We start from the raw sequence: 55,976 nt of genomic DNA, 5'->3' as shown, positions 1-55,976 counted from the left end.
GTACGATCTTCGTCGCGTGGACCTTCGCCTTGTCGTCCACCGTATAGACGAACGGCCCATCGGCACCCTGCCGCACAGCCACCGTCGGCACGATCAGGCTCTTGGTGTCGGTCACGAAGTGCACTGTCACGTTCAGGCTTTCGCCGGGCCACAGAAGCGCGCTGTCGTTCTTGAATTCTGCCTTGGCGAGAACGGTTCCGGAGGCCTGATCGACATTGTTGTCGAAGAAGGAAAGCACCCCCTGATCGGCAACGCCGCCGGTTGCTGACTGGTCTGCATCCACCTTCACACCTGATTTCAATCCGGCATGAAGCTGCGGCAGATAGCGCTGGGCCATGCGGAAATTCACATAGATCGGATCATAACGGGTGATGGTCACGACGCTTGCACCCGCGCTGAGATAGGCGCCGGGGCTGATGGCGATATTGCCCAGACGTCCGTCGTAAGGCGCCTTCAGTTCGAGATTGCCCAGCGCGATCTGATCCGAAGAGAGGGTCGCCTTGTCGGCTTCCACTTTGGCAGCGGCGGAATCACGCGTCGCCTTGGCCTGCTCGTAACTCTGTTCTGATTGCACATTCTGCTTCAGCAGGTTCTGCGTTCTGGCAAATGCGGCATCGGCCTGCGCCAGGGCCGCCTGATCGCTGGCAAGGTTTGCCTGATCCTTTGCGACCAGCGCCCGTGCCGTGCGATCGTCCTGTCTGGCAATGACGTCGCCTTTTTTGACCTCCTGCCCATCCTTCGCCAAAATCTCGACCACGGGACCGGACTGGAGTGCTGCAATCGTGGTGGTATCGGCCGCTTCCGCAAAGCCCGTCGCCACCACATCCATGGGTAGGGTGCCGGAAGTCACGGCAATCGTCTTGACGGCGGAGGGGCCGCCGCCTCTTCGGTTCTGACCCTGACCCTGACCCTGACCCTGACCTTGGCCCTGGCCACGACCTTCGCCATTTGCCTGGGCAGTCTCGCCAGAACCCGGCTTCTGGCCACCTTGCTTGCGGCTGGCATCGGCCGTTGCCGGTTCAGGCGTATCCGATTTCAGCCCGGCTGCCAGCGCCAGTTGATGCCAGGTCGGTGGCCTGATCTGCTCGGGGAGTTGATCCCTGTAATAGACTGCACCCGCAGCCAGGATCGCAAGGATTGCAACGCTCGAGAGAATTTTTTTCATGGGTTTGTCCGCGCAGGGATAATGACGGGCGTGCTCAGCCATAAGTCGACAAAGCTTTGATCGTCAGGAAACGCCACAACTTACGCAAAAGCACCTTAAACTTCTGTAATGTAGGCGTTTCTATTCTGCGCTGCGCGAGGGTTGCACTTTCCCGTCAGGCTGGCGGGAAAGTGCGCGTCTATCAGATTGACTTTGCAGCGCCGCCATCAACGCGAATGGTGCTGCCTGTCACATAGGCGGCTGGGCCTGAGCACAGGAAGGCGCCAACCGCGCCGAATTCCTCGACGGTTCCGAGACGCTTTGCCGGGATCGAGGCGATCGAGGCAGTACGAACCTCTTCCAGCGACTTGCCCTGGCGCTTGGCGTTGGCACCATCCAATTCGTCGATACGGTCCGTATGAATACGACCCGGCAGGATCATGTTCGCCGTAATTCCGTGCGCCGCCACTTCCGTTGCCAGCGTCTTGTTCCAGCCGACGAGCGCCCCGCGCAGCGTGTTCGATAGCGCAAGATTTGGAATGGGCTCGATGACGCCGGATGAGGCAACGGTCAGGATGCGACCCCAGCCTTGCGCCTTCATGTTGGGCAACACAGCATTCGTCAGCGTAATGACGCGCAGGACCATGGTCTGGAAAAAGCTGTCCAGCTTTTCCGGTGTCATGTCTTCGGTCGTTCCAGGTGTCGGGCCGCCAGTATTGTTGACCAGGATATCGACGCCGCCGAACTTCTCCTCAACAGCCTTGACCAGTGCCGTGACCGCATCGTCTTCGGCAAGATCGGACCAGACCCAATCGGCCTTGCCTTTGCCCAGAGCGTTGATTCGTGCGCAGTTCTCCGCCAGCTTTTCTCCACTGCGACCACACAGGAGAACATTTGCACCCTCCTGAGCCAGCGCCGTGGCGATGCCAAGTCCAAGGCCTCGTGATGAGGCCAACACCAGTGCGCGTTTGCCGGTAATGCCGAAATCCATGATCAGTTTCCTTGCTGCATGCTTAGTCTGGCGCGGACGTTATCGCCGGACGGTCCGATGGTGAAGGGTTGTGAATGATCTTTTCATCGAATGTTGATGATAAAGTTGCCCCCTGAACCAGAGCACCTATAATTCAATTTATGTCATCCCCGCTGAAATTCGAAACACAGGAAGAAGCCCTGGTCTTCTTCGATTCCCTGGACCCGATCACGCCGTCCGAACTCATCGGTCTGTGGAAGGGGTCTAGCCTGCCGACCGGTCATCCGCTGGACGGGGCGCTGGAAAGCCTTGGCTGGTATGGAAAGCGCTTCCATGCCGACCGCAGGGCAGATGCGCTTCTGTTCAGTGTCGGTAGCCGAAGGCTTGTGCCGCTGGACCCGAAGCATCTTCCGCTGCGTCTGGTGCTCCGGTTTAGCGGTTTGGTGCGTCGGCAGTGGTTCCGAAACCTGTTTGCCTATGCCATGAAGGGAATGTGGGCGCGCGGGCCGGTTGCTGCCGTCAAATCCGCCGAATTCCGTGCCGCATCAAGTGCAGCCATGATCTATGACGATCAGCCGATCATTGATCATTTCCGCCGGATTGATGCGGATCGCGTCATGGGTCTGATGGTGGTTGAAGGGCAGAGCGACCACTACATCTTTCTGCTCGAAAGGGCGGAAGAGATCGCAGTGCCGCAAATCCGGCCGCGCATTTCGTAGGTCTTCGTCAAATATTGACGTGAACGTAAACGTTATTTATCTTCGCTCCCAGATCTAGGAGGGGCCGGACGATCATACCCCCATGTCATATGTTCGCTCGACAAGGCGCGCAGGTTTTGACAAGGAAGTGGAAAGATGGGAACGGCCGAGCGGAGTGAGAGAATGAGCGATATGGAGCTTCCTGAGCGCGAAAGCATGGAATTCGACGTGGTCATCGTCGGGGCAGGGCCCGCAGGCCTGTCGGCGGCAATCCGGTTGAAGCAGCTGAACCCGGAACTTTCGGTCGTCGTGCTGGAAAAGGGCGCGGAAGTCGGCGCACATATTCTCTCCGGCGCTGTCGTCGATCCAATCGGCATTGATCGACTTCTGCCGGACTGGCGCGACGATGCCAGCCATCCGTTCAAGACCCCGGTGACCGACGACCAGTTCCTTTTCCTCGGTCCGGCAGGCTCCGTCCGGCTACCGAACGCCTTCATGCCGCCGCTGATGAACAATCACGGCAATTACATCGTATCCCTTGGTCTCGTCTGTCGCTGGCTCGCCGAGAAGGCGGAGGCGCTTGGCATCGATATCTATCCGGGTTTTGCCGCCACTGAAGTGCTCTACAATGAGCAGGGCGCGGTGATCGGCGTCGCAACCGGTGACATGGGCATCGAGAAGAATGGCGAACCCGGCCCGAACTTCACCCGCGGCATGGCGCTTCTTGGCAAATATGTGCTGATCGGCGAAGGCGTGCGGGGCTCGCTCGCCAAGCAACTGATTTCGAAGTTCAAGCTCGATGAAGGTCGTGAGCCGCAGAAATACGGCATCGGCTTCAAGGAGCTGTGGGAGGTCAAGCCGGAACACCACAAGGCCGGTCTGGTTCAGCACTCCTTTGGCTGGCCGCTCGACATGAAGACCGGTGGCGGCTCCTTCCTCTATCACCTGCATGACAATCTCGTGGCTGTCGGCTTCGTCGTGCACCTCAACTACAAGAACCCCTACCTTTTCCCGTTCGAGGAGTTTCAGCGGTTCAAGACGCATCCGGCCATTCGCGACACCTTCGAAGGTGCCAAGCGCATTTCCTATGGTGCCCGCGCGATCACAGAAGGCGGTTACCAGTCGGTGCCGAAGCTTTCCTTCCCCGGCGGTGCGCTGATCGGCTGCTCGGCCGGTTTCGTCAACGTTCCGCGCATCAAGGGCAGCCACAACGCCGTTCTTTCCGGCATGCTGGCGGCGGAAAAGATTGCGGAAGCCATTGCTGCAGGCCGCGCCAACGACGAGCCTGTCGAGATCGAGAACGAATGGCGTTCGACCGCCATCGGCAAGGATCTGAAGCGGGTGCGCAACGTGAAGCCGCTTTGGTCGAAGTTCGGCACAGCACTTGGCGTCGCGCTCGGCGGCATCGACATGTGGATTAACCAGATCTTCGGCACGTCACCCTTCACCATGAAACATGGCAAGACCGACGCCGCATCGCTGGAGCCCGCAGCCCAGCACAAGAAGATTGAATACCCGCGGCCAGATGGCGTTTTGACGTTCGATCGCCTGTCATCGGTCTTCCTGTCCAACACCAACCATGAAGAGGACCAGCCGGTTCATCTGAAGGTGAAGGACATGGACCTGCAGAAGCGTTCCGAGCTAGGCGTGTATGGCGGACCGTCCGCACGCTACTGTCCTGCAGGCGTCTATGAATGGGTGGAGAAGGATGGTGAACAGGTCTACGTGATCAACGCGCAGAACTGCGTTCACTGCAAGACCTGCGATATCAAGGACCCGAACCAGAACATCAACTGGGTGCCGCCGCAGGGCGGCGAGGGGCCAGTCTATCCCAGCATGTAGCGACTGCGGAACCGCACGTCAGCGATTTCGTTGAGCGAACAGCCATGAGCAGGGAAAGCGGTCAAGAGGCATCGCTTTCCTCTTTCGGCTAAGGGGTAACCACGCTAAGACTGACGCAATTGTGTTGGAAAGTGCACTGGCAAGACCATGAACGCACCCGTCAAGCGGAAACCGAAGTCCTTCTGGTCTAGAGCCTGGAGCCGTATCCGCCAAAGCAAGATGAAGATCTTCATCCCGATCATCGTGATTGCGGGTGGCTTGGTATTGCTGTTCCCCAACAAGCATAACGGATTTGGCGGCGGCCGCTGCCGCGCGGATGCAGGCCCGGAAGTCAACTGGGCTGACTGCAAGAAGCGAATGCTGATGCTGAAGGACAGCAATTTTGAAAAGGCGAAGATGGCGGAGGCGGATCTCAGCAATTCCGATTTCAGCCGCAGCAAGCTGGTTGGTGCCGATCTCACCAAGGCAGCCATCATTCGCACATCCTTCGTCAAGGCAGATCTCAGCAGTGCCTCGCTTCTGAAGGTGGAAGGCTATCGCAGCGACTTCGGAAGCGTCGTGGCGACGCAGACCAAATTCACGATGGCTGAAATGCAGCGCGCCAATTTCACGGATGCAACGCTTGTGGGAGCGGATTTCACCAAGGCAGAACTTGGACGGGCAGTGTTCAAGGGTGCGGAATTGGGAGACACGCATTTTGCCATGGCTAACCTTGCGAGAGCGTCGTTCAAGAGCGCCTCCATGAAGGGGCCGGTCGATTTCGCTAATGCCTTCCTGTTTCTCACGCGTTTCGAGGGCGTAGACCTCAGTCAGGCGACGGGTCTCAAGCAGGATCAGATTGCCTTGTCTTGCGGAAACAGCAAGACCAAGCTTCCTCAAGGGTTGACCGTTCCTGTCGAATGGCCCTGCGAAGAAGACTGATTTCCGACCTGTTCAGGCTGCGTTCTTCTGGTCATAGCGACAATTATCAATCGGCATTGATGATCGTTATTGTGGGCAAGCGTTCGCTTGATTGACTCCATTACACTTTACCAGTGAAACAGCGACAGTCTCCGCCGGTCAAAGCTTGGGTTCATGTCGCTCGATCGTTTTCTCGCCTTCGTATCTGCTCTCTGTGTCGGTCTTGTGCTGCTTCTTGGCGGTTGGTTGATGATTGCCGACCAGCAGGCACTGCTCACCGATGCCCGCCAACGTGAAATCGATCAGACCTCGGTGGTTTTTTCGACCACGATGGATCAGGCCGCCATTCTTTCCGCAACACATTCCGAGCTTCTGGCCGCTGATCCTTCCATTCGTACCCATCTGGCGGCAGGTTCTCGCAACGAGCTTCAGGCCTATGCCAAGCCGATGTTCGAGCGGCTGGCACGCCTGGCGGGCGTTAGCGTGGTGCATTTCCATGATGCAGCCATGAAGTCCTTTCTGCGCGTCTGGGAACCGCAGAATTTCGGGCAGGATCTTTCCACCTTCCGTCCGATGGTGGTGGCTGCCAATCACGACCGGCAGACGCAGAAGGGGCTGGAGCTTGGCGTGCGGGGCTTGAGCCTTCGCGCGGTATCCCCGGTTTTCGACACGAGCGGAAGCAACTTCATCGGAACCGTTGAGGTCGGCGTCGATCTGCAGGCGCTTGCCGATCTTGCCAAGGCTGCCAGCGGCAGTGATTTTGCTCTCGTGCTTGATCGTCGCTACCTGAAAGACGTGGGCAATGCCGTCGTGTCCGCCAATGGTCTTGTTCTTGATGCCGCCACCGACAAGGGTCTGTTCGAAAGCATTCTCGGCGCTGGCAAGGTCCAGCTCTCCCGTAGCGAGCTTCTTTTCTTCCATCGACTGGGGGACCGGGATCTGACCATTCAGGGTCGCCCGCTGATCGACTATAGCGGTAACATGATCGGAACGATCCTGACTGTCAGTGATTTTGGATCGCTGGAAAGCTATTACAACCGTTCACTGGTCACGATCGGGTCAGTATTTCTGGCCGGCCTCCTGATCGTGACCGCGATCTTCATGAGCACGGTGCGCGCAGCCGTGATCAGACCCCTGAAGGATCTGGCGGTCCGGGTGAAGGCGTCGCCTGAAGAAGCCGCCAAATCGCAGGCGACCAGTGGACTGAAGGAGTTCCGCGATCTGCAAAAAGCCGTCTCCGATGCTGTGTCCACGAGGCAGGATCGGGCCGGGGAGCCTTGAACCATGCACAATATGTTTCTTCGGCTTTTCGTTGCGTGTCTCGTCATCCTGCTCGGATCGTTCGCTGTCTCTGCGCAGGAGGGGGCTGAACGTCAGCCGCTTCCGCAAGGCGTGCAGCGTCCCCTGCAGATCCATCTGGTTGTCCGTGTGCTCGATATTCTCAAGATCGATGAGACCACGGGCGATGCGCAACTGGTCGTCGAAGTGCAGCAGCGCTGGAAAGATCCCGCGCTTCAGTTCAATGCCATCCAGTTCGGTCGTGATCGGCAGGATTTCACCGGCGCGGAAGCCGCAGCGAAGCTCGCCACGATCTGGAACCCCGCTGTCGAGATCGAGAACCGCAGCGGAGATGAAACGCTCCAGCTTGAAGCCCTGTCGATCCGCAGCAACGGGGAAGTGACGTCGATGCGCAGGCTTGAGGGGAGCTTCCGTTTTGCCCGTGACCTGTCGGCCTTTCCCTTCGATCAGCAGCATGTGAGGCTGGCCTTCGTATCCCAGTACTATCCGGCTGATGATGTGGTCTTCGTGCAGGACTTTCAGGATCGGCAGCTCTCCGGATTGCCGCCCCAGCTTTCTGCCTCGGACTGGAGCGCCAAGAACCTCTCCTTCACGACGGCCCAGTTTTATGGTTGGAGTGCAAGGCCCTTTGCGAAGCTGACGGCAGAGGTTGCCATCGATCGCAAATGGCCGCGCTATTTCCTGCGCATTTTCATTCCGTTCATCGCCGTCCTGTCCGTATCGCTGTTCATCCTGTGGCAGCCGAAGGGTTTGATCGGCGACAAAACGGGTGTCACCTATTCAGCACTTCTGGCGCTGGCGGCTTTGAGCTTCACCTTCGAGGCAAGTTTCCCCGGCAGCATGTCGGTGACATCGCCAATCGCCTTCATGATCTCGATCGGATATTTCTATCTGATCCTGGCGCTTCTGATCGATCTCTTCATGGAAAGTGAGCGCTTTCCGGGACGCACGGCCTATCCCTTCCTGTCCAGCGAAGTTCGCCGGGTGGTCCGGTACGTCATGCCGCTGATGTTCACCATCATCTGCATCTGCGTTACGCTGCGGTCGCTTGCCTGAGCCTGAATTAGTGCTTCATTAACTATAATGTCCTTAACGTGCGATTCATCTCAAGATGACCGCAATAAGGACACATTCATGTCGATCTCGCGCCGCGGACTGCTGATCGGGCTTCCGCTTCTCCTTGCCGGATGCGCTTCTACCTCCGGAACCCAGCAGGCAGATTACTCGGCCCGGCCGAACGAATTGCATCCCCTGAAGGAAGTGCCGCTCGACAAGATCAGGCCGGAACTGCGTCGAACCGAAGTGGCCTATGCGACGGAACACAAGCCGGGCACGATCGTGGTGGATACGCCTGCGCGTCGTCTTTACTATGTGCTGGATAACGGACGCGCCATGCGCTACGGCGTCGGTGTGGGCCGTGCCGGTCTTGCACTGGCCGGAAATGCCTATGTCGGTCGCAAGGCCGAATGGCCGACCTGGACGCCGACCGCCAACATGCAGCGCAGAGAAGCCCGCTACAAGAAGCTTGCCGGTGGAATGCCGGGTGGCCCCAATAATCCACTCGGAGCACGCGCAATGTATCTCTACCGGGGCGGTGCCGATACCCATTTCCGCATCCACGGCACCAACCAGCCAGAGTCGATCGGTCATGCCATGTCGAGTGGCTGCATTCGCATGATGAACCACGATGTCGTGGATCTCTATTCCCGCGTGAAGGTGGGCGACAAGGTTGTCGTCATTCAGGAAGCCCGCGCCTGATTTCAAAAGGTTGAAACAACAAGGCGGCGGAGGGAAACCAGTCGCCGCCTTTGCTTCCGATCAGTCCTTCTTCCGCTCCAGTGCGACAGACACGGCAAAGACCGCAAGGCCCACCAGCGAGAGTGCCGCGCCAACATAGCCGGTGGAGCCGTAGCCATAGCCCCAGGCGATCGTCAGGCCGCCGAGCCACGCCCCAAGCGCATTGGCAATGTTGAAAGCCGAATGACTGGACGCAGCAGCAAGCGTTTGCGCGTCGGCGGCAACATCCATCAGGCGCGTCTGAACCGCGGGGCAGGCGGCAAATCCGCAGCCGATGAGAAACACGCAAAGGCACAGCATGAACGGCACATCCGCCGTCAGGCTGAACACCGTCATAACCACGACGTTGAACAGCATCACGCCGCCGATCGTCCCCTTGAGCGATATGTCAGCCAGACGGGAACCGATGACATTGCCGACATTCATACCGATGCCGAAGAGCGCAAGCACGAACGACACCATGGCGACGGGCATCATGGCGGTCTCGGTCGTCGTTGAGGCGATGTAGCTGAAGATGGAGAACATGCCGCCAAAGCCGGTTGCGGCCACGCCGAGCGTCAGCCAGACCTGCGGTCGCTGAAGCGCTCCCAACTCCCGGCGAATGCTCGCGCCCGGCTGAACCTGATCCTGCGGCTGGAACAGCCAGACGAGTGCGACCGTCAGCAGGCCAACGCCGCCGACCAGCAGAAATGCGGCGCGCCAACTCATCATCTGACCGAGGAAGGTAGCGATGGGCGTGCCGATCAGCGTTGCGATGGTCAGGCCTAGCATCACGCGTCCGACAGCGCGGGCACGCCTGTGTGGGGCTGCCATGGAGGCGGCCACAAGAGCCGCGACACCAAAATAGGCACCGTGGGGCAGGCCTGTGACGAAGCGGAGAGCGGTAAAGGTGGTGAAATCCGGCGCAACGGCGCTCAGAATATTGCCGATCGCAAAGATGGACATCAGCATCAGCAGAAGGCTGCGGCGACTAACCCGAGCTGTCAGTGCAGCTATGATCGGTGCGCCGATCACCACGCCCAGCGCATAGGCGGTGATGACATAGCCCGCCTGAGGAATGCTGACGCCATAGGTAGCGGCAACATCCGGCAGCAGGCCCATGATGGCAAATTCGCCGGTTCCGATACCGAACCCACCGACCGCCAGCGCGATCTCGATGAGCACGATTGTCATGGGAGAGAGGGATTGAGCGGTTCGGTCGCGCAGAACTGACGGATCGTTAGCCCGGTCTGCGGCAAGGGTATCAGTCATGAAATTCACTGTCTGGCGGGAGGAGAAACTTTGAAGGCGATGTTTTTGACATCGCTTAATAAGGCTAGCATATCATATTGCACTGCGAAACGGTTTAAATTGGCAAATCGCAATCGGATTGTCCGGCAATGTGCTGGTCGGGCTTGTCGCATTCATAAAAGGCAACCATTTAACTCTGGCGCCGTTGTGGTGCGGATTTGAGATGGAACGCGGGCTTCAATGAAACTCATTGCGATCTTCAACCGTGACGGCGGTACCTTCAAGACGACCGACATGGACGCCTATTGCGATCATGCCGCGCGCATCTTCGCAGAGCAAGGGCATGACATCGAATGCCGGGTCGTAGCCGGAGACGATGTCGTAAGCGCCATGGAAGAGGTCGCGAAAAGCGGGGTCGACGGTTTGATTGCCGGTGGTGGCGATGGAACCATTTCCGCGGCGGCTGGCATTGCCTGGAAAAGCGGTCTCGTGCTGGGCATCGTGCCTGCAGGCACCATGAACCTCTTCGCGCGCACTCTCAAACTGCCTCTCGATATCTGGCAGGTGATCGATGTTCTGGCGCGAGGCGAGGTGGAGCACGTGGATATTGCCAGCGCCAATGGCCACAGCTTCGTGCACCAGTTTTCCGCGGGTCTGCATGCCCGCATGGTGCGATATCGCAACCAGATGAGCTATGCCTCGCGGCTTGGAAAGATGCGAGCCAATGCCAGGGCCGCTTTGGGCGTGATGTTCAATCCACCGGTTTTCGAGGTGGAATTTAACGCCGAAGGCCGCCGCGGTCTGCGCAAGGTTTCCGCCATTTCGGTCTCCAACAACGAGTTCGGCGAGGATGCGCTTCTCTACGCCGACAGTGTCACGGGCGGCCACCTCGGTTTCTACATCGCAGACGCCTTGACGCCGGCGGGCGTTGCCAAGCTGACGATCGATATCCTGCGCGGCAAGCTGAAGGAGAACGAGGCCGTAACCGCGATGACAGCCACCGAACTGGAACTGCATTTTCCCAAGCGGCGGCACGATGTGCGCTGCGTCATCGATGGGGAGCTGCTGCCAATGGCGAGGGATGTCAAACTGCGTATTCACGCCGGGGAGCTTAAAGTGCTGGTTCGCCAGCCGCAGCAGCCCACCCTTCAGGTGCAGGACCAGGAAGGCATGGTTGAACAGCAGCCTTCCCTCTAGATACGCGCGAGATAGGTCTGGTAATCGAAATCGGACACCGTGCGCAGATAGGCGATGGCCTCTTTGCGTTTCGTATCCGCATAGAGGCGCTGGTAGCCTTCGCCGAACGTATCTCGAATATACTCTGACTGCGCGAAGTCCTCGACGGCGGTGAGAAAGTCATGGGTCAGTCTTCTGCCACTCGTGGCTTGCTGGCCCGCCTCGGTTGCCGGACCCGGATCCAGCGTCGAATCGAGCCCTCTCAGAATGCCGCCGAGAATCGCCGTCAGCAGCAGGTAGGGGTTGGCGTCTGCGCCTGCCACCCGATGCTCGATACGTGCGCCCGGTCCATCGGTTTCCGGAATGCGGATCGCCGTCCCGCGATGGCCGACACCCCAATCGATATCCACGGGAGCAAAGGAGCCGGGCTGGAACCGTCGGTAGGAATTGGCAAAGGGTGCAAAGACGAGCTGCGCTTCCCGCATCGTCTCCAGCATTCCGGCACAGACAGATTTCAAGGCAGTCGGTTCCCCACCTGCCGCATCCAGCACGTTGCGCCCTGATCTATCTATGACGCTGGCATGCACATGCAGGCCGGAACCAGCATGGTCGCCATAGGGTTTGGCCATGCAGGTTGAGCGAAGGCCATGCTTGCGTGCCGCCATCTGCGCAAGACGCTTGAGATAGATGCAGTCATCGGCCGCCGCCAGAGCATCCGGCCGATGGTTGAGGTTGATCTCGAACTGGCCAGGGCCGAATTCTGCCGTCGAGGCGTCCGCTGGCAGGCCCTGCAGATCCGCCCATTCGCGCAACGTGTCCAGATAGCCCTGCAGGGCGTCCACGGCGCTCATGTCGTAGAGCTGAAATCCGTTCGGTTCGCCCCGGTAGGTGAGAGATCTTGGCGGGCGCGGTTTGCCGCTCTCTCGCCAATCGTCCTCGATCACGTAGAATTCAAGCTCGGTCGCAACGACCGGTGTCAGCCCCCGCTCTGCAAACCGGGCAAGCATGGAGGACAGGATCGCCCTCGGATCCATGAAGCTCGGTTCGCCCGTCAGTTCATGCATTGTGGAAAGAACCTGTGCCGATCCTTGCGGCGCCCAGGGCATGGGTGCCAGACTTCTGGGATCGGGAATGCAGCAGCCGTCGGGATCGCCGAGCGTCAGTGAGAGGCCCGTGATATCGTCATTGTCATCGCCCCAGATGTCCAGCGATTGCGTGGATGTCGGCAGCCGCACCTTGCCATCCCACACCTTGTTCTGCGCGCTGAGAGGAATCTGCTTGCCGCGAAGATCGCCGTTCATGCCGACGAGCAAGATTTCGATTCTCGGTTCCTGGGTCTCGACCGGCATCCGCGCCTCGCTGCTTTTTGTATTCATCACTGGCCGTCAGTCCGGATGGACCTTGCTTGCCAAGCCTGTTGCTGTTGGTCCATGTTCGTAGCGGATCGAACAGGGGCTTACAACGTGGCCGCCTCCGTTCAATCGCCAACATCGTAAACAAGTCAGACGGGGGAAGTCTTTGGACCCGGTTCGTAATTCCGAGAACATGAGCGCAATCGACCTGGCGCATCACATCCATCCCTTTTGCGACATGAAGGACATGGCGCGTCATGGTACGCAGATCATGGCGCGAGGTGAGGGGATCTGGATCTTCGATTCGCAGGGCAATCCCTACATGGATGCCTTCGCCGGTCTCTGGTGCGTGAATATCGGCTACGGGCGCAAGGAAATCGGCGAAGCCGTCATGCGGCAGATGAACGAGCTGCCTTATTACAATACCTTTTTCGGCACATCGACCCAGCCCGCGACCCTTCTAGCCCAGAAGGTCACGAGCTATACGCAAGGCCTGATGAGCCATGTCTTCTTCACCTCGTCAGGGTCCGAGGCAACAGACACTTGGTTCCGGCTGGCCCGGATCTACTGGAAGGTGCTGGGCCAACCTTCCAAGAAGCAGGTCATCGCACGACGCAACGCCTATCACGGGTCTACCGTGGCCGGCGCATCGCTCGGCGGCATGAAGCATATGCACGAGCAGGGCGATCTGCCGATCGAGGGTATTCACCACATCGGTCAGCCTTATTGGTACGCAGACGGTGGTGATCTGACGCCAGCGGAATTCGGGCTCAAGATGGCGCGCGAGCTTGAGGCCAAGATCGATGAACTGGGCGAGGAGAATGTGGCGGCCTTTGTGGGCGAGCCCATTCAGGGCGCAGGCGGCGTCATCATCCCGCCGGATACCTATTGGCCAGAGATTGAGCGTATTTGCCGGGCGCGCAACATTCTGCTGATTGCGGATGAAGTCGTTTGCGGTTTTGGACGCCTTGGCAGCTGGTTCGGCCATCAGCATTTCGGCTTCAAACCCGATATGGCATCGATCGCGAAGGGGCTTTCATCCGGCTACCTGCCGATCGGCGGCGTGTTGATCAGCGAAAAAGTCGCCGCTGTGCTGGCTGAGGCCGGCGACATCAACCACGGCTACACCTATTCCGGCCATCCGGTCTGCGCCACGGCAGCGCTGGAAAACCTTCGTATCGTGGAAGAAGAAGGACTGGTGGAACGGGTGCGCGACGATATCGGCCCCTACCTCGCACAGTCCCTCAAGACCCTTGAGGATCATGAAGTGGTCGGGCAGGTCGAATCGGTCGGATTGCTGGGCGCGGTTCAACTGGCCAAGGACAAGTCCACCCGCCAGCGGTTCAAGGATCCCGATCGCGCCGGGCGCGTGGTGCGCGGCTTCTGCTACGACCACCAGCTCATCATGCGCGCGACAGCGGACCGGATGCTGATTTCGCCCGCCCTGATCATCAGCCGCGAAGAGGTGGACGGGCTGGTTCAATATATCCGCCACGGTCTCGACCATTTGCGAGAGCAGCATCTCGATTGAAAGCTGTCTCAGCGCTGGGGCAGGGCGACCTGCTCCAGCCAGACATACCCGAACCGCATGGTATCGCCATCCTGCGCGAAGTTGTACGGAACGTCGACATAGGTGATTTTCAGCGATGCGGTCGAAACATCATTCGCTTTCAGGAAGTCGGCCAAGTCGACCGAGAAACCTTCGCGGCCGTCCCGCAGTGGCCAGACGATGAGGCCCGGACCGCGCCGCACGGCATCGGCAAAAGCGATAGGCTGAAGCTGCGGCATCAGCACCGGAACGCTGGTGAACTCCAGCCGTGCATTGCCAGCCATCATCAGATCGTCGGTGAGAATGTAGGCAGGCCGCTCATTGCGTGCGCCAACGACCTGTTCCAGCATGGGCTGGTAAGGCGTGTGCTCCTTGCTGTAGCGGCCGATATAGGGCGCGATGATATTGGCGGCTGCGAAATACAAGACGCTGACCGTCACGATGGCCATGACGGGAATGCCCATACGGGCCACGCTCTCCCTTGTGTCGATCCGTGCCGCTGCAATCTTCAGGGTAAGGTAAAGAGGAAGCAGCATCTGGAAGGGGGAGAGCCATTTCTGACGGATGCTGGAAGCGCCGAACCCGAGGCCGATCAGCGTAACCAGCACAAGACAGACCACGATCATCCATCCGATGACCCGGCTCCAGCGATCGCTGGCTCTCAAAACCGCTCCCAGATCCCTGTAGAAGATAACGGCGAAGATCGCGATGACCGGCAAGGTGCCCTTCAGGGTCGATAGCAGGATGGAGATGAGGCCGCGGATACTGTCACGCGCCAGATCTCCGGACGCACCCTCGCGCATGGCTTCTACTGTGCCGGTAGTCGCCACATCCAGGTTCATCAGCGCCCAGATCAGATGCGGCAAGGCAATGGCCGCCGCAACCAGCATGGCCGGAATCATGCGCCAGTCTAGCAACCGCTTGCGAAAATCGGGTTCCGGCAAGACGGCGATGATGGCCGCAATCGGGATGATGACGAAATTGTATTTTGTGAGAAAGCCAAGCCCGACCGTCAATCCGAGCAGGATGTACGAGCCGAGACTTGGCCTGTCGAGCGTCTTCAGGAAGGCAAGCAGGAACAGCGAAACGAAGCAGAGCGTTGCGATGGCATGCGTCAGATCCCGCTGCGCCAGAACGCTGATGGAGGGAACCATCAATAAGCCGAGCATGGCAATGAGCGGCAGTCTTCTGTCTTCCATCACCTGGCGCGCGGCAAGCCCGTAGAAGATGCAACAGAGAAACAGCAGGCTGTTCTTGAGTGCCGAGAGCGTCGCAACCGACAGGCCGAACAGCGCGTTCATGCCGATCTGCAGCCAGTCATACAGCGGCGGTTGCCGTCCATAGCCTAGCAGCAGCATTTGCGACAGAAATGCCTGCTCCGCCTCGTCATTCTGCAGGCTGTCGGAACGCAGAACCCGCATGATGACGCAGAGAATGAAGTAGGCGAGGACTGCCCACACAATGACGCCCGGTTGGCGGACGAGAAGATTACGGGTTCTGCTGATCACGGCTATAGATTTCCCTGACCACATAACTCAGGCTGCTGTCATCCTTGAAGTAAACGCGCGCCAGCATTTCCGCCAGAATACCGGTGGTGATCATCTGAACCGAGGACAGGAACAGCATGATTCCGACGAGAAAGAGCGGCCGCGTACCAATGTCATTGCCAAGAATGAACTTGTCGATGAACAGGTAAAACAGGATGAGCGCCGAGAGCGCGCCGATGCCAAGGCCAAGCGAGCCGAAAAAGTGGCCTGGCCGCGCCTTGAATTTCATGAAGAACAGGACCGACAGAAGATCGAGGATAACCCGGAACGTGCGCGAAATGCCGTATTTGGAAACGCCGTGCTGCCGTGCATGGTGCGTGACGGGCATTTCTCCGATGCGGGAACTCGGCACCACGTTGGCGACCCAGGCGGGGATGAAGCGGTGCATTTCACCCATTAGCCGGACCTGCTTGATCACCGACCCGCGATAGATCTTCAGGCTGCAACCGTAGTCGTGCAGGCGAACGCCGGTAATGCGCCCGATCAGGCGATTGGCGATCCAGGAAGGGATCTTGCGCAGGACAAGGCCGTCCTGCCGGTTCTTGCGCCAGCCGACCAGAAGGTCCAGTTCACGGCGCTCCAGTTCCGCCACCATGGCCGGAATGTCTTTCGGGTCGTTCTGCAGATCGCCATCGAGCGTTGCGATCAGCCGTCCGCGCGCTTCGGTGATTCCCGCCTGCATGGCAGCCGTCTGGCCGAAATTTCGCTGCATGGCGACGATGCGAAGTTCCAGCCCCTCGCGCCCGATGGCGGAACGGGCGGCGGTCAGTGTGGCATCGGTGCTGCCGTCATCGACGAGGATCAGTTCCCAGCGTCCGGCATATCCAGCCATTGCCTCCTGAACGCGCGCAATCAGCGGGCCGACGCTTTCCTCTTCGTTGAAGACAGGCACGACAAGCGAAAGTTCAAGCCCGCCTGTGCCCACCGTATCCGCGCCGATCAATTCCACAGTTGTACGCACCTGGTCTTTCTCCTAAACCTCGGGGGCTTGCCTTGATGGCCATCGACCCGGCCGGGTGATATCGCGTGGCGATATCTCCTCCGGGAATTGCCGAAGTGGATCTATTGCTGATGGACGCGTCCTCTATATGAAGAACGAAAGGCTTGCCAGCCAAAAGCCATGGATTCTCCGCCATGCGACCACACTTGTGACACTTGTTGCGGTGGTGTGTTATGTAGGCTTCATCCAGTGGGTATGGGGATGGGCGCAAATCGTCGGGATCTGGAGAACAGCCGGTCTTGGCATTGCAAGCACCGCGCTTCTGCTTTTGCTGATGACCTATGTGCTTCGCACCTGGCGGATCTACGATTATTTTCCGCGAGAAACGAAAGGCAGCTTTCGCCGTCTGTTTCGTGTGGTGCAGGTCCATAATCTCCTGAACGTCATGCTTCCTTTTCGCAGCGGTGAACTGAGCTTTCCCTTGCTGATGAAGCAGGAGTTTGGCGTCTCCATCACACGGGCCAGCGCTGCACTGCTGGTCATGCGGCTTTTCGATCTGCATGCGCTCTTTGCGGCAGCGGGGTTCGGTCTGGCTTTGGAACACCGCAATCTCTGGCTCTGGCTTCTTTGGGCACTGTTCGCGTTCAGTCCCGCGATTGCCTTCGCGCTCAAAGAGGGTCTGCTGAGGCAGGCGCGCAAGATCTCTCACCCCAAGCTTCAGCACATGATGGCGGAACTCGAACAAGGACTTCCGGCCAACACATCATCATTCATTCGCGCTTGGGGTGTAACCCTCGTCAACTGGTTCGTGAAAATTGCGGTCATGGCCTGGGTTCTGGTTCTGCTCGCAAACATCGGCCTTGCCGCAGGCTTCGGTGGCGCGCTTGGGGGAGAGCTCTCCTCAGTGCTTCCCTTGCATGCGCCGGGCGGCATCGGAACCTATCCGGCAGGAATAACAGCCGGAGCCTTGGCTTTCGGTGCCGAACGTTCGGAAAGCGCATTGGCTGAGCTGGGGCAGGCCGCCATCAACGCGCACCTGCTGATCATTCTCAGCTCCGTCATTGGCGCCGGGCTGTCGATGCTGGTTGCGGGGCGGTCGAAAACACCCCGCTAAAGCATCGGGCGAAAAAGTGGAATCCGGTTTTTCGCTCAACCGATGCGTCAACAAAGAATTTAGAGCGGCGGGCCGTTTCCGATTGGTCGCCCGACGCTCGAATCTCTCGGGTTACTGGAACGCCGTCTCGTAGAAGCTGCGCAGCTTGCGCGAATGCAGCGTTTCTGTCGGCATGGCGGCAAGTTTCTGTACGGCACGGATGCCGATCTTGAGGTGCTGGCGAACCTGCGTCCTGTAAAATTCGGTCGCCATTCCCGGCAGCTTCAACTCGCCATGCAAAGGCTTGTCGGAAACACACAGCAGGGTGCCATAGGGAACGCGGAAGCGGAAACCGTTGGCCGCAATGGTGGCCGATTCCATGTCCAGCGCAATCGCGCGCGCCTGCGACAATCGCTTGACCGGTCCTGCCTGGTCGCGAAGTTCCCAGTTACGGTTGTCGATGGTGGCAACCGTGCCCGTTCGCATGATGCGCTTCAGCTCAAACCCCTCGAGGCCCGTGATTTCCTCGACCGCATCTTCCAGCGCTTGTTGAACTTCAGCGAGCGCCGGGATCGGCACCCAGACCGGCAGGTCGTCGTCCAGAACATGGTCTTCGCGCATGTAAGCATGTGCAAGAACGTAGTCGCCCAGCCGTTGGCTGTTGCGAAGCCCGGCACAATGACCAACCATCAGCCAGGCATGCGGGCGCAGCACGGCGATATGGTCGGTGATCGTCTTCGCATTCGACGGGCCGACACCGATATTCACCAGCGTAATTCCGGCATGACCCTTCTTCTTGAGATGGTAGGCAGGCATCTGGGGAAGGCGTACAGGCGCTTCGTTGGTGCGGCTTCCGGCAGGGGTGATGATGTTGCCGGGCTCGACGAAGGCTGTATAGCCTTCGCCGCCATTCGCCATCAATTCGCGAGCCCAGGCCGCAAACTCGTCGATGTAGAACTGGTAGTTGGTGAAGAGTACGAAGTTCTGGAAATGATCCGCGCTCGTGGCCGTGTAGTGGCTGAGGCGGGCCAGCGAGTAATCGATGCGCTGTGCCGTAAACGGCGCAAGCGGCGCGGGCTCACCCGGAACCTGATCATATTCACCATTCGCGATCAGATCGTCCGTGTTGTTGAGATCCGGCGTATCGAAGATATCGCGGAGCGGCATGTCCGATACCGTCGCAGACGCGGATGCCTCGATATGCGCGCCTTCTCCGAAGGCAAAATGCAACGGAATCGGCGTCTGCGATTCGGACACCGTGATCGGTACGTTGTGATTGCGCATCAGAAGACCCAGCTGTTCCTTCAGATAATGGCGGAACAGTTTCGGCCGTGTGACGGTGGTCGTGTAATGGCCGGGCGCCGTGACATGGCCGTAGGACAGGCGCGAATCGATATGCCCGAAGCTGGTGGTTTCTATGCTCACCTGCGGATAGCACGCCCGATAGCGACCTTCGATCGGCTGGCCCTTCGCCAGATTTCCGAATGCCTCGATCAGGAACCCGGTATTGCGCTCGTAAAGCTCGGTCAGCGCGTCCACCGCAGCGGCGGGATCACTGAAGACCCTAGGCTCATAAGCCGGTGGATTGATGAAGGTGGGGGCAGATTGGGAAAAGATTCGTTTTGTCATGAGCCATTATAGTGTGGACTTGTTGACAAGCCAATTACGGCCGGGAAGCAGATTGCCGAGTTTTGAACTCAGAGGAGGGCGCCGCATTGCCCGCCTGTGGTCCGGCAGGAAAACGCAGAGGCATCCGATAGGGCATTCGCTTTCCGTGTCTGGTTCACAAGTGCCGACATTGAAATTGCAAATACCATCATCGTCAGCGTTATGATTGTCATTCTGCGCGCCAGTCTTGTCATGTCCGTCCACCCCTTATGCCTTATCCCTGTATCAAAGATGACAAGACTTGCCTGAACCTGCACTGAGGCAACCGTTCATCCGCAATTCAAGAGTCTTAACGAGACGCGAGCGAACAAAAAAATCCGCCGGAGTGACCGGCGGACCTTCTGGACGAATCGTGTGGGAGCGAGTTTAGAGGCGCGTCCAGGTCTGCGATTTGCAGAACACCGACATGACGCAGCCCTTCATCTTCAGAGAGTTTCCGCTGACTGCGCCCGATCCGCTATAGGTCTTATCGGCTTCGGGATCGGTGATCTCACCGCTGTAATTGCCGCCGGTGCCGCTCATCTTGCCGATCTGCTTGCCCGCATGTTTGCCGGTCTTCAGCGTTACACAGAAGGCAGAACCACACTTGCTGATGGCTGCCGTCTCGCCACTGGCAGTCTTCCAGTTGCCTTCGATCGGTTCCGCGGCCCAGGCAATGCCTGAGAACGCCAGCATTGCTCCTGCGATCAGTCCAGTCATGCGAATCATATGTGACGCTCCTCCGCCAAAGTGAAATCCGTCTTCCCCGAACGCAGTTCCTCCTCCGCGTTCTCGGGCTGATGTGCTGAGATTAGCTTACGCACACGTAAAGGTAAATAGGTGCCATTTCGTCAGGCCCGGTCCTGGCATCAGAGTTTGCATGCGAAATCATGGTCAAGAAAGGGTGAAAACGCCATGGTTGCCGTAAACCTAACAAAACGCGGAATCGACTGGTCCACAAGGGATGTGATGTTTAACAAAAACTGAGGTTTACCAACTGTTTGGACTTTGTTTGTTTCAAATTAATCATGCATTTTAGGCGAATTTTGAAGCCGCTGCCGCATAGTGAACCCATGAAGACGAGCAGAAAATCTGCCGGTCGGAGGTGATGAGAACCCGGAGAGGTTTCGCACTTTCGATGCCCGCAAGGGCTCTCGAAAACAGGGCAAGAATAACCGGTTCAACAGGGATTAAACCAATGGCACGCTTTGACATTCAGGAATGCGAAATGACGGCGATGGGTGGCGAGGCCCGCGCTGAACTCTTCTGTGACATGGGCTTGATGTATGCCACCGGACGCGGCTGCCCGGTGGATCTGGTTGCGGCTCACAAGTGGCTGAACATCGCCGCCATCAAGGGATCCGACCGTGCCGCGGAATTGCGGGCGGACCTCTCCCACATGATGACAAAGATGCAGCTTGCGGAAGCCCTCCGCGCCGCCCGCGACTGGATGACCACGCACTGATCCATCGCACGTCTATCCCTGAACCGGCAGATCGACGAAGAGGCTGAAGAGCTTAGTAATCTTCAGCCGATCGTCTTCAAAACCTGCGGCAGGGCCTCCGCCAGCAGTGTCATGTCCTGCGGCAGACCCGTGCTGATGCGGATGCACCGGTTAAGCGGCGCAACACCCGGCATGCGGATGAACACGCCGTGCTCCATCAGGCCATCCACGATGGCCCGCGCATAGGCGCCATCCCGACCGCAATCGATCGCGACGAAGTTGGTCGCCGACACGAGGGGCAGAAGCCCGTTCGCTCTGGCGATGTCGGAAATCGCGTCACGGGAGGCAGAGATTTTCTGCAGCACATCCGTGAGATAGGCCTGATCCTTCAGGGCCGCCAGCGCACCAGCGACGCTGATCCGCGCCATTCCGAAATGATTGCGAATCTTGTCGAAGGCCTGCGCGTTTTCAGGCGTGGTGATGACATATCCAACCCGCGCCCCGGCAAGACCATAGGCTTTGGAAAGCGTGCGCGTGCGCATGACATTGGGGCGGTCGATCAAACGGGAAAGCGCCGGGGTCGTGCCGTCTGGCGCTGTTTCGCAATAAGCCTCGTCCAGGATCAGCAGACAGGTTTCCGGCAGCGCTTCGGCAAATTCGGCCACGGCATCGGCATTCCACCAACTGCCCATGGGATTGTCCGGGTTGGCGAAATAGACCAGTGGCGCATTTTCGCGCTTCACAAGCTCAAGCAGACCGGCCAGATCTTCCCGATCCTGCACGTAAGGTGCGGTGACAAGTCGGCCGCCATAGCCAGCGACATGAAAATTGAAGGTGGGATAGGCGCCAAGCGATGTCACCACCGGCATGCCCGGCTCTATGATCATGCGAACGATATGGCCGAGAAGGGCATCGATGCCTTCGCCCACCGCGATATTGGTCGGGGAGCAGCCGAGATGAGCTGCCAAGGCCTGCTTGAGTTCGAAATTCTCCGGGTCGGAATAATGCCAGGTATCAGAGGCGGCCTCCGCCATGGCGGCCACGACGGACGGTGCCGGACCGAAACCGCTTTCATTGGCGCCGATTCTGGCCCTCACTATCAGTCCACGGTTGCGTTCGATTGCTTCCGGTCCGACAAAAGGAACAGTGGCAGGCAGTGAGGAAAGAAGAGGTGTGAAGCGCGCAAAGCTTGGCATGATGTTCCCGGCTCAAAGGGCAATGAGAGCCACACCATAAAGTGCTCCGGCTTATCCGCAAGTACACTTGCGGCGAGACTGGTACACTCGCCCGTCAGACCCGCAACGCCTTCTCAGGCGTCTTCAAATCCCCGCCGAATGACGTGATGCAGGAATTCCGGTGCCAACAGCATGTTGAAGCCGACAACCACATGCTCAGCTTCGCGCCGGATCACGGTGCAGCCGATTTCGTCATGGATGCCGAGAATTTCGAGGAAGAAGTTTTTCGGCATCGTCAGGTTGGGGCTGACATCCAGATCCGCGCCGTAAAGGGAAATGTTGCGCACGATGCAGCGGAAGTGAGAGGCCGTGCTCAGGTGATGGCCGACGAAGATGACTTTTCCCGGCCGGTCGATGACGTATTTCGGAAATGCCTGGTCGCGCGGAATGTTCGCTTTCGGATCAAGGTTGATATTCAAGGACATGACGCCCTCCATCGCTATTGGAACCCAAGAATAAGGGATATCACCTACCAAGCGGTAAAGGCGCTGCGTAAAATATGATAGGCAGCTTATCTTTTCGATAGTTTCTTCAACTGCCTGCTCCTCGTTGACGCCTTGTCCGCACGGCGCTACCCAAGCAGTCTCTACGCTCCATAGGAAAGGGCGGAAGACGCGAATGAAGGAGCGGGCAATGACGGTTGATCTGGTGGTTGTTGGGGGCGGACAGGCTGCTTTCTCACTTGTGGCCAAGCTTCGCAGCCTTGGTGACAGCCGCTCGATCACGATCCTGACCGCGGAGAATGTTGCTCCTTATCAACGTCCGCCTCTCTCCAAGAAGTATCTGCTGGGCGAGATGGAGTTCGACCGTCTTCAGATGCGCCCAGACGCCTGGTATGGCGAGCAGGCAATTGATCTGCGACTTTCGACATTCGTGGAGGAGATCAACCTTGCTGCTCGCTCGGTTCGCATTCAGGACGGTTGCTGCCTGAACTACAACAAGCTCGTCCTTGCAACAGGGGCTACCCCGAGACGCCTTCCCGCAGCCATCGGAGGCGATCTCGACAACGTTTTCGTCATGCGTGACAAGCGCGATGCGGACCAATTGGCTGCGGCATTCCAACCAGGCGCGCGGGCTCTGGTGATAGGCGGCGGTTACATCGGCCTGGAAGCGGCGGCCGTTGCAAGACACAAAGGGCTTGAGGTCACGCTTATCGAAATGGCGGACCGTATCCTCAAGCGAGTCGCCTCTTCTCAGACCGCAGACGCCATGCGGGCGATCCACGAATCGCACGGCGTTGCGATTCGTGAGTCGACGGGCTTGCGTCGCCTGATTGGGGAGGGCGGCAAGCTGGTGGGCGCCGAATTGGCAGACGGAACCGTCATCGATCTCGATCTGGCAATCGTCGGAATCGGCGTGACGGCGAATACGGAGCTTGCCCAGGCTGCCGGACTGACGGTGACGGATGGAATCGTGGTCGACTCAATGACGCGGACATCGGATCCGGACGTCCACGCGATCGGCGACTGCGCCAGCTTGCCTTGGCAAAACACAATGATCAGGCTGGAATCAGTTCAAAACGCCGTTGATCAGGCCGAGGCGCTCGCTGCGATTCTCGCAGGCAGTGACAAGGCCTATGAGCCTAAACCGTGGTTCTGGTCGGATCAGTATGATGTCAAACTGCAGATTGCCGGACTGAACGTCGGGTTCGACGAAACCTTCGTGAGGCAGGGAGTGCGACCGGGAAGCCAATCAATCTGGTATTTCCGGGAGAATCGGTTTGTTGCTGTCGATGCCATCAACGATGCCAAGGCCTATGTTACCGGCAAGAAACTGCTGGATTCGAACATGCCTTTGAACAGATCGATTCTTGAGGATCCGACGCGCGATCTAAAGGAGCTGCTTGCCTGAAGCCGTGTCTCGTCGCAAAAAGCTCAAGGATTTCAGATGATATCGGGGGATTTTGCAGGCAGTCTCGCAAAATGCCTTGCAATCGGTGGCTCGACGACATAATCACGTCGGCACCGGAGAGGTGGCCGAGTGGTCGAAGGCGCTCCCCTGCTAAGGGAGTATACGTCAAAAGCGTATCGAGGGTTCGAATCCCTTCCTCTCCGCCACTATTGATGCGAAAGCGCGCATTTCAAATATCTCATACATGACTGAGCATGAGGCAGACTCGCGAGATGAGCTGCTGGTGCAATTGCGCAACATGGCCTTCGCAGGTCTGGCTGCGCGTAACACCCTGTCGGATAACGACTTTCTTAATCATTGGTAAAATTTGAAACGTTGTCCACGCGCTTTTGTGTCGTTTGAGCAACAGCCATTTGTGAAGCAGCCCGGCTTGTCTGATTGCGGTCAACTTCACGATTGCAAGCGTCAACTGACCGAGTATGTTCACCATCAGAAGCGAGGCGGTGGATCGTCTACCTTCTGATTAAACGGGTGTGGGGCAGGGAAGGTCGTTTCGCGATCTAAAAACCCAAACCCTCGTTAAACTTGACTGGAGGTCATTATGAACATCAAGAGCCTTCTTCTCGGCTCCGCTGCTGCTCTCGCAGCAGTATCCGGCGCCCAGGCTGCCGACGCTATCGTTGCTGCTCAGCCGGAGCCGATGGAATACGTTCGCGTTTGCGACGCATTCGGCGCTGGTTTCTTCTACATTCCGGGTTCTGAAACCTGCCTCAAGATCGACGGCTACGTTCGTTTCCAGACGAACTTCGGCCGTAACGCTTCTGGCACGTCTGACTGGAATTCCTTTACCCGCGGTCAGGTCAACTTCGACGCCCGTTCCGACTCTGAACTCGGCACGCTCCGTGGTTACATTGCACTGCAGGGTAACGCGCTGAACAGCACGAGCCGTGGCGTAAACGTCGACCAGGCCTTCATCGAAATCGGTGGCCTCAAGGTTGGTTACTTCTTCAACTGGTGGGATGACGGCCTCTCTGGCGAAACCGATGATATCGGCCAGAACACGATCTTCAACTCCATCCGTTACACCTACACGGCTGGCTCCTTCTACGCTGGTCTCTCGGTTGACGAACTGGAAAGCCAGTCAGCAACCACTCAGGTCGCTCCTTTCGGCGTAGCTCGTGCAGTTGATCCGAACAACAACGTCGGCATCTCCGGTATCGTTGGTGGCGCATTCGGCGGCGTTAAGGTCAACGTACTCGGCGGCTACGACACAGACCAGGAAAATGGCGCAATCCGTGGTATCCTGACGGCTGATGTTGGCCCAGGCACCTTCGGCCTCGCAGCTATCTGGTCTTCTGGCCAGAACTTCTACTACGACAAGGCTGAGTGGACTGTTGCAGCTGAATACGCTGTAAAGGTCACCGACAAGTTCAAGATCACCCCCGGCTTCCAGTACTTCTGGACGCTCGACCAGAACCGCTTCGGCGACTTCGTTGGTTCGCGTGACGCTTGGAAGGCTGGTCTGACGTTCGACTACCAGCTGGCAAAGAACCTGTCTGCAAAGGCTTCGGTACAGTACTACGATCCTGACCGCGCTCAGGAGTCCTGGTCTGGTTACCTGCGTCTGCAGCGTTCGTTCTAATCTGACCATTCAGGTCTGATTGCGGAAGCCCGGCTTAGTGCCGGGCTTTTTGCGTTTGCAGCAAGGCCGAAGCCGCACACTCGTCGTTGCTTGGCTCAGCACGCTTGTGATGAGCATTCTAAGCCAGCTCGTTCAGGTTTTGCGGCCATGATGAGTCCCGTCGATCGACCAGCCATCTCCCATCAATTGATTCCGAATCTGAATTGCTCGGCGGATCAAGCTCGGATTGAGGCGTAAATGTGTCAGTGAAATCCTTGATTTCATTAATATTTCGTTAGTTTATGACGTGTCTGGCGTGTGCTGATATGATGTGATTAACTATTAGATGTTGCGCTGACGCGAATGTGTCACGATTTCGCAACAATGTTGAATTCAACGACCGTTGATAATCTCAAAACGTAGCTTTTTAATTTTGCGACTGCGAACGCCGGTGTTTTAATAGCCTCACATCAGGTTGACCCAAGCCACCTGACGCCCGATGGTTTCAATTCTCGAGGGAAAAACATGAACTTCAAGGTTCTCGCCGCAAGCTCTGTAGCTGCGCTGTCCTTTGCTTCGGCATCTTATGCTGCCGATGCTATCGTTGCTGCTCAGCCTGAGCCAATGGAATATGTCCGCGTGTGCGACGCTTTCGGCGCTGGCTTCTTCTACATTCCGGGTTCTGAGACCTGCCTGAAGATCGGTGGCTACGTCCGTTTCCAGACTGATTTCGGCCGTGATCTTTCTGGTCGTTCTGATTGGAACGCCTTTACACGTGCACAGCTGGAACTCGATGCTCGCTCGGATACGGAACTTGGTACGCTTCGCGGCTTCATCGGCCTTCGTGGCAACTCCGACAACTCCACCTCGCGCGGCGTAAACGTCGATCAGGCCTTCATCGAAGTCGGTGGCCTGAAGGTCGGCTTTTTCTACAGCTGGTGGGATGACGATCTGTCTGGCGAAACAGACATCCTGTCGTCCAACACGACTCAGTACAACGCCATCCGCTACACCTACACATCGGGTGCCTTTTTCGCTGGCGTCGCCGTTGAAGAACTCGAAAGCGCCTATGCTGGCGGTTCGAACCTCGGCGTTGCTTACGGTTTCGTTCCGAAGGCTAACAACAATGTCGGCATCAGCGGTGCAGTTGGCATTTCCGAAGGTGCGATCCGCGGTAACCTGATTGGCTCCTACGACATCGACCAGGAAAACGGCGCTCTGCGCGCGATTGCCTATGCCGATATCGGTCCTGGCACGCTCGGCCTGTCCGCTGCCTGGGCTAGCGGTGCGAACGCTTACTACGATGAGTCCGAGTGGACTGTCGCCGGTGAGTACGCCATCAAGCTGAACGACAAGTTCACGGTCACCCCGGCTGCTCAGTACCTCTGGAAGGTACAGACCAACCGCGTTGGCGACTTCGTCGGTGGCGATGCATGGCGCGCTGGCGTAACCGTGGATTACCAGCTGGCCACGAACCTGTCGGCCAAGGTGACTGCAAACTACCAGGACATCGACAACGGTCCGGAAAGCTGGACTGGCTTCTTCCGTCTGCAGCGCGCATTCTAAGAGCGCCTCACGACAAAGTTTTGAAAACCCGCCGAAAGGCGGGTTTTCTCGTTTTAGCTGGCAGGCAGATGCATATCTGCGGAAGTGCGCGTCGATCTCACGGTTACAGCACGCAACAGAACAAGGCCGTAAACGCTGGCAGCGAACTGGACAGTCGCGAGTTGGGTTAGACGGGACGCAGAAAGTCTAGGAGCGCATCGTACACCTGCGGCTTGTGCAGAAGCGGCGCATGACCTTGACCTGCGGCTGTTACGACACGGAGTTCCGGGTGCCGGTCTTGCATGGACGCTACGATCTGTTCGGTCAACAAGGTTGAGTGTTCGCCTCTAACAACCATCATCGGCCTGTCGTTCAGCAGATCGAATTGGGTCCATAGGTGAGGGAGCGGTTGTTCAAGATCCATCGATGCGAATGCACGCGCGATGGCTGGATCGCAGTCGGGAACAATTTGTCCGCCCTGTTCGGTATAGATGGCGCGAGCCATGTCCTGCCAATCGCTTGGCTCGAGAGCAGGGAAGGCGGCTCCATGCACGCGGGACAGCTGTTCCGCCGCAGATGCCCAGTCTGGAATGGCGCTGGTGTTGCCTTCGCCGAGATAGCTCTGGATCAGTTTCAATCCTTCCAATCCGAGTTCTGGACCGACATCGTTCAGCATCACGGCTGCTATTCGATCCGGGGCAAGTTGAGCGAGGATATGAAGAATAAGGCCGCCGCGTGAGGTGCCGACGAAGATCGCCTGCGTGATCCCGAGCGCATCCAGAACCAACAGGCAATCCTGTGCTTCAGTGAAGATGGAATAGGTTGCGGGATCTTCAGCCCGGTCCGAGGCGCCGCGCCCGCGATAATCGATGCAAATGACGCTGCGTGGCTTGATCGGATCGCCAGAGACCCGCTTGGCAAAAGCATGAAAATCGCGGCTATTGCGGGTCAGACCAGCCAGGCAGACAACGGGGAGGGCCTCGGAAGAGGGCTCATGGTTCCTGTAGGTCCGGTAAGCGATCCGTGTGCCGTCCGCTGATGTCACGAAGTCGAGTTTGGCGCCGTCTTCTCGCACGCTGGATCCTTCTTCCTGTGTGGCCGAATGCTTCGCTTGTCTAGGGTCAAAGTTTCATGTCGCGTCCTGAGGCGCAAGATGCATGCCTCGCCTTCCAGCACGTCCGGCAACAGCAATATGCGGGAAATAGGTAACTACGACCGGCGTCCAAACCGAAGGTCATCGACGATATCGGCTTTTTGACCCAGGCGAACCTTGTAGACCTGATAGTTTTCCATCACACGCTGGACATAGTTGCGTGTTTCCGGGAACGGTATCCGCTCAATCCAGTCGACAACCTCATCGATGGTCTTGCCGCGTGGATCTCCATAACGCGCAATCCACTCCGGCACACGCCGCGGCCCAGCATTGTAAGCAATAAAGGTCATGATGTAGGAGCCATCGAAGGCGTCGATCTGCTCCCCAAGATAATGCGCGCCAAGGGTCGCGTTATAGCCTGGATCAGAGGTCAACTTGGCCGCCGTAAAAGGCAAGCCATGCCGGCCGGCAACCGCTTTCGCTGTACCGGGTAGCAATTGCAGCAGGCCGCGCGCATCTGCGCCCGAAATTGCGGTCGGATTGAACGCGCTTTCCTGCCGCGCAATGGAGTAGGCAAGCGCCTTTCCGGAACCATTGATATTGGCAGAGGGCGGGATGACGCCGATCGGAAATGCCAATGCAGCGACATCCAGCCCGCGGTTGAACGCAGACTTGCCGATCTCAAGGGACATGGCGTGGTTGTTGTTCCGCTCCGCGCGCGCCGCCAGAATTGCCAGCTCCCCGGGGCTCGTCATTTCGTCAGCCAATGCCTTGTAAAGTGCGTCGGCTCTTTTCGCGTGTCCGGCCTGATCCAGCCTGTCGATGGCGCGCACCGCTTCCCGCGATTCGAACAGCCGCCGATCCTGGGCACTGGGCGATGGATAGGAAACATTGAGGGCAGGGCGGTTGAGGCGTGCCGCTGCAAGCTGTCCATAAAAGGTCGCGGAATAGGCCGCGGCCTTCGAGAAATAGTCACCGGCATTGCCCGGACCACCGGCTTCCGCAGAGCGACCAAGCCAGTACCAGGCGCGCGAAGCCGATAGAGGCCTACTCGAGGCCTTCAGAATCCGTTCGAAATGCTGGGAAGCCACCTTCGGGTCGCGCATGCCGCGCAAGGCGTACCAGCCGGCATGAAACTCGGCATCAACGATATCTGTCGGACTTTTCGCGTTGTGGGCGGCCACCACCTGATAGGCCGACCTGAAATCGCCATTATCCGCCAGACCGCGCGCAATGATCCGGCGCTCGTTCCACCATTCGCTGGCATTGACCATGTCTCCACGGTCCTTGGGAGCACGAGCAAGCAAAGAGGCCGCTTGTTCATATTGATCCTGACGGCGGAGATACTCGATCCGGACGAAGAGATAGGCGGAATCGTCCTGCAGCGACCGGTCGACACTGCTTATGAGGGCGGCTGCATTCTTTGCATTGGTCGCAACTGCAACCCAGGCTTTGTAGAGAGATGGCGCGCGACCAAGTTCGCTAAAACGCTGTGCCTGCGCTGAGCGTCCCCGGTACATGAGGTAATCCATCCGCGCTCGATGATCGGACGCTGTCAGCACAGAGCCGAATTCCCGCAGGATCTGATCTTCCAGATCCTTATCCAGCGCATAGCCGATCCAGAATGGCCGCAGGATCTTTGCTGCTCCCGGTCCATTTCCCTGCGCCGCAAGCGCTCTGGCCAGAATGATGGCGCCTTGGGGCGTTTCTGGAAGTGTGCTGCCAAACGCCGCAAGCACCTGCGCTGGCGGAGGATTTTCTGCAAAAAGCGATCGCTCGGAATTGGCGCGTAGCCTGGAAAGCCCCGGCCAGCCGGTCAGCTCCCGTTGGGCTTCGGCAATCTCGGAGGAGGGGACGCCGCGAGCACCCGACGTTGCGAGTGCCCAGGTGAGAAGATGATGATCAAGCGAACCGGGGGTCAGCGCGTCCCGGGCAGCAAGTGCTGAGGCGATGTCGCGGTTGGACAGAGAATCCAGGCCCTGCTTCAGAAGCGAAAGAGAAGCGTCGGCGTCCTGCGGCGCAGTGGCGCGCGGAATGGAACCCGTGATTTCCGGAACAGGCACGGCGGCGGGCTGAAAGTCTTTTGGCCGGGAAACAGGATGCGGAAGCGGACCATCCGGCAACGGCGCACAAACGACCGCGGATGCCGTCAATAAAAGCGTCAGACTTGTTACGCAGAGAGAGGTCTTCATCCCGCACTCATGTTCGCACAGTTGCAATCCGTTCCGATAGTTAATTACGCTCCATCTTGATTAACAGCCCGTTACTGCATGGGCCTCGCATCGGCAATCTTCTATCACGATCTATTGCAAAACGCACCTTGTCACGCTTGTCGCGGCTCAACTCGCCCTTTATGGTGCGCGCACTTAAACAAGAATAATGCGGCCGAAGAATGAGTACGGTCGCCGAGGAGACTTTGCATGTTCAAGGGGTCCATGCCCGCGCTCATCACGCCATTTACCGATGCGGGCGCAGTGGATGAGGAGGCGTTTGCTGCTCACGTGGAGTGGCAGGTTACGGAAGGCAGCACTGGTCTGGTGCCGGTCGGAACCACGGGCGAATCTCCTACGCTCTCACATGATGAGCACAAGCGCGTCATTGAACTGTGCATTGAAGTCGCTCGCAAACGTGTGCCCGTCATTGCGGGCGCCGGCTCCAACAATACGCGCGAAGCTATCGAACTGGCCCAGCACGCGGAAGCGGCGGGTGCAGACGGTTTGCTCGTTGTGACGCCCTACTACAACAAGCCGACGCAGAAGGGCTTGTTTGCCCATTTCTCGGCGGTTGCAGAGGCCGTGAAGCTGCCTATCATCATCTACAATATCCCGCCGCGTTCAGTCATCGACATGACGCCGGAAACAATGGGCGCCCTGGTCAAGGCACATTCCAATATCGTGGGCGTGAAGGATGCGACTGGCAAGCTCGATCGTGTTTCCGAACAGCGCATGACATGCGGCAAGCAATTCATCCAGTTGTCTGGCGAAGATGGCACGGCTCTCGGCTTCAATGCCCATGGCGGTGTTGGCTGTATCTCGGTGTCTGCCAATGTGGCACCACGCCTGTGTGCAGAGTTCCAGCAGGCGACGCTGGCCGGTGATTATGCCAAGGCATTGGAATACCAGGATCGCCTGATGCCGCTCCATAAGGCCATCTTCATGGAGCCGGGTGTCTGCGGCACCAAGTACGCTCTGTCGCGCACGCGTGGCCTCAACCGGCATGCGCGTTCGCCGCTCATGTCGACGCTTGAACCTGCCACCGAGGCTGCCATCGATGCGGCACTCAAGCATGCGGGCCTCCTGAACTGACAAGGTCGGCAGCCCTTGCTTGGCTGCCATCTTTGCTTTTGAGAGCCGACACACTACATCATTGATATCGTCCGGCTATCGGGCGGATCATCAGGAACTGGAATAGGCAGATGGCACCCAGAGGCAGCCAGCGCGTCGTCAACAAGATCGTTGCGGAGAACCGCAAGGCGCGCTTCAACTACGAGATCGTCGATACCTACGAAGCAGGTCTGGTTCTGACCGGCACCGAGGTCAAATCTCTGCGCGATGGAAAAGCCAATATTGCCGAATCCTACGCCTCGGATGAAGGTGACGAAATCTGGTTGATCAACTCGCACCTGCCGGAATATCTGCAGGCGAACCGGTTCAATCATGAGCCTCGGCGCCGTCGTAAACTGCTGCTGAACAAGCGGGAGATCAGCCGTCTAAGGGCAGGTATCAATCGTGAGGGCATGACACTCGTGCCGTTGAAGATCTATTTCAATGAAAAGGGCAGGGCCAAGCTGGAACTCGCTCTGGCCAAGGGCAAGAAACTGCACGACAAGCGCGAGACCGAGAAGGAACGCGACTGGAATCGCCAGAAAAGCCGGTTGTTGAAGACCGGCTGATCTGTTGTTCCCGATCAGGTTGGTCGGGTGTGCTACCTTCCGCTCATGCCCAGCGTGAAGAGCAAAGCCTTCTGCTTTGCTTCGTACAGGGCGCGCTCCTGCTCATAGGCGCGGAATGCCGGATTGAGGCGCATGCTCTCCCCCTCCAGATCCGCATTGAGATCTCTCATTTGATATGGGTTGAGATCGATAATGCTATTCGAGATCCTCACCTGGCGTCGAAGAGCCGCTCTCGTCAGCATCGCGATGGTTTCATGAACGGCGCGGCCGGTCTCCGTGACTGCGGAGATGACGAGGGAATGGGCGTGGCTGATCGTGCGCATGGCGATATCCTTTCAAACGGCACGAAGAGGTGATGCCCGCGCTGCAGCATGCAGGCAGGGGATCGGCGAATGGGTGAGGGGTTGATGATGCGCGGCTGTCGCCGCAAGCTGTACGCAGACAATGCTGCTGCAGCATCAATTCGTCCAGCGAATGTTTGAGATAGATGCGATCAAGTTTTATGATCGATAATGGGGGCCTGAAATATTCCGAACAACAAAAAAGGCGCCACCCGGGCGCCTTTTCGTGAATGATGATGATGCGTTTTAGCTCGTCGGCAGATCTGCACCGGCATCATGTGGACGCACAGGCCGCTCGGAGGGGTCGCGACCGATTTCCGCCTTCAGAGACAGAAGATCGATGAAATGGTCCGCCTGACGGCGCAGGTCGTCTGCGATCATCGGTGGCTGCGTTGCCATGGTCGACACGACCGAAACCTTGCGGCCCTTGCGCTGCAGTGCTTCCACGAGCGTCGTGAAATCGCCGTCGCCAGAGAAGAGCACCAGGTGATCAACGGTCTCGGACTGTTCCATCGCGTCGATAGCCAGTTCGATGTCCATATTGCCCTTTACCTTCCGGCGTCCCATGGAATCGGTAAATTCCTTGGCAGGCTTTGTCACAACCTTGTAGCCGTTGTAATCAAGCCAGTCGATCAGCGGACGAATGGACGAATATTCCTGATCTTCAATAAGAGCGGTGTAATAGTAAGCCCGCAACAGGTAGCCGCGCTTCTGAAAAGCCTTCAGCAATTTGCGATAATCAATGTCAAAACCAAGGCTTTTCGAGGCTGCGTAAAGATTCGCGCCATCGATGAAGAGAGCTATTTTTTCGCGGGGGTCAAACATAAATCCTCATCCGTCCCAGAAATGCTACTGCGACCCTGCCACTATGTCTGTCGTACGAATAATTTCACAACAGAGTTGTAGAAATGGCTGGTAACATTATGATATTTTCATATAACCAGCCTTTACGGCACGGCTCAAATTTATCCAAGCAACTTATGGTTGAATATACCATAGACTTTGTGGTGAGAAGGGGGTAAATCGCAGCCGCCCGAGGAAAAACTTGAATTTGGCGACCTTTGCCTGTATCCGGCATATCAAATCCTGAAATACCGACCATAAAGGACAGGCTATGGCCCGCGTCACAGTAGAAGATTGCATCGACAAAGTCGATAACCGTTTTGAGCTTGTGCTTCTGGCAAGTCATCGGGCGCGTCAGATTTCGCAGGGTGCTTCCATCACCGTTGACCGCGATAACGACAAGAACCCGGTCGTGGCCCTGCGCGAAATCGCCGATGAGACGCTATCGCCGGACGATCTGAAGGAAGATCTGATCCACTCCCTGCAAAAGCATGTGGAAGTCGATGAGCCGGAACCCGATCCGTCCAGCCTCATTGCCGCCAATGCAGGTGCTTCCGGTCAGGACAAGGTGCTTGACGAAGACGATCTTCCTGAGACGTTGACGTTCGACCAGATGTCGGAAGAAGAGCTGCTTGCCGGTATCGAAGGTCTCGTTCCGCCGGAAAAGAGCGACGACTACTGATATTTATCAGTCAGCGCTGTATCTCATGCAGCGCAGCAGATATATTGATGGTCGCGTCGACGCATAGGTCGGCGCGCCATTTTTGTTTTCAAGTTCGACAGGATTTTCCACGGCATGATGCGGCAATACGAGCTCGTTGAGCGCGTCCAGAAGTACAAGCCAGACGCAAACGAAGCTCTTCTGAACAAAGCCTATGTCTACGCCATGCAGAAACATGGCCAGCAGAAGCGCGCCAGCGGCGATCCCTACATTTCCCATCCGCTGGAAGTTGCCGCCATCCTGACCGACATGCATCTGGATGAGTCGACCATTGCCGTGGCTCTCCTGCACGATACGATCGAAGACACCACCGCGACGCGCGCCGAAATCGATGAGCTCTTCGGCGAGGATATCGGCCGCCTCGTCGAAGGTCTGACCAAGCTCAAGCGTCTGGATCTTGTTTCCAAGAAGGCAAAGCAGGCAGAAAACCTGCGCAAGCTGCTGCTTGCGATCTCCGATGATGTGCGCGTTCTTCTGGTCAAGCTTGCCGATCGGCTGCACAACATGCGCACGCTTGAACACATGCGTGATGACAAGCGCGCCCGCATTTCCGAAGAAACCATGGATATCTATGCGCCGCTTGCGGGTCGCATGGGTATGCAGGACATGCGCGACGAGCTTGAGGATCTTTCGTTCCGCTATCTGAACCCGGAAGCCTATGAGACGGTTACCAAGCGCCTGGCAGAGCTTTCTTCGCGCAACGAAGGCTTGATCTCGAAGATCGAGGAGGAATTGCGCGAACTTCTCGTCGCCAACGGATTGCTGAACCCCTACGTGAAAGGTCGGCAGAAGAAGCCTTATTCCGTCTTCCGCAAGATGCAGTCGAAATCCCTGTCCTTCGAGCAGCTCTCGGACGTCTATGGCTTCCGTATCCTGGTGGATGATATTCCGGCCTGCTACCGTGCGCTCGGCATTGTCCATACTCGCTGGCGCGTCGTTCCGGGTCGTTTCAAGGACTATATCTCGACGCCGAAGCAGAACGACTATCGCTCCATCCACACCACGATCGTCGGCCCGTCGCGGCAGCGTATCGAGCTGCAGATCCGCACCCGGCGCATGCATGAGATCGCGGAATTCGGCATCGCGGCGCACAGCCTCTACAAGGATGGGGAGAACACGGAGGGCGGCGAACTGCTCTCCAAGGAATCGAACGCCTATTCCTGGCTGCGTCATACGATCGAGGCGCTGGCGGAAGGGGACAATCCGGAAGAATTTCTCGAACATACCAAGCTCGAGCTGTTCCAGGACCAGGTTTTCTGCTTCACGCCAAAGGGCAAGCTGATCGCCCTGCCGCGCGGTGCTACCCCAATCGATTTCGCCTACGCGGTTCATACCAACATCGGCGATACGACGGTCGGTGCGAAGATCAATGGCCGCATCATGCCGCTTGTCACCCGCCTGAATAATGGCGATGAAGTCGAGATCATTCGGTCCGGCGTACAAGTTCCGCCCGCTGCCTGGGAAGAGATTGTGGTGACCGGCAAGGCGCGTGCGGCCATTCGGCGCGCAACTCGCATGGCAATCCGCAAGCAATATGCTGGCCTTGGTTATCGCATTCTGGAGCGCACATTCGAGCGCGCCAGCAAACAGTTCTCGCGCGACATCCTGAAGCCAGCGCTCTTCAGACTTGGCCACAAGGATGTGGAAGACGCGATCGCGTCTGTAGGACGCGGTGAGCTGTCCTCGCTGGATGTCTTCCGGGCTGTGTTCCCCGATTACAAAGACGAGCGCGCCACCATCAAGCCGGCGGCCGATCAGGGCTGGTTCAACATGCAGAGCGCCTCGGGCATGATGTTCCGCCTGCCGGGCCGTGAACGCACGGCGCAGGAGGCAAGCGAAGCGGCCGTGCCAAATGGCGCTGGTCCCGATCCCTTGCCGATCCGTGGTCTTGCCGATCATATCGAGGTTCAGTTTGCCCCATCCGGTGCGGTGCCCGGAGATCGCATCGTGGGTATCATGGAAGAGGGGAAGGGCCTCACCATCTACCCTATCCAGTCTTCCGCGCTTCAACGCTTCGACGATCAGCCGGAACGCTGGATCGATGTTCGTTGGGATCTGGATGAGGCCAACAAGTCTCGTTTCATGGCGAAGGTCGTCATCAACGCGCTGAACGAGCCCGGTACTCTGGCCACCGTCGCCCAGACAATTGCCCGCCTCGACATCAATATCCGCATGATGACCATGGGGCGTGTTGCAACCGACTTCTCGGAACTGGCGCTGGAGCTGGAAGTCTGGGATTTGCGTCAGCTCAATCAGCTGCTTTCGCAGTTGAAGGACCTGGATTGCATCTCCACGGTCAAGCGGCTCTACGATTGATCATTCGTTAATCGCTCTTTGCCTGTCTTCTAATCAAGCCATGCGTGTAATGCATGGCAGCTGAAGCGGACTGGCTCTGGTGGTTTCAATCGGTTCGTCTTATGTTTTGTGCATCGCAACAAGGAGACGAACACATGTTCAAGCCCATGAGACAGCTCGCCCGCGCCCTTCGCGCTCCCACCGTTCAGGAACGTGAAATGGCCTATTTGAACGATGCGAGCGATGCAATCGAACTCGAATACCGCATGCGCCAGGTCGATCGCGGAATGTTCCGCAAGTCCTTCTGAGCAGGGCGACCCACAACCTGCCTCGCACAATAATTGTGCGGTGCAAAATACATGACTGAATATCCGATAGGTGCATGGCTCCGTCTAGGAGCGCACTCTCCGGATGGGTAGCGCGGCGCTCTTGTTCCTTGGCGCCGCTCGGCGATTGCAGAATACGCGTCCTTGCGGTATCGCCTTGAGGACTGGCGTGCGCGGCCTTTGTCGCTTGAGCGCCAGCATGTGGCACAGATCCATCTTGATGGTGGCTTTGTTGACCAGGGCGAAAGGATCACCATGATCATTGGAATGGGTAGCGACCTGATTGACATCCGAAGGGTCGAAAAATCCATCGAGCGTTTCGGCGAGCGCTTTACCCATCGCTGTTTCACGGAAACTGAACGCCGCAAGTCCGACGGGCGCAAGACACGTGCCGCCTCCTACGCCAAGCGCTTCGCTGCCAAGGAAGCCTGCTCAAAGGCCTTGGGCACCGGCATTGCGCAGGGCGTCTTCTGGCGTGACATGGGGGTCGTCAACCTGCCATCAGGCAAACCCACAATGCTTCTGACAGGCGGCGCAGGTGCGCATCTGGCATCGATGATGCCCGCCGGGCACGAAGCTGTGATTCATTTGACCATTACCGATGAATATCCTTACGCTCAGGCCTTTGTGATCATCGAGGCCCGCCCCATTTCTAGTGAAGCCTCCATCCTGTCGCGCTGAGGCATTGCCCGCTCCCCTGGAAGGGGTTAGAGAAGCGCGAAAGCCGATAACGAAAGACGTCAACCGTGTCCGAAAAAGCCGAAAAGTCACAGAGCGCCCTCTGGGAAAACATCAAGGTCATCATCCAGGCGCTTCTGCTGGCGTTGGTTATCCGAACTGTTCTGTTTCAGCCCTTTACGATTCCGTCAGGCTCGATGATGCCGACGCTTCTGGTGGGCGACTACATCTTCGTCAACAAGTTCGCCTACGGCTACTCCAAGTATTCGCTGCCTCTTTCGCCAAACCTGTTTTCTGGGCGCATTCTGGCCAGCGAACCGACACGCGGTGATGTCATCGTTTTCCGTCTGCCGACAGATCCGAACGTGGACTATATCAAGCGCCTGATCGGCCTGCCGGGCGACCGTATCCAGATGATCAACGGTGTCCTGCATTTGAACGGCAAGCCGGTGCCCAAGCAGCCTGATGGAAAATTCACATCGGACTACCGTCTCGACCCCGGCACGGATGTGCCGGTCTTCCGCGAGACGCTGGATAATGGCAAGGCTTACGAAACGCTGGATCAGATCCAGGATGGCCGTGGCGATAACACACGCGAGTTCGTTGTTCCTGCTGGCCACTATTTCTTCATGGGTGACAATCGCGACAATTCTCTCGATAGCCGCTTCGATGTGGGCTACGTTCCTGCGGAAAATCTCGTCGGTCGCGCCAGCATCATCTTCTTCTCGCTGGGCAACGATACGTCCTTCAGCGAAATCTGGAAGTGGCCTGCCAACATGCGCTGGGATCGTCTATTCAAGGTCGTTCAATAATGAAGTCGACGACCCTGTCCGCAGAACAGCGCGTGAAGCTGGAAACGGCGCTCGGGCATACGTTTGCGGATAAGCAGTGGCTGGATCGGGCGCTGACGCATTCAAGCACCGGCGGCGGCAAGGCCTCGAACTACGAGCGGCTTGAGTTCCTGGGCGACCGCGTTCTTGGTCTGTGTGTGGCAGAACTCTTGTTCAGCACCTATTCGACGGCGACGGAAGGCGAACTTTCCGTTCGCCTGAACCAACTGGTCAGCGCCGACAGCTGTGCCAGTGTCTCGGATGATCTCGGTCTTCACCAGTTCATTCGTACCGGTTCCGATGTGAAGAAGCTGACTGGCAAGCGCATGCAGAACGTGCGGGCCGACGTTGTGGAAAGCCTGATTGCGGCCATCTATCTTGACGCCGGACTGGAGGCTGCGCGAAGCTTCATTCTCAAGCATTGGGAAAAGCGGGCGAAGAGCTCGGCCAATGGCCGCCGTGATGCCAAGACGGAATTGCAGGAATGGTCCCACGCGAAGTTTGGCCGTACGCCTCATTACCGCGTTGATGATCGTTCCGGTCCCGACCACGAACCGCAATTCACCGTGACGGTCGAAATTGAGGGTGTAGAGCCCGAAACCGGTATCGAGCGCTCCAAGCGGGCCGCGGAGCAGGTTGCAGCAACGAAACTGCTGGAGCGCGAAGGCATCTGGCAAAAGCCTGAACAAGAAGGCTGAAGGGTCAAGATGAGCGAAGAACAGAACATTGCCGACGATGGTGTCGGCACTCATGCGGCGGATGCGCCAAAAACCCATTCCGGCTTTGTGGCCCTGATCGGTGCGACGAATGCCGGCAAGTCTACGCTGGTCAATCGGCTTGTTGGCGCCAAGGTGTCGATCGTCAGCCACAAGGTTCAGACGACGCGCGCTATCGTGCGGGGCATTGCCATCCACAAGAACGCGCAGATCGTCTTCATGGATACTCCTGGTATCTTCAAGCCGCGCAGACGTCTGGATCGCGCAATGGTGACATCCGCCTGGGGCGGCGCCAAAGATGCCGATTTCATCATGCTGTTGATTGATAGCGAGCGCGGCCTTCGGGGCGATGCGGAAGCGATCCTGGAAGGTCTGAAGGACGTCCACCAGCCGAAGATACTGGTTCTGAACAAGATAGACCGTGTGAAGCCGGAGGATCTGCTCAAGCTGGCGCAGACTGCGAACGAGGCCGTCAAGTTCGAGCGGACATTCATGATTTCGGCCACGACGGGATCTGGCTGCGAAGATCTCATGGATCACCTCGCAGAGGTTCTGCCGGAAGGCCCGTGGTACTATCCGGAAGACCAGATTTCCGATCTGCCCATGCGCCAGCTCGCTGCCGAAATCACGCGCGAAAAACTGTTCCTGCGCCTGCATCAGGAGCTTCCCTACTCCTCGCATGTTGAAACGGAGAAGTGGGAAGAACGTAAGGATGGATCCGTTCGCATCGAACAGGTGATCTATGTCGAGCGCGACAGCCAGAAGAAAATCGCGCTGGGCAAGGGTGGCGAAGCGATCAAGGCAATCTCCACTGCGTCCCGCAAGGAGCTGTCCGAAATCCTCGAACAGCCCGTTCACCTGTTTCTGTTCGTGAAGGTTCGCGAGAACTGGGGCGATGATCCAGAGCGTTTCCGCGAGATGGGGCTGGAGTTCCCGAGGGGCTGAGCCCTTGCTCTACCGCTTCTGACGGTCCATCAGCGCCTTCACTTCCAGGAAGCGTCGACGATTTTCGTCTTCCTTTTCGCTTGCTGAGTAACAGGTGTTGGAAATGCAAAAGCGCTTGAGCCCGAACGGGGCTTGAGCCTTGTCGAACTCGCAATTGATCTCGTTGGTATAGTCCGTCGGCTCCGGGTTGGCCCGTGTAGAGTAAGTGAGGCGTGCACCCGGCGGATCAAGCTCCGGAAAGGACTGCACAACGCCGGTCTTCAGCGTCGGGACCAGCATGAAGCTCTGGGCCACTGCAACGCAGGCCTGCTCCAGTTCGGCGGATTGCGCGCGGGCCATTTGCGGCGCAATGGAGATCAATGCGGGAAGGGTGATAAGGACGGCGAGCGACGCGTTGCGCATGGTTTCTCCGGAATTTTTACTCTCGGCGCAGCAACCGATCAGCCCCCTGTTTGGTTCCCGCATCCAGACACCGGATGCTATGTTTTGTTCCAGCACGTCTTCGCGATTGCGCGTAGACCCGATGTCAGGTGAAACTGCGTTCCAGAAGGAAGACACGGACACTATGCAGTGGCAGGATGAAGGCATTGTGATCGGTGTTCGCCGCCACGGCGAAACGAGCGTCGTTGCGGAGCTGATGACAAAGACGCGCGGTCGCCACATGGGCCTCGTTCGCGGTGGACGTTCCCGCACCATGCAGCCGGTGCTTCAGCCGGGAAACCGCGTGGATGCGGTCTGGCGCGCCAGACTGGACGAGCATCTGGGTGATTACAAACTTGAGCCGATCCACCTGCGGGCGGCGCGTCTCATGGAAAGCGCAACCGCGGTTTATGGCGTGCAGGCCATGGGGGCGCTGCTTCGCCTGCTGCCGGAGCGAGATCCGCATCCGCATCTGTTCGATGCTCTGGATGCCATTCTCGATCATATGGAAGATCCTGCCGGGGCCGGGGAACTTTATGTTCGCTTCGAACTTGCCGTCTTGAATGATCTCGGCTTCGGGCTCGATCTGGGCGAATGCGCGGCCACGGGTACGCGGGAGAGGCTGGTCTACGTGTCCCCGAAAAGCGGACGCGCGGTCAGTCGGGATGCAGGTGCGCCCTATGCGGACAGAATGTTGCCGCTCCCCGGTTTTCTCTCGCCGGAGCCCTCCGAACCGGCGGGCGTGCGCGAACTGGCGGATGCCTTCCGCCTCAGTGGCTTCTTTCTACATCGACATGTCTACGAGCCGAGAGGCCTGCAGCAAAACGCCGCCCGGGACGGTTTCGTCCAGGCGGCGCTGAAAGCACTGGAGCGCAGGAACAAGCCAAGCGAGCCGGTTCCGTCGGACGTTTGATCAGGCTGGGTTCGCGGCCAGAAGCCGTTCGACCGGACGTTCGCGGATAGGCCAGTGAACGATTGCCGCAAAGATGCCAAGACCGACGCCCAGCCACCACACGGGATCATACGAACCGAAGTGATCGTAGAGATATCCGCCCATCCACACGCCGAGGAAGGAGCCGATCTGGTGCGACAGGAATACCATGCCGCCTAGGAGGCCAAGATGCCGCGTGCCGAACATGATGGCCACGAGACCGTTCGTCGGCGGAACCGTGGATAGCCACAGCAGGCCCATGACGGTGGCGAAGACGATGACCGAAAGGGGAGTCTGCGGCAGAAGCAGGAAGGCCGTCACGGCAATTGACCGGCCGATATAGATATAGGCCAGGAAATAGGGTTTCGAATATCGCTGACCGATCCAGCCCGCGCCCAGCGAGCCGATGATGTTGAAAAAGCCGATGAGGGCCATGGCGATGACGGCGTATTTCGCATCGATGCCGATATCGCCGAGATAGGCCGGGAAGTGCGCTGTGATGAACGCCACCTGGAAACCGCAGACAAAAAAGCCGCTAACCAGCAGCAGATAGCTCTGGTGCGCAAACGCCTCGCGCAGGGCTTGTCCAACACTCTGTTGAACGCTGGATGCGCTCTGGGTACCGGAATTTGCATTCCCCTTCAGCGGGAAGGCGAGCAGCGGAATGATGAGCATCAGGCCGCCCATGATGACCAGGCTGTCCGACCACCCATAGAGGTTGATCAGCGTCTGGCTGAGCGGCGCGAAGAGGAACATGCCTGCGGACCCGGCCGCTGTGCCGATACCGAAAGCCATGGAGCGCTGTTGCGGTGTGACATTGCGCGCAAAGGCCGAAAGAATCACGCTGAACGAACCGGCACCCACCGCAAGACCAACCAGCATACCGCCGCCCACATGCAGCCAGACAGGCGCTGTTCCATGCGCCATGAGCAACAGGCCTACAGCGTAGAGAACGCCGGAGGCGACGAGAACGCGCGCTGTGCCGAAGCGGTCGGCGATTGCTCCGAAGAACGGCTGACTCAAGCCCCAGAACAGGTTTTGCAGCGCCATGGCAAGGCCGAAAGTGCTGCGATCCCAACCGGTTTCCGAAAGCATCGGCAATTGGAAAAAGCCCATGGCCGAGCGAGGACCGAACACGAGCATTACGATGAGGGAGCCGCTGGCAATGATAAGCCAGGGCATTTGCGAGGCGAGGGCACTTGGCTTGGTCATGTCGGTATCATCCCATTTTGCAGGAGAATAACCGTGTCAGGCTCAAAACCAAGTGAGTTTTCTTTATTGCTTACATTCAACTCTGTGATGAATGCGAAGCCGCATGCGAGGTTCGCTTATCGCTTCTTGATCGCCCACGGCTCTTTTGCGCCGACAGACTGCGCCTCATCACCCACCTTGATGGTGCCATGACCCACAGGCACGGCATTCCAGCCGAAAAGCGGACCGGGGACGCTTCGATCCGCAGACATGCGCATCCGGCCCATGGCAGGCATCGGGGACGCAATGTCTCGGGATCCGGTTGCCTGATCCTGAGTCGTCATGATGCAGCGTGCGCAGGGTTTGACGAGCCTGAAGAGAATGTCACCAATCTTGACCGCTTCCCAGCCGTCTTCGGCCCAGGCCACGTCATGCTCCAGCACGATATTGGCGCGGAAGCGCTCCATTCCGACGGTCGCTTCACCATGGGCCGCCATGTTTTCATTCAGCGCGTTGAGCGAGGCCGTGTTGGTGATCAGCACCTGATAGCCGTCACCGAAGGCCACCGGCGTTTCCTCACCCACCCAGTTCACGCTGGCCGTCCGGCGCGATACCTCGTCGAAATGGACGAGCTGCAACGGGCGCTGCATCCATCGCGATATCGTCTGGTTGATCTCTTCGTCGGCAACCGCCGCATTCACCGTCGAGTCCCAGATGATGACGTCTTGTCTGCGGCGATCTGGAGTGGCTGGCGCCAGCAACGGCTCATCGCTGCCCATCCGCAGCGTAAGGCCATTGTCGTCTGCATAGGCGGATATCTGCGCCAGCTGCGGCAGGTCACGCTGAGTCACGAACTTTCCGCTCGGTTCGGTCACCATCCAGCGGCGGTCACCGGCCAGCCCGAAGGCATCCACCTGGGCCTCGTTGAGACTGATGCCACGGGCGCTTTTCAGCGGAAAAATATTCAGGGCGGAAACACGCATCAGCCGTTCTCGATCTCGTCCAGAAGTGTATCGTAAACCAGCTTTAGTCGCGCATGCCGCGCTTGCGCAAGGGCCTGCCCCGTTTGCGTTTGAAAGCCCTCTGCCAGTTTGAACAGCTTTTCAGGGAAGTGGTCCAGCGCGAACCTGTTGCCGTTGATGTCGCGATCCAAAGCCCGCGGATCACCAGCATCATAAAGACTGCTGCCCATGCGGCCTGAGATGTAGAAGCAGCGGGCGGCTCCTATCATGCCGATTGCATCCAGCCTGTCGGCATCCTGAAGGATTTTGGCCTCGATGGTCTCGGGTTGAATGCCTGCGGAAAAGCTATGCGCTTCAATGGCATGGGCGACCTTTTCGATTCTGTCTGTGAAGCCGCCGAGTTCGGTGAGCAAGGAGGTTGCTTTCAGAGCCGCCAGCCGCGACGCCTTGCTGCGGTCCGGCGAGTTCTTCTCCACACTCACACAATCATGCAGAAGAACTGCAGCAGCAATGACGTCGGCATCGCCGCCCTCCTTGCCATGAATGCGCATGGCGTTCTTGAACACTCGGGCAAGATGCGCCGTATCATGCGCGCCATCTTCTGCATCGAACGCATGCGGAAGAAGCGCCGCCGCCAGATCCTGGAACGGCGCAAAAAGATCAGTCACTTTGTCCATCATGCCGCCGGCTCTTCCGGCGCTGGTGTCGAGCGGGCCAGTACCTTTTGGTAAAACAGGCCGATGCCGATCAGAACACCGCCGAGCCCGATGAAGGAGAGGGCGCGAAGAATCCCTTCCAGGTTTGACATATCGATGAGGAAGGCCTTGCAGACTGCGATCAGAACCAGCGCCGCCGAGGCAAGGCGAAGGCTGCGCGCATTGAAGCGCGAGCCCAGCACCAGAAGGCCCACCCCAATCGCCAGCCACACAACGGAATAGGTATAGGTCTCCGCAGAGAGGAAGCCCTTCCATTCCGCAATATGTGGCCCCTGCCAGAACCAGCGCACACTCAGCGTTGCCCAGGCGAAAACGAGAATCGCCGCGGCGATCGCCAGCATGACGACATAAGGGCGCGGACGCTTGTCGCGCGCGTAATAGGCAAGCCCCGCATAGGCGAGCGCAGGCAGCAGATAGCCCGGCAGCAGCAGGTTTACCAAAGGCCAGCTGCCAAGATTCTCATCTGTAAAGAACGGATTGAGCGCACCGAGATGCAGGAAGAGCGCATTCAGCGTTGCAACTACGCCTGCAAGGATAGAACCGTAGCGCAAAGCGCCGGATGGGTTGCCAAAATCCAGCGTCATCAAGATGCCCGACAAACCGATCAGCAGAAGCGTATAGATCGACTGTTCCCCAAGGGTCGGCACGGCATCGTTCAGAACGCCGCCGTTCATGCCATGCCGAACGAGAATGGCAATTGCGATCAGCCCCATGAGCGCCGCCAGACCCTGCAGTGCGTTCAAGGCGCGCCGACCTTCCCAGCGCCGGAGGAACCATGCGGAAAAGGTCAGCAGCGCAGCCGGAACGCCGTATCCTGCCAGCAACTGGTTGAAGACCGGCGTCGTCGAAAGGTTCTGCACTCCGACGATCGTCGGCTCCCACCCGATCCGGACCAGAGTCACGAAGGCGGCGGCGATCATCGCCCAGGGCAGTCCGCGCCAGCGGTAACGAGACGCTGCAAGAACATAGGCTGCTGCGATGATCGGAACCCCGATCGTCGTGGCGAGCCCCTTGGTCAGGCAATGCAGCGCAAGGGTGAGTGCGCCGAAAGAGCCGAGCAGCAACAAGTCGCGGGACATATGCGCAAACGCCGCGTCGTTCTCTGATGTCGAGATGCGCAGTGCCGTCGCGAGAAGTGCCGCTGCCGTCAGCAGCATCGCAATGGCGTGCCACCAGTCACCGTTCAGCGCTCCGTAGTTGATAAACGTGATGGAGGCGATGCCGAGCGGAATGATCGACGCAAGAAGCGCCCAAAACACGCTGAATTCCGGATCGATCCGGTCATTGCGGCGAATGAACAGGCAGCCGCAGAGGGTGAATATGCCCCCGAGAATGAGCCCGCCCAGAGCTTCAGGTGCAATGCTGCTCAGCCAGCCATCGACGGAAGCTTGCGGTAAAGTGGATGACACGACGCGAGAGGCGTCGAGCAGGGCGAAGAGTGAAATTCCCCAGATTGCCGTCAATCCGGCGAATATCGCGGGGATCGTCGCAGACCGACGCCCCGCGCCAAGGCCGGCAAGGCAGCCTGTCACGGCCACGAATATCAGGACCGGATCTGCGATAGCCGGAAGATCTGCCGCGACCATGGTCAGGATCGAGAGCATTACGGCCAGTGAGATCGAGATCATGATGGCCTTTGGCGAGCGCGCAAGCAGTCTGCGGGTGTAGCGCCACAGACCGCGTTCGGCTGCCGGTTCCGCGATATCTGCCACAAACCGGCGTCCTGGCCAGAAGAAGGCAGTTCCTGCAATCATGACGATCAAGGCGATGCCTGAGGCTGGCGGCGGCGGCAGAGCGCTGGGCTCCAGAACATAGGCGCTACCCCAGCTGAACATGATCCAGCACATCATCAGGAGGTTGGCGAATACGGGCAGAAGGCGCCACTCGCGAATCCGGGCCGCCAGCGTCGCGGCGCACCAAACCGTGGTGAGATAGCCAAACAGAACGTAGAAACTCGGGTCGTCGCTGGACACAAGAAGCGGCGAAACCAGACCGGCCACCAGGCCGAGCCCCGCAAGCGCCTGCCCATGCAGCAAGGAAAGCCCGAGCGTGGCAAAGGAAACAAGTGCGAGGAGCACAAAGGCCGTTGTCAGCCCGAGGAAGCCATAGAAGGCATGCGCGGTAAACACGGTCGCCAGCAGGGTCACGCTTGCCGCCGCGGTCAAGATGCCCGGAATCATGGCGTTGTTGTAGGCCTGTGGAAGTCTGGGCAGCGATCCCCTGCGCAACACTTCACCGCCCGCCGCCAGCAACAGCCCGAATATCGTCGCGAGCGTCAGCCGCGCTGCTGGCCCCAGAAGACCCGCTTCGATGGAATAGCGAACAAGAAATACGCCGCCGAGGGCAAGTGCCAGACCGCCAACCCAGACCGTCCATTGCGCGCCAAGCCTGCTTTCGAAACTTTCACGCGGCTTCGCATTGGCCGCAACCGGAATGAGTTCCGGCGTCGCGGGCTCTGTCTCTGACAGTGCCGGTTCGTCGGGCTGCGTGTGAGCGGCCGTTTCAAGTTCGGGCAGGGTTTCGGTCGGTCTGTCATTGACCACCGGAACGGTGTCAGTGCTGTTTGCGCTGCTCCCCTCCTGCAGCCGCAGCGTCAGTGTCTTCACCTCCGCTTCCAACTGGTTGACCCGATTGGACAGGCGTCGCTGGCCGATCAATAGGATCAAAACTCCAACAAGAACCAGTAATTCGTACATAGGTGCTCCGCGTTCCCAGCTCGGAACCCGTTATATCGTCTGCGCCGTCAGAAAGGAAAGGCTGAACGACAACGGCATTTGGATGCCAAAACAGCAAGCAGATCGTGCATAAGCAAAAGGCGAAAAGATTAAACTGTAATCATAAAGTTTAATTGTCCATATTTTATGCAAATGGTGCTTGCAACGCACTGAATGAACGGCTTTCATGTGCGCATTCGAAAACGCATCCAGGGGGATTGAATGTTCACGCGCCGTCTGTTTTCCAAGCTTCCGGTCATCGCCGCCGTGGCGTTGAGTGCGGGATTTTCCGCGCCAGCCTTTGCCGACACTGCCATCAAGTTCACGCTGGACTGGAAGTTCGAAGGCCCGGCAGCAGGCTTCCTGCTCGCTGTCGACAAGGGTTACTTCAAGGCTGAAGGCCTGGACGTGACCATCGATACCGGTAACGGATCGGTCGAGGCCATTCCGCGCGTTGCGACTGGCGCCTACCAGATGGGCTTTGGCGATATCAACTCCCTGATCAAGTTCCTGGATGAAGATCCGAACCAGAAGATCAAGGCTGCCATGATGGTCTATGAGCGCCCGACCTTTGCCGTCGTGGGCCGCAAGTCTTTAGGCATCACCACCGATCCCAAGTCGCTCGAAGGCAAGAAACTCGGGGCGCCGCCACCGGATGGCGCATTCGCCCAGTGGAAGGCGTTCAAGCAGGCCGCCAAGATCGATGACAGCAAGATCAAGATCGAATCGATCGGTTTCCCGGTGCGTGAGCCCATGCTGGCCAAGGGTGATGTCGACGCCGTCTTCGGCTTCGCCTTCTCGGTTGTCTTGAACCTCAAGAAGCAGGGGATCAAGGACGAGGACATTTCCACAATCCTGATGGCGGAACATGGCTTGAATCTCTATGGCAACGCCGTGCTCATCAACACTGATTTTGCTCAGAAAAATCCGGCTGCCGTGAAGGGCTTCATGAAGGCACTGGCCAAGGGCTTTGCCGACGCCGTGGCAAAACCGGAAGAGGGTGTTGCAGCCGTCCTGAAGCGTAATGAGACTCTTGACAGCAAGATCGAACTGGAGCGCCTGAACATGGCCAATGCCATGAACATCAAGACGCCTTACGTGAAGGAAAATGGCTTCGGTGGCGTGGATATGGCTCGCCTTGGTGCCTCGATCGACACGCTGAAGATCTCCATGGGGCTGAAGGGCAACGTCAAGGCCGAGCAGGTTTTTGACGCAAGCTACCTGCCGCCGAAGGCCGAGCGGATGCTGCCGTAAGGCAGCAACACCGCCAGTGCGAAGGAGAGAACATGTCTCATTTGGTTTCCATCGATAATGTCGATATGCGCTACGGGGGCGCAAGCGGCACGCTGGCGGTATCCGGCCTGACCATGCGGGTCGACAAGGGAGAGTTTGCTGCGGTCGTCGGACCATCCGGCTGCGGCAAATCCACACTGATGAAGCTGGTGACCGGCCTTCATATTCCGCAGACGGGCGTTGTCGTCGTTGCGGGACAACAGGTCACCAAGCCGGTTTCGATTGTCGGAATGGCCTTTCAGAACCCGACCATGCTGCCGTGGCGGACCACGCTTGAAAACATTCTCCTGCCGCTGGAGATCGTCGAAAAACATCGGCATCGCCTGCGCGCCAACAAGAAGGAGTATGTCGAGAAAGCGGAGCGGCTGCTGGAAATCGTCGGTCTGAAAGGGTTCGGATCAAAATTCCCGTGGCAATTGTCGGGTGGCATGCAGCAACGTGCCAACCTTTGCCGAGCGTTGATCCACGAACCGGAGCTTCTGATGCTGGATGAACCGTTCGGCGCTCTGGATGCGTTCACGCGTGAGGAACTCTGGTGCGTGATCCGCGACCTCCATGCCGCTCAGGGCGTGACGATCATTCTCGTGACGCATGATTTGCGCGAGGCAGTTTTCCTCGCCGACAAGATCTTCGTCATGAGTTCGAGGCCGGGCCGGATTTTGAAGGAGCATCACGTTCCTTTTGAACGTCCCCGTGACCTGGAGGTCATGTATCAGGCTGGCTTCAACGACATGGTGCATGAACTGCACGGCGAAATCGCAAAGGCGAGGGTGGCTGCATGAGTGCTGTTCTGGAATCTCCGCCTGTTGTCGCAAAGCCGGTCATGGCGCGGATCAACTGGGTGAAGGCGGCACCCTGGCTCTACACCATCGCGCTTTTCGTTGCCTGGGAACTGCTGGTCATCGCGCTTGACATGCCGCCGACAGTGCTGCCCGCACCGACTGATGTCTTCGGCGCCATCGCCAAATACTGGTCTCCGATCTGGAAGAATTCGATCCAGACGCTCTACACGACGACCCTTGGCTTCGCGATTGCCGTTGTGGCCGGTCTGGCGATCGGCCTTTTCATAGGTTGGTCGAAGACCATCTATGCCGGTCTTTACCCGCTGATGATTGGCTTCAATGCCATTCCGAAGGTGGCGCTGGTTCCGATCCTTGTCATCTGGTTCGGTATCGGCACGGTTCCAGCCGTTTTGACGGCCTTCCTGATTTCCTTCTTCCCGATTGTCGTGAACGTGGCCACTGGGCTTGCGACCATTGAACCGGAAACGGAAGACGTGCTTCGGGCACTCGGTGCCAAGAAGATGGATATCATGCTGAAGGTCGGTATCCCGCGCTCAATGCCCTATTTCTTCGGCTCCCTGAAGGTGGCGATTACGCTCGCCTTCGTCGGGTCCGTCGTGTCGGAAACCGTGGCTTCCAACTATGGCCTTGGCAATATGATGAGCTCTGCACAGAGCCAGTTCAATGTCCCGCTGGTCTTTGCTGGACTGCTGATGCTGGCCATCGAAGGCATCGTCATGTACGCCATCATGGCCTGGCTTGAACGCCGCATGACGGGCTGGGCGCATCGCTCGACGATGGCGCAGTAACCAAGACTGGCGGCGAGTTTGATCGCCGCCATTTTCAATTTTTACGTAGTGCGCACCGTAATGCCCGCTGCGTGGAAGGCTTCCTTTGCGCGCTTGGTCATGTCACGGGACACGGCCCACCAGACACCCGTATTGGCCCAGTAACGCAGCGAGATGACGGCTCCAGCATCGGTCAGGTCGGTCACGAAGGCGACAGGCGCGGGCTGCTTCAGAACGCGCTCATCAGAGTTGGCCATGTCGAGCAGCATCTGCATGGAGCGTTCGATCGCATCCTGATCGGCAATATGCAGCTTCAGATCGTGCATGCGCGTCGGCAGTCGGCTGTGGTTCGTGACCGGAACATTCCAGAGCAGGGAATTCGGGGTCAGGCGGTAGAGGCCGTCATAGGTTTTCAGCTCGGTCGCAAAGAGACCGATATCCTGCACGGTGCCACTCACACTCGGTGTTTCGATGTATTCGCCAACGCGCAAGGGGCGCAGGACAAGCAGCATGATACCGGCCGCGATGTTTTGCAGCGTGCCTTGCAGGGCGAGACCAATAGCCAGACCGACAGCGCCGAGAGCCGCCAGAATAGACGCGGTCTGCACGCCGAACTGACCAAGCACCATTACGACGACGATGATCAGAATGGCGTAGCGGATGATGTTGGCGAAGAATTGCGCCAGCGTCGCATCGAAACCGCGAATGCGCCCGAGGCCTTCATGAGCCCAGCGGGATAGCATTCCCGCCGCAAGCCAGCCGATGATGAGGAGCAGCAGAGCGCCGACCACGGAAAACGAGTATTGCACGGCGAGAGCGGAGAGCTGGGCGAGTGCTGCGCGTGTTGCCACGACGAAATCGGTAGCCTGTTGATCCATGCGGGGAAGATTGCCTGTCGTTGTTGATTACGAAAGGCTAATTGGTGCAGAGCTTTGCGGTATCAAGAGAGCTGGGGCACGACCTTTTTGTCTCTTCAGGGCTTGCTGATCTCATCACGAAAACGGATTGCAAGATTGACCTGCAGGGTGATTCCAATCTGCGACATCGGTGACTGGCGCTGCGTGTTGATGTTGCTGGTTATGCCAAGCAGCTTGCAGCTATCGGCAATAGACTGAGTAATGATCTGGCACTGCTTCCCAGCCAGTTGGTAAGCTCGCTTCTGGATTGCCTCTATCTGCTCCTCAACCGCCGTGCCCTCGACAATCGGATTGGATAGGCCAAGGCTCACATTTATCGATACATGCCCTTCCGGGACTTGTAACGCGCGGGGATTGTATGGAATTGTCTGGGATAGGGCCGAGTTTGGCAGGGTCGCAATGGCAATGAACAAAGCAAATGCGGAAAGTTTCTGATACATGAATATTCTCCTCTGGTGGTGGTTTCTACCAAAGGATGCATTTACTTGACTTAAACAAAGTCCCTCAATGTTGAATCAGCTCATGAATTTGGATCACCGCAAAGCGGCAACATGAAGCTTGCCCGCCCATCGGTATCAGCGCCGCGACCCATCGATTTGACGGCTGCCACCAGGCGACCGTCGCGCTTTAGAATGCGGTCCCCGAACTCGATCAATCTCGTATTAGGGGTGGCATGCGGTGCCACCTTGCGCAATCTGCCAGCGAGATCGAACTCGTCCTGATGAGGATCAACGGCAAGACAGGCGATGAGCGCTGCGGCAGGAGACCGGGAGACCCCCATCCAGCAATGGATGAGAAGCGGAGCGGACTGATCCCAGTCCTGCGCGAAATCGATCAGCTGGGAAACATGCTCTTCGGCGGGCGCAATGAGATTGCCCGTCCCAGCAAAGGCGATGTCGTTCATCTTCAGCTTGAGATGGCGCTCGGCCCGTATGACGCCCGGACGATGGAAGTCCTGATTCTCCGCAATCAGGCTCACCATCTCGGTTGAGCGGTGCCTGACCGCCAGTTCCGCGATCTTCTCCAACGGCCCAACAACGAAACCGGTCATGTCGAAACGCCTGTTACACGTTGCGTATCCAGCGCATGGAAGCGGTTTAAAAACTCCGCCTGCGCCTCAAGCGCCGCCATCGGTTCCAGCGGCAGCATTTCCCGGGTTATTCCGCGTGGCAGGCCAAAGAATTTGCGTGCTTCCTCTTGGGAGAAGCCGGCAAGCTCTGTGGCCTCGAAATAAGCTGCAACCGTATCCGCCTTTTTGATCTTCACCTTCAGCTCTCGCGATGGGTGCGGAGGCAGGCCGAAACGCAAGTGCACCGCCGCCTCCAGGCGATGTTCAACCGCCTTGTAGCCACCGCCGACCACGGCCTTGAAAGGCGAAATCATGTCGCCGATCACATATTCCGGTGCGTCGTGCAGAAGTGTCAGCAGCAAATCGATGGGTAATGCAGCAGGGTTTTGCTGGCGAAAGATGATCTCGACCATCAGGCTGTGCTGGGCAACGGAATAGGCGTGATCGCCACGCGTCTGGCCGTTCCAGCGTGCCACCCGCGCAAGACCATGGGCAATGTCGGAAATCTCCACATCCAGCGGCGATGGGTCGAGAAGATCCAGCCTTCGGCCAGAAAGCATGCGCTGCCAGGCGCGCGCGGAAGATGCCGTGGTCACGCGTCTGCCCCATCCGCATTGGTGGGGAAGCTGAGGCCGGTCCAACCTGGGAGCGTGAGGCTGACCACTACCTCGCCAGCGAGGATTGGCACTGCATTGGCCATGGCATCGCCCGCCCGGTCAATCCGCACGATGGCCAGCGCCCGGTTCCCGACCACCGTACCCAGATGACCGATCGGCTTGCCGCCGGCGGTCAATTCGGTGCCTGTTTCGGGAAGTGGATGGTCTGATTTGATCTGCACCACACGGCGCCGTGCCGTGCCGCGATGCTGCATGCGCGAAACCACTTCCTGACCCACATAGCAGCCCTTGCGGAAGGAGAGGCCGCCGTTGAGATCCATCAACACATCATGCGGGAAGGCATCCTGAAGCGCGTAATCCTGTGGTGCCGTGGCAAGGCCCGCCTGGATGCGAAGACGGTCATAGGCTTCCCTTGAGTCAGGGGCTTCAGGCTCCGGCTGCCGAAGGACGCGGAGACCTGCCTTGGCGAAGGCGGCGTCCAGGATGCCTTGCGCAGAGTCAGCCTCCTCGCCCCAGATCAGGCGGACGCTGCCTGTCGTTGCGGAAAGAGAAACCGCAGCCCGCAACTTGTACATGGTCAGGCGCTTGAGAAGCACATCGGCAATCCCTGACTGGCATTCGAGGGTAAAGCCTTCGCCAGTCCGCCAAATCAGGAAGTCGAACAGAATCTTGCCTTGCGGGGTCAGTAATGCGCCGGGGCGCGCTTCGCCTGCGGGCAAGCCGTTGACGTCGGTGGTAATGAGATTGTGCAGAAAACTCTGCGCATCGGCACCGCCGATATGGATGAAGCTTCGATCTGAAAGGCTGGCAGAAGGCATGAGATTCGTATCCGTGTTGTAACGTCACAGATAGTCAGCACTCACCATGGAGGCAAGCCATTGCCTTGGGTCGAGGTGTTGGCTCAATCGCCGCCGGCAAACACTTTCCACTGCCCGGTCGGCGTGATGCCAATGCGATAGAAGTTGTAGTTATTGCCTTCTTCCATGGACATCAGGTCGCCCGCTGTGATGATGCGCAGCAGTTCAACGCGCTCGGGCCCCGTCAGCGTGTTGAGCGGCTTGCCGACGAAATAGGGCCAGACATACATTTCGTCCGGCTTGCCGACATTGATGTGTGCTGCTCCCGTCTGCAGAAGGTCCATCAGAATGGCCATGATTTCCTGACCATCAGGATCTCCGGACAGGCTTTTGATGGCTTCGATCGCATCGCCTTCGGCGCCCACCTGCATCTGGGCCGGGTCGAATGCTGCCAAGGGGCGAAGCTTCTCAATGTCGCCCGTGGCGGCGGCCTCGTTGATCAGGTTCCGCATCCGGGCAACTGGCGCCGGAAGCTTCGAGAGATCGCGAATGATCTCCACCTTCCCACCAGACTGGATCTGCGCAGGCGTCGCAACCGGATCTGTCGGGGAGGGGGTGGCCGAAGCGTCGGGTGACGGGGCTGGTGCAGATGGGGCAACAGGTGCGGCGGGTACTGAAGGCGAGGCGGGTGCCGCGGGTGCGGCAGGGGCAGGTGTTTGCGCCTGCGCCATGCGTGTTCCATCAATATGCGAAATGCTCAAGCTCCAACCGGGCGATGTGCCGCCGATCAGAAGGGTGGAGGACAATGCGACACTGGCAATCAGCGCTTTCGCAATACGCGCTTGCGTCGATGCATTGGGCATGAGGAAGTCCCTGGCATTTTCGAGGAGAAAGAATGAAACGCTGTGTCTGTTACCGACGCAGGATGTTCACTGAATCTTGCGTTCGGGGGAGAACTCGCCCGCAAGCATGCGCTCACGCAGAGAATCCAGCATTGCTTCCGCGCCAGCTTCCCCATGCAGACGAATTGTTTCGCGCATGGCAAGTGCAATTGCAGCGTCTGCGATGATCTCAGGTTCGATGCCATCGGCGCGGCCATCCGCCCATGCTTCGTTCTGATACTCGAGCGCCACCTGCATCTTCTCGTGCACAATCATGTCGTCGATGTCGTTGCGCGCAGTCTGCATGTGTATTCCTCTTACAAGGTGGTGCCTGTTGTTACCGGCACGTTAACAACACTAGCAGCCTTTTATCAAAACGACACGCCCGCACCGCGAAAGAGGCTAATAAAACCTTAATTTCCGTAACGTGTGGCGATTTCGCCAGAAAGTGTTGCACCTTCGTTACGGTAGCGTTCTTCGGCTGTGCGTGCGGCGGGTGTGCACGACGTGTGTACCGCTGCAAAAGCCCTGTAACCCCGATTGAAGGCCGCCGTCAATTTTTCCCGTCTATGGGGTTCATTTATGGTTTCCGTGTCGAGCAAAGTTTGCATCGCGCTGCGCCAGTCACCCGAGGCCGCGCCGCATAGAGACCGCAAATAATGTATTGAACCAAGGACTTCCGCTAGTCGCGCCAGTTGGCCGTCATAGGGCGTCGGCTTTTCCTCAGTTTGGGGCGGCGTCGTTACTGTCGGCTGTGGAGCCGGCTTCTTCTGCGCAAGCGCAGGCTGCCCGGAAAGCCCTGTCAGGACTATGCAGAGCACAAGCCATGGCGTTCTTGTAAGCCCAGTCACCAGCAAATCCTCACTTCGTTTGTCTGCGTTGAGCGAGACGTTCCGCGCATTCCAATACGCTGGCCGGAACGGGAAGGGACCGGATCTCTTCCGCCGTATACCATCCCGCATCACTTGCATCATCCGCGGCAATCGCCTCATTGCTGGAATCGCTCTGCACCAGAAATACGGAAAGCAGGAAGTGACTTGTCATCTGGCCATTCTCGGCGCGAGTCGGAAGATCATAGCTTGCGAAAAGCTCGGGGTCGCGGACGGGAATCCCGGTCTCTTCCTCGAATTCGCGCAAGGCTGTCTCCTCCGGCGTCTCGCCAGGTTCTGCGCGGCCTCCCGGAAATGCGAACAGGTCCGCTGACGGCGGATTCCTGCGGCGGATCAACAGAAATCGGCCGTCGCGTTCCAGAATGGCAGAGGAAGCGAGCCGCGGCTGTTCAGGCATGAACTTTGATCTCTCCGTTGAATGGGATCCAGCGCCAGTCGATGTGGCGAATCACAAAAACCTATCTTCTCTTTTCGAACCTTGAAAGCGAGAGGTCACGCGCACCGTAGACGAACTGCGCGACTTGACGCCTCATGCCTGCGGTGCCATCTCATTTCTATGTGTGGACGCTACGCCTTGACCGCGACGCCGGAGGAGATCCTTGAATTCCTCAGCGTCATAGACATTGATGACTTTCCCAAGCGCTACAACATCGCGCCAACACAACCTATCCTGCTCGTCGTGGCTGGCGAAAAAATGGCACCCGGAAGCAATCTTCCAGAGCGTCGCGCCGTACTGGCACGCTGGGGGTTCCTGCCCGGATGGGTCAAGGATCCGAAAGATTTCCCCTTGCTCATCAATGCGCGCGCTGAGACGGCCATCGGCAAGGCATCGTTTCGTGCTGCCATGCGTCATCGGCGCGTCCTTGTTCCGGCATCGGGCTTCTACGAATGGCATAGACCTTCAAAGGAGGAGGGCGGAAAGGCGCAAGCCTACTGGATCCGTCCTCGCAACGGAGCCGTGGTTGCCTTCGCCGGTCTTATGGAAACATGGAGTTCTGCTGATGGCTCCGAGGTGGATACTGCCGCGATTCTGACGACCCATGCAAACGCATCAATCGCGCCAATCCATAACCGGATGCCGGTCGTCATCCAGCCGCAGGATTTTGAGCAGTGGCTTGATTGCAAGACGCAGGAACCCCGCGATGTTGAGCATCTGATGCAGCCTGCGCAGGCAGATTTCTTTGAGGCAATCCCTGTCTCAGATCTCGTGAACAAGGTTTCCAACATGGGGCCTGATGTACAGACGCCCGTCGAGCCAAGCGTAAAGCTCAAGGCCGGGGCACCGGCAAAACCGGGAAGCGATCAACTGTCTCTGTTTTAGTCAGCCCCGCGCCAAATGGCGCAGGCCGTTCTCGTAAGTATTCTGCCGAGTATAGAGGATTATGCCTTCTTCAGGACGTTGCGCTTCAGCATCAGAGCGGCAGCAACAACGGCCTTGATGCCCAGGG

Annotated in this window: 56 protein-coding genes and 1 tRNA gene (2 of these 57 only partly in view); 28 read left to right on the top strand and 29 right to left on the bottom strand. The window is 58.2% G+C overall.

Translation table 11 applies throughout. The features are described 5' to 3' along the window. Positions 1-1,165, bottom strand: the 5' portion of a protein-coding gene (locus G6N80_RS21210; RefSeq protein WP_165136585.1) for an efflux RND transporter periplasmic adaptor subunit. It extends 188 nt beyond the left edge of the window; only the first 1,165 of its 1,353 coding nucleotides appear in the window; it begins with the start codon at positions 1,163-1,165; the stop codon falls past the left edge of the window. Between the two features lie 181 nt (positions 1,166-1,346). Next, entirely contained in the window at positions 1,347-2,135 is a 789-nt protein-coding gene (locus tag G6N80_RS21205) for an SDR family oxidoreductase (protein ID WP_062552800.1), read from the bottom strand. Positions 2,136-2,275: 140 nt separating this feature from the next. On the opposite strand from G6N80_RS21205, the gene G6N80_RS21200 reads away from it, so the two are divergent. The 6 genes from G6N80_RS21200 to G6N80_RS21175 all read left to right on the top strand — a co-directional run bounded on the left by G6N80_RS21200 (position 2,276) and on the right by G6N80_RS21175 (position 8,611). Then, on the top strand, positions 2,276-2,833 hold the full coding sequence (locus G6N80_RS21200) for a GXWXG domain-containing protein (RefSeq protein WP_062552799.1): 558 nt from the start codon (positions 2,276-2,278) through the stop codon (positions 2,831-2,833). A 162-nt stretch (positions 2,834-2,995) separates the two neighbouring features. After that, positions 2,996-4,654, top strand: a complete 1,659-nt coding sequence (locus G6N80_RS21195) for an electron transfer flavoprotein-ubiquinone oxidoreductase (protein WP_062552798.1) — start codon at positions 2,996-2,998, stop codon at positions 4,652-4,654. Positions 4,655-4,801: 147 nt separating this feature from the next. Next, positions 4,802-5,575 carry a pentapeptide repeat-containing protein gene (locus G6N80_RS21190; protein WP_062552797.1) on the top strand — a complete coding sequence of 258 codons (774 nt, stop codon included), beginning with the start codon at positions 4,802-4,804 and terminating at the stop codon, positions 5,573-5,575. 153 nt (positions 5,576-5,728) lie between these two features. Continuing rightward, positions 5,729-6,835 carry a cache domain-containing protein gene (locus G6N80_RS21185; RefSeq protein WP_165136582.1) on the top strand — a complete coding sequence of 369 codons (1,107 nt, stop codon included), beginning with the start codon at positions 5,729-5,731 and terminating at the stop codon, positions 6,833-6,835. Positions 6,836-6,838: 3 nt separating this feature from the next. Continuing rightward, complete coding sequence (locus tag G6N80_RS21180) at positions 6,839-7,909, top strand: ligand-gated ion channel (protein WP_062552795.1); 1,071 nt, start codon at positions 6,839-6,841, stop codon at positions 7,907-7,909. A 78-nt stretch (positions 7,910-7,987) separates the two neighbouring features. Continuing rightward, positions 7,988-8,611 (top strand): L,D-transpeptidase, encoded by a 624-nt coding sequence (locus tag G6N80_RS21175; protein WP_165136578.1) that lies wholly within the window; start codon positions 7,988-7,990, stop codon positions 8,609-8,611. A 60-nt stretch (positions 8,612-8,671) separates the two neighbouring features. Here G6N80_RS21175 and G6N80_RS21170 read toward each other — a convergent pair whose 3' ends face one another. Continuing rightward, positions 8,672-9,901 carry an MFS transporter gene (locus G6N80_RS21170; RefSeq protein ID WP_165136575.1) on the bottom strand — a complete coding sequence of 410 codons (1,230 nt, stop codon included), beginning with the start codon at positions 9,899-9,901 and terminating at the stop codon, positions 8,672-8,674. A 219-nt stretch (positions 9,902-10,120) separates the two neighbouring features. Here G6N80_RS21170 and G6N80_RS21165 point away from each other — a divergent pair, with 219 nt between their 5' ends. Next, entirely contained in the window at positions 10,121-11,077 is a 957-nt protein-coding gene (locus G6N80_RS21165; protein ID WP_165136572.1) for a diacylglycerol/lipid kinase family protein, read from the top strand. Here the strand turns inward: G6N80_RS21165 and G6N80_RS21160 are convergent. After that, complete coding sequence (locus G6N80_RS21160; protein WP_246251446.1) at positions 11,074-12,432, bottom strand: glutamine synthetase family protein; 1,359 nt, start codon at positions 12,430-12,432, stop codon at positions 11,074-11,076. The two genes, G6N80_RS21165 and G6N80_RS21160, sit on opposite strands and share 4 nt — an antisense overlap. Before the next feature lie 169 nt (positions 12,433-12,601). On the opposite strand from G6N80_RS21160, the gene G6N80_RS21155 reads away from it, so the two are divergent. Next, entirely contained in the window at positions 12,602-13,939 is a 1,338-nt protein-coding gene (locus G6N80_RS21155) for an aspartate aminotransferase family protein (RefSeq protein WP_165136569.1), read from the top strand. Positions 13,940-13,947: 8 nt separating this feature from the next. On the opposite strand, the gene G6N80_RS21150 is transcribed toward G6N80_RS21155, so the two are convergent. Further along, positions 13,948-15,465 (bottom strand): ArnT family glycosyltransferase, encoded by a 1,518-nt coding sequence (locus G6N80_RS21150; RefSeq protein WP_165136566.1) that lies wholly within the window; start codon positions 15,463-15,465, stop codon positions 13,948-13,950. Next, a complete protein-coding gene (locus G6N80_RS21145) occupies positions 15,446-16,465 on the bottom strand; it encodes a glycosyltransferase family 2 protein (RefSeq protein WP_165136563.1) in 1,020 nt (339 codons plus the stop codon). The genes G6N80_RS21150 and G6N80_RS21145 overlap by 20 nt, the downstream gene beginning before the upstream one ends. A gap of 127 nt (positions 16,466-16,592) precedes the next feature. On the opposite strand from G6N80_RS21145, the gene G6N80_RS21140 reads away from it, so the two are divergent. Then, positions 16,593-17,558 (top strand): lysylphosphatidylglycerol synthase transmembrane domain-containing protein, encoded by a 966-nt coding sequence (locus tag G6N80_RS21140; RefSeq protein ID WP_165136560.1) that lies wholly within the window; start codon positions 16,593-16,595, stop codon positions 17,556-17,558. Positions 17,559-17,669: 111 nt separating this feature from the next. On the opposite strand, the gene amn is transcribed toward G6N80_RS21140, so the two are convergent. Then, the gene (gene amn / locus G6N80_RS21135) at positions 17,670-19,166 is read right to left on the bottom strand and encodes an AMP nucleosidase (RefSeq protein WP_062552787.1); all 1,497 of its coding nucleotides are present in this window, start codon (positions 19,164-19,166) and stop codon (positions 17,670-17,672) included. 405 nt (positions 19,167-19,571) lie between these two features. Continuing rightward, positions 19,572-19,904 (bottom strand): DUF2147 domain-containing protein, encoded by a 333-nt coding sequence (locus G6N80_RS21130; protein WP_376748601.1) that lies wholly within the window; start codon positions 19,902-19,904, stop codon positions 19,572-19,574. A gap of 478 nt (positions 19,905-20,382) precedes the next feature. On the opposite strand from G6N80_RS21130, the gene G6N80_RS21125 reads away from it, so the two are divergent. Beyond that, a complete protein-coding gene (locus G6N80_RS21125) occupies positions 20,383-20,649 on the top strand; it encodes an SEL1-like repeat protein (protein WP_062552785.1) in 267 nt (88 codons plus the stop codon). Between the two features lie 62 nt (positions 20,650-20,711). Here the strand turns inward: G6N80_RS21125 and G6N80_RS21120 are convergent, their stop codons facing one another. Both G6N80_RS21120 and G6N80_RS21115 read right to left on the bottom strand, forming a co-directional pair. Then, positions 20,712-21,824: a pyridoxal phosphate-dependent aminotransferase gene (locus G6N80_RS21120; RefSeq protein ID WP_062552784.1), complete on the bottom strand. Its 1,113-nt coding sequence runs from the start codon at positions 21,822-21,824 to the stop codon at positions 20,712-20,714. 113 nt (positions 21,825-21,937) lie between these two features. Further along, entirely contained in the window at positions 21,938-22,288 is a 351-nt protein-coding gene (locus G6N80_RS21115; RefSeq protein ID WP_137135273.1) for a hypothetical protein, read from the bottom strand. 208 nt (positions 22,289-22,496) lie between these two features. Between G6N80_RS21115 and G6N80_RS21110 the strand changes: the two genes are divergently transcribed. The 4 genes from G6N80_RS21110 to G6N80_RS21095 all read left to right on the top strand — a co-directional run bounded on the left by G6N80_RS21110 (position 22,497) and on the right by G6N80_RS21095 (position 26,901). Further along, on the top strand, positions 22,497-23,714 hold the full coding sequence (locus tag G6N80_RS21110) for an NAD(P)/FAD-dependent oxidoreductase (protein WP_165136557.1): 1,218 nt from the start codon (positions 22,497-22,499) through the stop codon (positions 23,712-23,714). Positions 23,715-23,829: 115 nt separating this feature from the next. Further along, positions 23,830-23,920: transfer RNA gene (locus G6N80_RS21105), tRNA-Ser, on the top strand. Positions 23,921-24,315: 395 nt separating this feature from the next. Beyond that, positions 24,316-25,356, top strand: a complete 1,041-nt coding sequence (locus tag G6N80_RS21100; RefSeq protein WP_165136554.1) for a porin — start codon at positions 24,316-24,318, stop codon at positions 25,354-25,356. A 504-nt stretch (positions 25,357-25,860) separates the two neighbouring features. Next, positions 25,861-26,901 (top strand): porin, encoded by a 1,041-nt coding sequence (locus tag G6N80_RS21095; RefSeq protein ID WP_062552781.1) that lies wholly within the window; start codon positions 25,861-25,863, stop codon positions 26,899-26,901. A 166-nt stretch (positions 26,902-27,067) separates the two neighbouring features. On the opposite strand, the gene G6N80_RS21090 is transcribed toward G6N80_RS21095, so the two are convergent. Next, positions 27,068-27,955: an alpha/beta fold hydrolase gene (locus G6N80_RS21090; RefSeq protein WP_062552780.1), complete on the bottom strand. Its 888-nt coding sequence runs from the start codon at positions 27,953-27,955 to the stop codon at positions 27,068-27,070. A 134-nt stretch (positions 27,956-28,089) separates the two neighbouring features. Then, complete coding sequence (locus tag G6N80_RS21085) at positions 28,090-30,165, bottom strand: transglycosylase SLT domain-containing protein (protein WP_165136551.1); 2,076 nt, start codon at positions 30,163-30,165, stop codon at positions 28,090-28,092. 228 nt (positions 30,166-30,393) lie between these two features. On the opposite strand from G6N80_RS21085, the gene dapA reads away from it, so the two are divergent. Then, on the top strand, positions 30,394-31,278 hold the full coding sequence (gene dapA / locus G6N80_RS21080) for a 4-hydroxy-tetrahydrodipicolinate synthase (protein WP_165136548.1): 885 nt from the start codon (positions 30,394-30,396) through the stop codon (positions 31,276-31,278). Positions 31,279-31,388: 110 nt separating this feature from the next. Beyond that, positions 31,389-31,865: an SsrA-binding protein SmpB gene (smpB, locus tag G6N80_RS21075; RefSeq protein ID WP_062552777.1), complete on the top strand. Its 477-nt coding sequence runs from the start codon at positions 31,389-31,391 to the stop codon at positions 31,863-31,865. Positions 31,866-31,897: 32 nt separating this feature from the next. Here the strand turns inward: smpB and G6N80_RS21070 are convergent, their stop codons facing one another. Beyond that, positions 31,898-32,188: a hypothetical protein gene (locus G6N80_RS21070; protein ID WP_165136545.1), complete on the bottom strand. Its 291-nt coding sequence runs from the start codon at positions 32,186-32,188 to the stop codon at positions 31,898-31,900. A gap of 264 nt (positions 32,189-32,452) precedes the next feature. After that, a complete protein-coding gene (locus tag G6N80_RS21065; protein ID WP_062552775.1) occupies positions 32,453-33,031 on the bottom strand; it encodes a LabA-like NYN domain-containing protein in 579 nt (192 codons plus the stop codon). A 289-nt stretch (positions 33,032-33,320) separates the two neighbouring features. On the opposite strand from G6N80_RS21065, the gene rpoZ reads away from it, so the two are divergent. The 7 genes from rpoZ (at position 33,321) to era (ending at position 39,560) form a co-directional block, all read left to right on the top strand. Next, positions 33,321-33,731 carry a DNA-directed RNA polymerase subunit omega gene (gene rpoZ, locus G6N80_RS21060; protein ID WP_062552774.1) on the top strand — a complete coding sequence of 137 codons (411 nt, stop codon included), beginning with the start codon at positions 33,321-33,323 and terminating at the stop codon, positions 33,729-33,731. Between the two features lie 114 nt (positions 33,732-33,845). Continuing rightward, the gene (locus tag G6N80_RS21055; protein ID WP_062552773.1) at positions 33,846-36,086 is read left to right on the top strand and encodes a RelA/SpoT family protein; all 2,241 of its coding nucleotides are present in this window, start codon (positions 33,846-33,848) and stop codon (positions 36,084-36,086) included. A gap of 134 nt (positions 36,087-36,220) precedes the next feature. Continuing rightward, positions 36,221-36,373 (top strand): DUF3563 family protein, encoded by a 153-nt coding sequence (locus G6N80_RS21050; protein ID WP_082547010.1) that lies wholly within the window; start codon positions 36,221-36,223, stop codon positions 36,371-36,373. A gap of 273 nt (positions 36,374-36,646) precedes the next feature. Continuing rightward, entirely contained in the window at positions 36,647-37,072 is a 426-nt protein-coding gene (acpS, locus tag G6N80_RS21045; protein WP_062553214.1) for a holo-ACP synthase, read from the top strand. Positions 37,073-37,137: 65 nt separating this feature from the next. Continuing rightward, positions 37,138-37,881: a signal peptidase I gene (gene lepB / locus G6N80_RS21040; RefSeq protein WP_062552772.1), complete on the top strand. Its 744-nt coding sequence runs from the start codon at positions 37,138-37,140 to the stop codon at positions 37,879-37,881. Continuing rightward, positions 37,881-38,597: a ribonuclease III gene (rnc, locus tag G6N80_RS21035; RefSeq protein ID WP_156379000.1), complete on the top strand. Its 717-nt coding sequence runs from the start codon at positions 37,881-37,883 to the stop codon at positions 38,595-38,597. Before lepB ends, rnc begins: the two co-directional genes overlap by 1 nt. 9 nt (positions 38,598-38,606) lie before the next feature. Continuing rightward, positions 38,607-39,560, top strand: coding sequence for a GTPase Era (gene era, locus G6N80_RS21030; RefSeq protein ID WP_082547009.1), 954 nt, complete (start codon positions 38,607-38,609; stop codon positions 39,558-39,560). A 9-nt stretch (positions 39,561-39,569) separates the two neighbouring features. On the opposite strand, the gene G6N80_RS21025 is transcribed toward era, so the two are convergent. Continuing rightward, on the bottom strand, positions 39,570-39,962 hold the full coding sequence (locus G6N80_RS21025; protein ID WP_165136542.1) for a hypothetical protein: 393 nt from the start codon (positions 39,960-39,962) through the stop codon (positions 39,570-39,572). A 163-nt stretch (positions 39,963-40,125) separates the two neighbouring features. On the opposite strand from G6N80_RS21025, the gene recO reads away from it, so the two are divergent. After that, complete coding sequence (gene recO / locus G6N80_RS21020; protein WP_062552770.1) at positions 40,126-40,893, top strand: DNA repair protein RecO; 768 nt, start codon at positions 40,126-40,128, stop codon at positions 40,891-40,893. Here recO and G6N80_RS21015 read toward each other — a convergent pair whose 3' ends face one another. The 4 genes from G6N80_RS21015 to G6N80_RS21000 form a co-directional block, all read right to left on the bottom strand. Continuing rightward, the gene (locus tag G6N80_RS21015; protein ID WP_165136539.1) at positions 40,894-42,123 is read right to left on the bottom strand and encodes an MFS transporter; all 1,230 of its coding nucleotides are present in this window, start codon (positions 42,121-42,123) and stop codon (positions 40,894-40,896) included. It abuts the gene before it with no gap. Between the two features lie 116 nt (positions 42,124-42,239). Beyond that, the gene (locus G6N80_RS21010; protein ID WP_165136536.1) at positions 42,240-43,085 is read right to left on the bottom strand and encodes an MOSC domain-containing protein; all 846 of its coding nucleotides are present in this window, start codon (positions 43,083-43,085) and stop codon (positions 42,240-42,242) included. Beyond that, on the bottom strand, positions 43,085-43,744 hold the full coding sequence (locus G6N80_RS21005; protein WP_165136533.1) for an HD domain-containing protein: 660 nt from the start codon (positions 43,742-43,744) through the stop codon (positions 43,085-43,087). Before G6N80_RS21005 ends, G6N80_RS21010 begins: the two co-directional genes overlap by 1 nt. Then, positions 43,741-46,476 carry a DUF2339 domain-containing protein gene (locus G6N80_RS21000; protein WP_165136530.1) on the bottom strand — a complete coding sequence of 912 codons (2,736 nt, stop codon included), beginning with the start codon at positions 46,474-46,476 and terminating at the stop codon, positions 43,741-43,743. Before G6N80_RS21000 ends, G6N80_RS21005 begins: the two co-directional genes overlap by 4 nt. A 240-nt stretch (positions 46,477-46,716) precedes the next feature. On the opposite strand from G6N80_RS21000, the gene G6N80_RS20995 reads away from it, so the two are divergent. The 3 genes from G6N80_RS20995 to G6N80_RS20985 are packed head-to-tail and all read left to right on the top strand — an operon-like array spanning position 46,717 to position 49,378. Further along, positions 46,717-47,748 carry an ABC transporter substrate-binding protein gene (locus G6N80_RS20995; protein WP_165136527.1) on the top strand — a complete coding sequence of 344 codons (1,032 nt, stop codon included), beginning with the start codon at positions 46,717-46,719 and terminating at the stop codon, positions 47,746-47,748. Between the two features lie 32 nt (positions 47,749-47,780). After that, the gene (locus G6N80_RS20990; RefSeq protein WP_062552764.1) at positions 47,781-48,569 is read left to right on the top strand and encodes an ABC transporter ATP-binding protein; all 789 of its coding nucleotides are present in this window, start codon (positions 47,781-47,783) and stop codon (positions 48,567-48,569) included. Next, positions 48,566-49,378 carry an ABC transporter permease gene (locus G6N80_RS20985; RefSeq protein WP_062552763.1) on the top strand — a complete coding sequence of 271 codons (813 nt, stop codon included), beginning with the start codon at positions 48,566-48,568 and terminating at the stop codon, positions 49,376-49,378. Before G6N80_RS20990 ends, G6N80_RS20985 begins: the two co-directional genes overlap by 4 nt. A gap of 41 nt (positions 49,379-49,419) precedes the next feature. Here G6N80_RS20985 and G6N80_RS20980 read toward each other — a convergent pair whose 3' ends face one another. The 9 genes from G6N80_RS20980 to G6N80_RS20940 form a co-directional block, all read right to left on the bottom strand. Beyond that, positions 49,420-50,235 (bottom strand): mechanosensitive ion channel family protein, encoded by an 816-nt coding sequence (locus tag G6N80_RS20980; protein ID WP_062552762.1) that lies wholly within the window; start codon positions 50,233-50,235, stop codon positions 49,420-49,422. Between the two features lie 95 nt (positions 50,236-50,330). Beyond that, positions 50,331-50,714 carry a hypothetical protein gene (locus tag G6N80_RS20975; RefSeq protein WP_165136525.1) on the bottom strand — a complete coding sequence of 128 codons (384 nt, stop codon included), beginning with the start codon at positions 50,712-50,714 and terminating at the stop codon, positions 50,331-50,333. Positions 50,715-50,794: 80 nt separating this feature from the next. Continuing rightward, entirely contained in the window at positions 50,795-51,325 is a 531-nt protein-coding gene (locus G6N80_RS20970; RefSeq protein WP_062552760.1) for a tyrosine phosphatase family protein, read from the bottom strand. Continuing rightward, positions 51,322-51,939: an HD domain-containing protein gene (locus G6N80_RS20965; protein ID WP_183898010.1), complete on the bottom strand. Its 618-nt coding sequence runs from the start codon at positions 51,937-51,939 to the stop codon at positions 51,322-51,324. The genes G6N80_RS20970 and G6N80_RS20965 overlap by 4 nt, the downstream gene beginning before the upstream one ends. Continuing rightward, positions 51,936-52,778, bottom strand: a complete 843-nt coding sequence (gene ygfZ, locus G6N80_RS20960) for a CAF17-like 4Fe-4S cluster assembly/insertion protein YgfZ (protein WP_165136523.1) — start codon at positions 52,776-52,778, stop codon at positions 51,936-51,938. Before ygfZ ends, G6N80_RS20965 begins: the two co-directional genes overlap by 4 nt. Positions 52,779-52,861: 83 nt before the next feature. After that, on the bottom strand, positions 52,862-53,620 hold the full coding sequence (locus G6N80_RS20955; RefSeq protein WP_165136521.1) for a hypothetical protein: 759 nt from the start codon (positions 53,618-53,620) through the stop codon (positions 52,862-52,864). Positions 53,621-53,686: 66 nt separating this feature from the next. Continuing rightward, on the bottom strand, positions 53,687-53,944 hold the full coding sequence (locus G6N80_RS20950) for a hypothetical protein (protein WP_062552757.1): 258 nt from the start codon (positions 53,942-53,944) through the stop codon (positions 53,687-53,689). Between the two features lie 107 nt (positions 53,945-54,051). Continuing rightward, positions 54,052-54,600 carry a TIGR02301 family protein gene (locus tag G6N80_RS20945; protein WP_165137229.1) on the bottom strand — a complete coding sequence of 183 codons (549 nt, stop codon included), beginning with the start codon at positions 54,598-54,600 and terminating at the stop codon, positions 54,052-54,054. Further along, complete coding sequence (locus G6N80_RS20940; RefSeq protein WP_165136519.1) at positions 54,500-54,925, bottom strand: NUDIX hydrolase; 426 nt, start codon at positions 54,923-54,925, stop codon at positions 54,500-54,502. The genes G6N80_RS20945 and G6N80_RS20940 overlap by 101 nt, the downstream gene beginning before the upstream one ends. 159 nt (positions 54,926-55,084) lie before the next feature. Between G6N80_RS20940 and G6N80_RS20935 the strand changes: the two genes are divergently transcribed. Beyond that, positions 55,085-55,849 (top strand): SOS response-associated peptidase family protein, encoded by a 765-nt coding sequence (locus G6N80_RS20935; RefSeq protein ID WP_165136517.1) that lies wholly within the window; start codon positions 55,085-55,087, stop codon positions 55,847-55,849. Positions 55,850-55,908: 59 nt separating this feature from the next. On the opposite strand, the gene G6N80_RS23515 is transcribed toward G6N80_RS20935, so the two are convergent. Continuing rightward, positions 55,909-55,976 carry the 3' portion of a hypothetical protein gene (locus tag G6N80_RS23515; protein WP_280139159.1) on the bottom strand. It continues 64 nt past the right edge of the window, so only the last 68 of its 132 coding nucleotides appear in the window; its start codon lies beyond the right edge, outside the window; its stop codon occupies positions 55,909-55,911.

The organism is Rhizobium rhizoryzae (genome assembly GCF_011046895.1).
Taxonomy (GTDB): Bacteria; Pseudomonadota; Alphaproteobacteria; order Rhizobiales; family Rhizobiaceae; genus Neorhizobium; species Neorhizobium rhizoryzae.
This window is presented reverse-complemented; position numbering and strand designations above follow the sequence as displayed.

Coding starts and splice junctions, on each gene's coding strand:
- G6N80_RS21010 (WP_165136536.1), bottom strand. CDS start 43,085: ATGCGTGTTTCCGCCCTGAATATTTTTCCGCTGAAAAGCGCCCGTGGC.
- G6N80_RS21165 (WP_165136572.1), top strand. CDS start 10,121: ATGAAACTCATTGCGATCTTCAACCGTGACGGCGGTACCTTCAAGACG.
- G6N80_RS21065 (WP_062552775.1), bottom strand. CDS start 33,031: ATGTTTGACCCCCGCGAAAAAATAGCTCTCTTCATCGATGGCGCGAAT.
- G6N80_RS20935 (WP_165136517.1), top strand. CDS start 55,085: ATGTGTGGACGCTACGCCTTGACCGCGACGCCGGAGGAGATCCTTGAA.
- smpB (WP_062552777.1), top strand. CDS start 31,389: ATGGCACCCAGAGGCAGCCAGCGCGTCGTCAACAAGATCGTTGCGGAG.
- G6N80_RS21055 (WP_062552773.1), top strand. CDS start 33,846: ATGATGCGGCAATACGAGCTCGTTGAGCGCGTCCAGAAGTACAAGCCA.
- G6N80_RS20975 (WP_165136525.1), bottom strand. CDS start 50,714: ATGTATCAGAAACTTTCCGCATTTGCTTTGTTCATTGCCATTGCGACC.
- G6N80_RS21160 (WP_246251446.1), bottom strand. CDS start 12,432: ATGAATACAAAAAGCAGCGAGGCGCGGATGCCGGTCGAGACCCAGGAA.
- G6N80_RS21175 (WP_165136578.1), top strand. CDS start 7,988: ATGTCGATCTCGCGCCGCGGACTGCTGATCGGGCTTCCGCTTCTCCTT.
- G6N80_RS21170 (WP_165136575.1), bottom strand. CDS start 9,901: ATGACTGATACCCTTGCCGCAGACCGGGCTAACGATCCGTCAGTTCTG.
- era (WP_082547009.1), top strand. CDS start 38,607: ATGAGCGAAGAACAGAACATTGCCGACGATGGTGTCGGCACTCATGCG.
- G6N80_RS21120 (WP_062552784.1), bottom strand. CDS start 21,824: ATGCCAAGCTTTGCGCGCTTCACACCTCTTCTTTCCTCACTGCCTGCC.
- G6N80_RS20955 (WP_165136521.1), bottom strand. CDS start 53,620: ATGCCCAATGCATCGACGCAAGCGCGTATTGCGAAAGCGCTGATTGCC.
- G6N80_RS20970 (WP_062552760.1), bottom strand. CDS start 51,325: ATGACCGGTTTCGTTGTTGGGCCGTTGGAGAAGATCGCGGAACTGGCG.
- G6N80_RS20995 (WP_165136527.1), top strand. CDS start 46,717: ATGTTCACGCGCCGTCTGTTTTCCAAGCTTCCGGTCATCGCCGCCGTG.
- G6N80_RS20950 (WP_062552757.1), bottom strand. CDS start 53,944: ATGCAGACTGCGCGCAACGACATCGACGACATGATTGTGCACGAGAAG.
- G6N80_RS21155 (WP_165136569.1), top strand. CDS start 12,602: ATGAGCGCAATCGACCTGGCGCATCACATCCATCCCTTTTGCGACATG.
- G6N80_RS21110 (WP_165136557.1), top strand. CDS start 22,497: ATGACGGTTGATCTGGTGGTTGTTGGGGGCGGACAGGCTGCTTTCTCA.
- G6N80_RS21025 (WP_165136542.1), bottom strand. CDS start 39,962: ATGCGCAACGCGTCGCTCGCCGTCCTTATCACCCTTCCCGCATTGATC.
- G6N80_RS21000 (WP_165136530.1), bottom strand. CDS start 46,476: ATGTACGAATTACTGGTTCTTGTTGGAGTTTTGATCCTATTGATCGGC.
- G6N80_RS21085 (WP_165136551.1), bottom strand. CDS start 30,165: ATGAAGACCTCTCTCTGCGTAACAAGTCTGACGCTTTTATTGACGGCA.
- G6N80_RS21125 (WP_062552785.1), top strand. CDS start 20,383: ATGGCACGCTTTGACATTCAGGAATGCGAAATGACGGCGATGGGTGGC.
- rnc (WP_156379000.1), top strand. CDS start 37,881: ATGAAGTCGACGACCCTGTCCGCAGAACAGCGCGTGAAGCTGGAAACG.
- G6N80_RS21180 (WP_062552795.1), top strand. CDS start 6,839: ATGCACAATATGTTTCTTCGGCTTTTCGTTGCGTGTCTCGTCATCCTG.
- G6N80_RS21070 (WP_165136545.1), bottom strand. CDS start 32,188: ATGCGCACGATCAGCCACGCCCATTCCCTCGTCATCTCCGCAGTCACG.
- G6N80_RS21200 (WP_062552799.1), top strand. CDS start 2,276: ATGTCATCCCCGCTGAAATTCGAAACACAGGAAGAAGCCCTGGTCTTC.
- G6N80_RS21140 (WP_165136560.1), top strand. CDS start 16,593: ATGAAGAACGAAAGGCTTGCCAGCCAAAAGCCATGGATTCTCCGCCAT.
- G6N80_RS21115 (WP_137135273.1), bottom strand. CDS start 22,288: ATGTCCTTGAATATCAACCTTGATCCGAAAGCGAACATTCCGCGCGAC.
- G6N80_RS20940 (WP_165136519.1), bottom strand. CDS start 54,925: ATGCCTGAACAGCCGCGGCTCGCTTCCTCTGCCATTCTGGAACGCGAC.
- G6N80_RS21100 (WP_165136554.1), top strand. CDS start 24,316: ATGAACATCAAGAGCCTTCTTCTCGGCTCCGCTGCTGCTCTCGCAGCA.
- G6N80_RS20985 (WP_062552763.1), top strand. CDS start 48,566: ATGAGTGCTGTTCTGGAATCTCCGCCTGTTGTCGCAAAGCCGGTCATG.
- G6N80_RS21095 (WP_062552781.1), top strand. CDS start 25,861: ATGAACTTCAAGGTTCTCGCCGCAAGCTCTGTAGCTGCGCTGTCCTTT.
- G6N80_RS20980 (WP_062552762.1), bottom strand. CDS start 50,235: ATGGATCAACAGGCTACCGATTTCGTCGTGGCAACACGCGCAGCACTC.
- G6N80_RS21130 (WP_376748601.1), bottom strand. CDS start 19,904: ATGACTGGACTGATCGCAGGAGCAATGCTGGCGTTCTCAGGCATTGCC.
- G6N80_RS21190 (WP_062552797.1), top strand. CDS start 4,802: ATGAACGCACCCGTCAAGCGGAAACCGAAGTCCTTCTGGTCTAGAGCC.
- dapA (WP_165136548.1), top strand. CDS start 30,394: ATGTTCAAGGGGTCCATGCCCGCGCTCATCACGCCATTTACCGATGCG.
- G6N80_RS21185 (WP_165136582.1), top strand. CDS start 5,729: ATGTCGCTCGATCGTTTTCTCGCCTTCGTATCTGCTCTCTGTGTCGGT.
- G6N80_RS20990 (WP_062552764.1), top strand. CDS start 47,781: ATGTCTCATTTGGTTTCCATCGATAATGTCGATATGCGCTACGGGGGC.
- amn (WP_062552787.1), bottom strand. CDS start 19,166: ATGACAAAACGAATCTTTTCCCAATCTGCCCCCACCTTCATCAATCCA.
- G6N80_RS21050 (WP_082547010.1), top strand. CDS start 36,221: ATGTTCAAGCCCATGAGACAGCTCGCCCGCGCCCTTCGCGCTCCCACC.
- G6N80_RS20945 (WP_165137229.1), bottom strand. CDS start 54,600: ATGCGGGATGGTATACGGCGGAAGAGATCCGGTCCCTTCCCGTTCCGG.
- recO (WP_062552770.1), top strand. CDS start 40,126: ATGCAGTGGCAGGATGAAGGCATTGTGATCGGTGTTCGCCGCCACGGC.
- G6N80_RS21015 (WP_165136539.1), bottom strand. CDS start 42,123: ATGACCAAGCCAAGTGCCCTCGCCTCGCAAATGCCCTGGCTTATCATT.
- G6N80_RS21195 (WP_062552798.1), top strand. CDS start 2,996: ATGAGCGATATGGAGCTTCCTGAGCGCGAAAGCATGGAATTCGACGTG.
- rpoZ (WP_062552774.1), top strand. CDS start 33,321: ATGGCCCGCGTCACAGTAGAAGATTGCATCGACAAAGTCGATAACCGT.
- acpS (WP_062553214.1), top strand. CDS start 36,647: ATGATCATTGGAATGGGTAGCGACCTGATTGACATCCGAAGGGTCGAA.
- ygfZ (WP_165136523.1), bottom strand. CDS start 52,778: ATGCCTTCTGCCAGCCTTTCAGATCGAAGCTTCATCCATATCGGCGGT.
- G6N80_RS21205 (WP_062552800.1), bottom strand. CDS start 2,135: ATGGATTTCGGCATTACCGGCAAACGCGCACTGGTGTTGGCCTCATCA.
- G6N80_RS21005 (WP_165136533.1), bottom strand. CDS start 43,744: ATGATGGACAAAGTGACTGATCTTTTTGCGCCGTTCCAGGATCTGGCG.